The 57,671-nt window shown below is 43.6% G+C and carries 58 protein-coding genes (1 of these 58 running past the window's edge); 55 read left to right on the top strand and 3 right to left on the bottom strand.

Annotated features, from left to right (window positions below):
• The 42 genes from D6856_RS13545 to D6856_RS13340 form a co-directional block, all read left to right on the top strand.
• Positions 1-1,098 carry the 3' portion of a cell wall hydrolase gene (locus D6856_RS13545; RefSeq protein ID WP_120687341.1) on the top strand. It extends 21 nt beyond the left edge of the window, so the window shows 1,098 of its 1,119 coding nt (coding positions 22-1,119); its start codon lies beyond the left edge, outside the window; its stop codon occupies positions 1,096-1,098.
• Between the two features lie 114 nt (positions 1,099-1,212).
• Complete coding sequence (gene argF / locus D6856_RS13540) at positions 1,213-2,202, top strand: ornithine carbamoyltransferase (protein WP_120687340.1); 990 nt, start codon at positions 1,213-1,215, stop codon at positions 2,200-2,202.
• Positions 2,203-2,207: 5 nt separating this feature from the next.
• On the top strand, positions 2,208-3,026 hold the full coding sequence (locus D6856_RS13535; RefSeq protein ID WP_120687339.1) for a biotin--[acetyl-CoA-carboxylase] ligase: 819 nt from the start codon (positions 2,208-2,210) through the stop codon (positions 3,024-3,026).
• A gap of 55 nt (positions 3,027-3,081) precedes the next feature.
• On the top strand, positions 3,082-3,900 hold the full coding sequence (locus D6856_RS13530; RefSeq protein ID WP_092247995.1) for a type III pantothenate kinase: 819 nt from the start codon (positions 3,082-3,084) through the stop codon (positions 3,898-3,900).
• Entirely contained in the window at positions 3,897-4,391 is a 495-nt protein-coding gene (locus D6856_RS13525) for a DUF6145 family protein (RefSeq protein WP_242948155.1), read from the top strand. The genes D6856_RS13530 and D6856_RS13525 overlap by 4 nt, the downstream gene beginning before the upstream one ends.
• A gap of 46 nt (positions 4,392-4,437) precedes the next feature.
• Complete coding sequence (gene dusB / locus D6856_RS13520) at positions 4,438-5,418, top strand: tRNA dihydrouridine synthase DusB (protein WP_120687338.1); 981 nt, start codon at positions 4,438-4,440, stop codon at positions 5,416-5,418.
• A gap of 164 nt (positions 5,419-5,582) precedes the next feature.
• Positions 5,583-6,068, top strand: coding sequence for a transcription elongation factor GreA (greA, locus tag D6856_RS13515; protein ID WP_120658010.1), 486 nt, complete (start codon positions 5,583-5,585; stop codon positions 6,066-6,068).
• 72 nt (positions 6,069-6,140) lie between these two features.
• Positions 6,141-7,706, top strand: coding sequence for a lysine--tRNA ligase (gene lysS / locus D6856_RS13510; RefSeq protein WP_120687337.1), 1,566 nt, complete (start codon positions 6,141-6,143; stop codon positions 7,704-7,706).
• A 580-nt stretch (positions 7,707-8,286) separates the two neighbouring features.
• Positions 8,287-9,099, top strand: a complete 813-nt coding sequence (locus D6856_RS13505) for a hypothetical protein (RefSeq protein ID WP_120687336.1) — start codon at positions 8,287-8,289, stop codon at positions 9,097-9,099.
• Between the two features lie 149 nt (positions 9,100-9,248).
• Positions 9,249-10,232: a helix-turn-helix domain-containing protein gene (locus D6856_RS13500; protein ID WP_120687335.1), complete on the top strand. Its 984-nt coding sequence runs from the start codon at positions 9,249-9,251 to the stop codon at positions 10,230-10,232.
• Between the two features lie 225 nt (positions 10,233-10,457).
• Complete coding sequence (locus D6856_RS13495; RefSeq protein WP_120687334.1) at positions 10,458-11,582, top strand: helix-turn-helix domain-containing protein; 1,125 nt, start codon at positions 10,458-10,460, stop codon at positions 11,580-11,582.
• 13 nt (positions 11,583-11,595) lie between these two features.
• Complete coding sequence (locus D6856_RS13490; RefSeq protein ID WP_120687333.1) at positions 11,596-12,066, top strand: GNAT family N-acetyltransferase; 471 nt, start codon at positions 11,596-11,598, stop codon at positions 12,064-12,066.
• Between the two features lie 79 nt (positions 12,067-12,145).
• Positions 12,146-12,850 carry a Pr6Pr family membrane protein gene (locus tag D6856_RS13485; RefSeq protein ID WP_199704166.1) on the top strand — a complete coding sequence of 235 codons (705 nt, stop codon included), beginning with the start codon at positions 12,146-12,148 and terminating at the stop codon, positions 12,848-12,850.
• Positions 12,851-13,017: 167 nt separating this feature from the next.
• The gene (locus D6856_RS13480) at positions 13,018-13,848 is read left to right on the top strand and encodes a class I SAM-dependent methyltransferase (protein WP_120687332.1); all 831 of its coding nucleotides are present in this window, start codon (positions 13,018-13,020) and stop codon (positions 13,846-13,848) included.
• A gap of 14 nt (positions 13,849-13,862) precedes the next feature.
• Positions 13,863-14,114: a heavy-metal-associated domain-containing protein gene (locus D6856_RS13475; RefSeq protein ID WP_120687331.1), complete on the top strand. Its 252-nt coding sequence runs from the start codon at positions 13,863-13,865 to the stop codon at positions 14,112-14,114.
• Between the two features lie 27 nt (positions 14,115-14,141).
• A complete protein-coding gene (locus D6856_RS13470) occupies positions 14,142-14,768 on the top strand; it encodes an N-acetyltransferase (protein ID WP_120687330.1) in 627 nt (208 codons plus the stop codon).
• Between the two features lie 86 nt (positions 14,769-14,854).
• A complete protein-coding gene (locus tag D6856_RS13465; protein WP_158588956.1) occupies positions 14,855-15,616 on the top strand; it encodes a zinc ribbon domain-containing protein in 762 nt (253 codons plus the stop codon).
• Positions 15,617-15,632: 16 nt separating this feature from the next.
• Positions 15,633-16,427: a zinc ribbon domain-containing protein gene (locus D6856_RS13460; protein WP_120687328.1), complete on the top strand. Its 795-nt coding sequence runs from the start codon at positions 15,633-15,635 to the stop codon at positions 16,425-16,427.
• Positions 16,420-16,839 carry a hypothetical protein gene (locus D6856_RS13455; protein WP_120687327.1) on the top strand — a complete coding sequence of 140 codons (420 nt, stop codon included), beginning with the start codon at positions 16,420-16,422 and terminating at the stop codon, positions 16,837-16,839. The genes D6856_RS13460 and D6856_RS13455 overlap by 8 nt, the downstream gene beginning before the upstream one ends.
• Positions 16,840-16,866: 27 nt before the next feature.
• Entirely contained in the window at positions 16,867-17,703 is an 837-nt protein-coding gene (locus tag D6856_RS13450) for a hypothetical protein (RefSeq protein ID WP_120687326.1), read from the top strand.
• Positions 17,700-18,155 carry a hypothetical protein gene (locus tag D6856_RS13445; protein WP_120687325.1) on the top strand — a complete coding sequence of 152 codons (456 nt, stop codon included), beginning with the start codon at positions 17,700-17,702 and terminating at the stop codon, positions 18,153-18,155. Before D6856_RS13450 ends, D6856_RS13445 begins: the two co-directional genes overlap by 4 nt.
• 27 nt (positions 18,156-18,182) lie before the next feature.
• Positions 18,183-18,536 carry an arsenate reductase family protein gene (locus D6856_RS13440; RefSeq protein WP_120687324.1) on the top strand — a complete coding sequence of 118 codons (354 nt, stop codon included), beginning with the start codon at positions 18,183-18,185 and terminating at the stop codon, positions 18,534-18,536.
• A 22-nt stretch (positions 18,537-18,558) separates the two neighbouring features.
• Positions 18,559-19,227: a nitroreductase family protein gene (locus D6856_RS13435; protein ID WP_158588955.1), complete on the top strand. Its 669-nt coding sequence runs from the start codon at positions 18,559-18,561 to the stop codon at positions 19,225-19,227.
• Positions 19,228-19,386: 159 nt separating this feature from the next.
• Positions 19,387-19,701 carry a metal-sensing transcriptional repressor gene (locus tag D6856_RS13430; RefSeq protein ID WP_199704175.1) on the top strand — a complete coding sequence of 105 codons (315 nt, stop codon included), beginning with the start codon at positions 19,387-19,389 and terminating at the stop codon, positions 19,699-19,701.
• A 61-nt stretch (positions 19,702-19,762) separates the two neighbouring features.
• Positions 19,763-22,276: a heavy metal translocating P-type ATPase gene (locus D6856_RS13425; RefSeq protein WP_120687321.1), complete on the top strand. Its 2,514-nt coding sequence runs from the start codon at positions 19,763-19,765 to the stop codon at positions 22,274-22,276.
• Between the two features lie 150 nt (positions 22,277-22,426).
• Positions 22,427-23,725 (top strand): ABC transporter substrate-binding protein, encoded by a 1,299-nt coding sequence (locus D6856_RS13420; protein ID WP_120687320.1) that lies wholly within the window; start codon positions 22,427-22,429, stop codon positions 23,723-23,725.
• 8 nt (positions 23,726-23,733) lie between these two features.
• Positions 23,734-24,609 carry a carbohydrate ABC transporter permease gene (locus D6856_RS13415; protein ID WP_120658045.1) on the top strand — a complete coding sequence of 292 codons (876 nt, stop codon included), beginning with the start codon at positions 23,734-23,736 and terminating at the stop codon, positions 24,607-24,609.
• Positions 24,610-24,611: 2 nt separating this feature from the next.
• Positions 24,612-25,439: a carbohydrate ABC transporter permease gene (locus tag D6856_RS13410; RefSeq protein WP_243108340.1), complete on the top strand. Its 828-nt coding sequence runs from the start codon at positions 24,612-24,614 to the stop codon at positions 25,437-25,439.
• A 2-nt stretch (positions 25,440-25,441) separates the two neighbouring features.
• Positions 25,442-27,169, top strand: coding sequence for a sensor histidine kinase (locus tag D6856_RS13405; RefSeq protein WP_120687319.1), 1,728 nt, complete (start codon positions 25,442-25,444; stop codon positions 27,167-27,169).
• Positions 27,170-27,186: 17 nt separating this feature from the next.
• On the top strand, positions 27,187-27,924 hold the full coding sequence (locus tag D6856_RS13400) for a response regulator transcription factor (protein WP_243114094.1): 738 nt from the start codon (positions 27,187-27,189) through the stop codon (positions 27,922-27,924).
• A 98-nt stretch (positions 27,925-28,022) separates the two neighbouring features.
• Complete coding sequence (locus D6856_RS13395; protein ID WP_120687318.1) at positions 28,023-28,949, top strand: DUF2156 domain-containing protein; 927 nt, start codon at positions 28,023-28,025, stop codon at positions 28,947-28,949.
• Positions 28,946-29,608: a GNAT family N-acetyltransferase gene (locus D6856_RS13390; RefSeq protein WP_120687317.1), complete on the top strand. Its 663-nt coding sequence runs from the start codon at positions 28,946-28,948 to the stop codon at positions 29,606-29,608. The genes D6856_RS13395 and D6856_RS13390 overlap by 4 nt, the downstream gene beginning before the upstream one ends.
• 114 nt (positions 29,609-29,722) lie before the next feature.
• Complete coding sequence (locus D6856_RS13385; RefSeq protein WP_120687316.1) at positions 29,723-30,925, top strand: endo-1,4-beta-xylanase; 1,203 nt, start codon at positions 29,723-29,725, stop codon at positions 30,923-30,925.
• A complete protein-coding gene (locus D6856_RS13380) occupies positions 30,922-32,319 on the top strand; it encodes an MATE family efflux transporter (protein ID WP_120687315.1) in 1,398 nt (465 codons plus the stop codon). The genes D6856_RS13385 and D6856_RS13380 overlap by 4 nt, the downstream gene beginning before the upstream one ends.
• A gap of 131 nt (positions 32,320-32,450) precedes the next feature.
• Entirely contained in the window at positions 32,451-33,854 is a 1,404-nt protein-coding gene (locus D6856_RS13375; protein WP_120687314.1) for a hemoblobin-interacting domain-containing protein, read from the top strand.
• 39 nt (positions 33,855-33,893) lie between these two features.
• Positions 33,894-35,012, top strand: coding sequence for an FMN-binding protein (locus D6856_RS13370; protein ID WP_120687313.1), 1,119 nt, complete (start codon positions 33,894-33,896; stop codon positions 35,010-35,012).
• Between the two features lie 99 nt (positions 35,013-35,111).
• Positions 35,112-36,059 carry an L-lactate dehydrogenase gene (locus tag D6856_RS13365; RefSeq protein ID WP_120687312.1) on the top strand — a complete coding sequence of 316 codons (948 nt, stop codon included), beginning with the start codon at positions 35,112-35,114 and terminating at the stop codon, positions 36,057-36,059.
• Between the two features lie 135 nt (positions 36,060-36,194).
• Positions 36,195-37,496, top strand: a complete 1,302-nt coding sequence (gene eno, locus D6856_RS13360; protein WP_120658055.1) for a phosphopyruvate hydratase — start codon at positions 36,195-36,197, stop codon at positions 37,494-37,496.
• 120 nt (positions 37,497-37,616) lie between these two features.
• Positions 37,617-38,192 carry an MptD family putative ECF transporter S component gene (locus D6856_RS13355; protein WP_120687311.1) on the top strand — a complete coding sequence of 192 codons (576 nt, stop codon included), beginning with the start codon at positions 37,617-37,619 and terminating at the stop codon, positions 38,190-38,192.
• 11 nt (positions 38,193-38,203) lie between these two features.
• Positions 38,204-38,917, top strand: a complete 714-nt coding sequence (locus D6856_RS13350) for an energy-coupling factor transporter transmembrane component T (RefSeq protein ID WP_120687310.1) — start codon at positions 38,204-38,206, stop codon at positions 38,915-38,917.
• Positions 38,918-38,935: 18 nt separating this feature from the next.
• A complete protein-coding gene (locus D6856_RS13345; protein WP_120687309.1) occupies positions 38,936-42,190 on the top strand; it encodes an energy-coupling factor transporter ATPase in 3,255 nt (1,084 codons plus the stop codon).
• A complete protein-coding gene (locus tag D6856_RS13340) occupies positions 42,187-43,842 on the top strand; it encodes an ABC transporter ATP-binding protein (protein ID WP_120687308.1) in 1,656 nt (551 codons plus the stop codon). Before D6856_RS13345 ends, D6856_RS13340 begins: the two co-directional genes overlap by 4 nt.
• A gap of 191 nt (positions 43,843-44,033) precedes the next feature.
• Here D6856_RS13340 and D6856_RS13335 read toward each other — a convergent pair whose 3' ends face one another.
• Positions 44,034-44,465, bottom strand: a complete 432-nt coding sequence (locus D6856_RS13335; RefSeq protein ID WP_092248084.1) for a flavodoxin — start codon at positions 44,463-44,465, stop codon at positions 44,034-44,036.
• A 220-nt stretch (positions 44,466-44,685) separates the two neighbouring features.
• On the opposite strand from D6856_RS13335, the gene D6856_RS13330 reads away from it, so the two are divergent.
• The 7 genes from D6856_RS13330 (at position 44,686) to D6856_RS13300 (ending at position 49,779) form a co-directional block, all read left to right on the top strand.
• The gene (locus tag D6856_RS13330; RefSeq protein WP_158588952.1) at positions 44,686-45,237 is read left to right on the top strand and encodes a DUF3793 family protein; all 552 of its coding nucleotides are present in this window, start codon (positions 44,686-44,688) and stop codon (positions 45,235-45,237) included.
• Positions 45,238-45,247: 10 nt separating this feature from the next.
• Positions 45,248-45,481, top strand: a complete 234-nt coding sequence (locus tag D6856_RS13325; protein ID WP_092248090.1) for a Fur family transcriptional regulator — start codon at positions 45,248-45,250, stop codon at positions 45,479-45,481.
• Between the two features lie 38 nt (positions 45,482-45,519).
• Positions 45,520-46,197 carry an energy-coupling factor transporter transmembrane component T gene (locus tag D6856_RS13320; protein ID WP_120687306.1) on the top strand — a complete coding sequence of 226 codons (678 nt, stop codon included), beginning with the start codon at positions 45,520-45,522 and terminating at the stop codon, positions 46,195-46,197.
• Positions 46,182-47,615: an ABC transporter ATP-binding protein gene (locus D6856_RS13315; RefSeq protein WP_120687305.1), complete on the top strand. Its 1,434-nt coding sequence runs from the start codon at positions 46,182-46,184 to the stop codon at positions 47,613-47,615. Before D6856_RS13320 ends, D6856_RS13315 begins: the two co-directional genes overlap by 16 nt.
• Complete coding sequence (locus D6856_RS13310) at positions 47,612-48,211, top strand: MptD family putative ECF transporter S component (protein ID WP_120687304.1); 600 nt, start codon at positions 47,612-47,614, stop codon at positions 48,209-48,211. The genes D6856_RS13315 and D6856_RS13310 overlap by 4 nt, the downstream gene beginning before the upstream one ends.
• A 109-nt stretch (positions 48,212-48,320) precedes the next feature.
• Entirely contained in the window at positions 48,321-49,088 is a 768-nt protein-coding gene (locus D6856_RS13305) for a ZIP family metal transporter (protein ID WP_120658060.1), read from the top strand.
• 10 nt (positions 49,089-49,098) lie between these two features.
• Positions 49,099-49,779, top strand: a complete 681-nt coding sequence (locus D6856_RS13300; protein WP_158588951.1) for a CatA-like O-acetyltransferase — start codon at positions 49,099-49,101, stop codon at positions 49,777-49,779.
• Here the strand turns inward: D6856_RS13300 and D6856_RS13295 are convergent.
• Entirely contained in the window at positions 49,769-51,814 is a 2,046-nt protein-coding gene (locus tag D6856_RS13295; protein WP_120687302.1) for a methyl-accepting chemotaxis protein, read from the bottom strand. The genes D6856_RS13300 and D6856_RS13295 overlap by 11 nt on opposite strands.
• A 454-nt stretch (positions 51,815-52,268) precedes the next feature.
• On the opposite strand from D6856_RS13295, the gene D6856_RS13290 reads away from it, so the two are divergent.
• The 5 genes from D6856_RS13290 (at position 52,269) to D6856_RS13270 (ending at position 55,258) form a co-directional block, all read left to right on the top strand.
• The gene (locus D6856_RS13290; RefSeq protein WP_120687301.1) at positions 52,269-53,036 is read left to right on the top strand and encodes a nucleoside phosphorylase; all 768 of its coding nucleotides are present in this window, start codon (positions 52,269-52,271) and stop codon (positions 53,034-53,036) included.
• A 37-nt stretch (positions 53,037-53,073) separates the two neighbouring features.
• Positions 53,074-53,415, top strand: coding sequence for an arsenate reductase family protein (locus tag D6856_RS13285; protein ID WP_120687300.1), 342 nt, complete (start codon positions 53,074-53,076; stop codon positions 53,413-53,415).
• A gap of 24 nt (positions 53,416-53,439) precedes the next feature.
• A complete protein-coding gene (locus D6856_RS13280) occupies positions 53,440-53,892 on the top strand; it encodes a PaaI family thioesterase (protein ID WP_120658074.1) in 453 nt (150 codons plus the stop codon).
• A gap of 78 nt (positions 53,893-53,970) precedes the next feature.
• Positions 53,971-54,414 (top strand): GNAT family N-acetyltransferase, encoded by a 444-nt coding sequence (locus tag D6856_RS13275; RefSeq protein ID WP_120687299.1) that lies wholly within the window; start codon positions 53,971-53,973, stop codon positions 54,412-54,414.
• Between the two features lie 115 nt (positions 54,415-54,529).
• Positions 54,530-55,258, top strand: coding sequence for a MerR family transcriptional regulator (locus D6856_RS13270; protein WP_120687298.1), 729 nt, complete (start codon positions 54,530-54,532; stop codon positions 55,256-55,258).
• 109 nt (positions 55,259-55,367) lie between these two features.
• Here D6856_RS13270 and D6856_RS13265 read toward each other — a convergent pair whose 3' ends face one another.
• The gene (locus D6856_RS13265) at positions 55,368-57,128 is read right to left on the bottom strand and encodes a hypothetical protein (RefSeq protein ID WP_120687297.1); all 1,761 of its coding nucleotides are present in this window, start codon (positions 57,126-57,128) and stop codon (positions 55,368-55,370) included.
• A gap of 152 nt (positions 57,129-57,280) precedes the next feature.
• Here D6856_RS13265 and D6856_RS13260 point away from each other — a divergent pair, with 152 nt between their 5' ends.
• Positions 57,281-57,589: a hypothetical protein gene (locus tag D6856_RS13260; RefSeq protein ID WP_120687296.1), complete on the top strand. Its 309-nt coding sequence runs from the start codon at positions 57,281-57,283 to the stop codon at positions 57,587-57,589.
• Positions 57,590-57,671: the final 82 nt, after the last annotated feature.

Below are 57,671 nucleotides of genomic sequence, written 5' to 3'. Positions count from 1 at the left end.
TCCCTAGCGATAGTGAGACTTGCTACTATTTGCTCTCTAGTCCTATTTCTTTTCTTTTCCCGGGGGATAATTGCAGACGCAGCGAAAGCAGGAGTACCGTATTCGGATGTTTCGGCAGGAATATCCAATATCGTTAGTCCCGTTACGCCACTTGGGATAGATAAGAATGCAACAGAGACTAAAGTATGTAGTAACTCGGAGAAGTCATCTTCTTCCGCAAGTAGTGCATCATCATCTGACAGTAATGAACACAGTCTTGTTATGGCTAACGTAAGCAAAGTAATGAACATAAGAGAAACTCCCGACGAAGAAAGCAGTAAAGTCGGAGTCCTTTATAAGGACTGTGGAGGAAAGCTCTTGGAGAGAAAGGACGGCTGGTCCAAGATTAAGTCCGGAGACCTCATAGGTTGGGCCAAGGATGAGTATCTTCTTTTTGATGATGAAGCTCAGGCACTTGCACAGGACGTAGGAAAGCAGATCGTCACCAGTCAGAGCAGTGCTCTTAATGTCAGAGCGGAAGCATCGGATGATGCTGAAGTATTAGGAGTTCTCGGAGAAAAGACCTTTGTCGATATGATAGAGGATCTCGGGAACGGATGGATCAGCGTTGATTACAACGATGAGACAGGTTATGTTTTGGCAGATTGTGTAACCACAGATTTTAAGATCGACCATGGTGAAACAATGGCAGCCATCAAGCAAAGAGAGCTTGAGAAGAAGAAAGCCAAGCTTACCGAAAACCGTGGCGCGGTTGCCGCAGATGCGGATGAGCTCAAGCTTCTCGCAGCACTCATTCAGTGTGAGGCGGGTAATCAGCCTTACGAAGGAAGAGTTGCAGTCGGAGCTGTTGTTATGAACAGAGTTAAGAGCGGAGCATATCCCAACACCATTCAAGGTGTTATCTATGCATCGGGACAGTTTACACCGGCACTTAACGGAACGGTTGACAGAGTATATACAGCCGGAAATATTTACGACACCAACTACCAGGCTGCACAGGCAGCGCTCAATGGAGAGACCACCGTCGGAGGAGCACTTCACTTTAGAAGGAACAACGGCAGAGAAGGTCAGGTAATCGGAGCACACGTATTCTGGTAATTTTACAAGGGATTGCAGAGATGCAGTCCCTTTTACAATTTGCCCGTGTTTACAATTGGCGTTTGCCGTGTGATAATAATGGGTAATTATTAGACGAAAGCAGAGGAGCACATTATGAACTTAAAGGGACGCGATTTTTTAAAACTTCTTGATTACACACCCGAAGAGATCACATATCTTTTGGATGTTGCCGTAGATCTCAAGGAAAAAAAGAGAAACGGCATTCTTCACGACGAGCTTAAGGGCAAGAACGTAGCACTTATTTTTGAGAAGACAAGTACGCGTACCAGATGTGCTTTTGAAGTAGCCGCCAAAGACCTTGGTATGGGATCAACTTTCCTTAATCCCACAGACTCACAGATTGGTAAAAAAGAGAGTATCGCCGATACAGTAAGAGTTCTTTCAAGGTTCTACGACGGAATAGAATACAGAGGTTTCGAGCAGGATATTGTTGAGACAATGGCTAAGTACAGCAGCGTGCCGGTATGGAACGGACTTACCAACGAGTTCCATCCCACACAGATGCTCGCAGACCTTCTTACTATCAGAGAGCATTTCGGACGTATCAAGGGAATCAATTTCGTATACATGGGCGATGCAAGATACAACATGGGTAATTCCTACATCGTTACAGCTGCCAAGATGGGCATGAACATTACGATAGTTACTAACAAGAAATATTTCCCCGAGCAGGGACTTATTGATACATGTAACGAGATCGCTAAGCAGACAGGCGCTACACTTAAGTTTACCGAGGATGTCATGGAAGGAACCAAGGGCGCAGACGTTATCGCAACCGATATCTGGGTATCCATGGGCGAGCCCGAGGAAGTTTGGGAGGAGAGAATCAAAGATCTTTCTCCTTATCAGGTAAATATGGATGTCATGAACAATGCCGGCGAAGGCGCCGTATTCATGCACTGCCTGCCTTCATTCCACGATCTCAACACAACCATCGGAAAAGAGATCAAAGAGAAATTCGGTCTTGATGAGATGGAAGTTACAAATGAAGTATTTGAGTCAGAAAGATCTATCGTTTTTGACGAAGCAGAGAACCGTATGCATACGATCAAGGCAGTAATGTACGCAACACTCAAAGGATAATTTTTATGCTAAGTGCAGAGAACATAAAAGGGCAGCTACACACGAGGTGGGCTGCCTGTAACCTTGTTTATAAGGAAGAAACAGGCTCGACCAACGATGACGCTGCGCTCCTTGCAAAAGAGGGTGCGCCGCACGGAACACTTGTCATAGTCGACAGACAGAGCGCCGGAAGGGGCACCAGAGGAAGAGTCTGGGAGACCCAGGAAGGAAGCAACGTTGCGATGAGCCTCATAGTAAGACCCGATGCAACTCCCGATAAGCTTTCGATGATGACGCTTATCATGGGACTTTCCGTTGCGCAGGGAATCGAGGATGTTATCCTGGATAATGAAGACATACTTGATTTTCCCCAGATCAAATGGCCCAATGACGTTATTATAGCGGGCAAAAAAATCTGTGGCATCCTTACAGAGCTTCACATGAATAATGACAACACTGTCAGCGACGTTGTCATTGGAGTCGGTATCAACGTTAATATGACTGTTTTTCCCGATGATATAAAAGGCATCGCGGGATCGATCTATTCACAGACAGGCTACAAGGTTGACAGAAGCGCGGTCGTGGCTGCGGTCATGAAACGCTTTGAAGGAAATTTCGATACATACATGAAGAGCTTTGATCTTTCTCTTTTAAAAGATGAATATGAAGAGAGGCTCATCAACAAAGATAAAACGGTAAAAATACTTGATCCTGCGGGAGAGTACGAAGCCACAGCCAAGGGCATTACAATTGGCGGAGCGCTTATAATAGAAAAAGAGGACGGAAGCATTTCCGAGATAAATGCCGGCGAAGTGTCTGTGCGAGGCATTTATGGATATGTTTGATCTAAGAAGGGGGTTCGGACTTCGATTTTTCTTTTGACAATAACGGAGGGAAGTTATGATTCTTGTTATCGATGTAGGTAATACGAATATCACATTTGGAGTTTATTCAAAGGATAAGCTCGTAGGCTCATTTAGAATGACGACACAGATGTCACGTACTTCGGATGAGTTCGGGATCATGCTGTTGCAGCTTCTTGCAAGCAACGGTATTGTAAAAGAAAAGATAGACGGCGTCATGATCGCAAGCGTTGTTCCCAAGATCATGCATGCGCTCATCAATGCGATCACAAAATATATCGGCAAGAAACCTTATATCGTAGGCCCCGGAATCAAGACGGGACTTAAGATCGTGACCGACAATCCAAGAGAGATAGGACCCGACCTTATCGTTGGCGCGGTTGCTGCGTATGAGCTTTACGGCGGACCGATCCTTGTAATAGATTTTGGTACGGCGACAACCTACGTTGCGGTTAATGAAAAAGGCGAATTCTTTACGGGAGTTGTTGCTCCCGGAATCGGAATCTCAGCAAAGGCACTCTGGGAAGACACAGCGAAGCTCCCCGAAGTTGAGATCGTTAAGCCCAAGAGCATCCTTGCAAAAGAGACAATCTCAAGTATGCAGGCGGGACTTGTGTACGGGCAGATCGGTCAGACCAAGTACATCATCAACGAGATGAAAAGAGAGTCAGGACTTACAAATATGAAAGTCGTTGCGACGGGAGGCCTCGGAAGACTTATATCGGCAGAGACCGAGGAGATCGACATCTACGATCCGAACCTTATCCTTGAGGGATTAAATATCCTTTATGCCAAGAACAGTAAGAACAAACCCCAGTTAAAAGAAGATGAAAACGGAGAGTTTGACGTAAAATGAGAGCAGATAAATTCGAAGAAGAATACAATAAAGAATTCGGTGAAGGCGGCAAGAATTTTGACGCCGAGTTCTCCGAAGGAAAAGAAGATCTTAAGATAGACGAGATGCAAAAGACCAACAAGGGTCGTACTTTCGAGAATGTTGCTAATGGAAGAGTGGTACTTTGCGGAGCTAACGCTTACGAGCAGAAGTACTATTTTAACCCCATATTCAAGCAGATTCCCGAGAGTATAAAGAAAGAGCTCAATATTATCAGTGTTCTTTTTACTCAGGAAGCTGGCGGAATCTTTACGATCGTGTTTGAAGAGGACGGAAATATAAGCATTGAGACCGACGCGGATGAAGAGGATATCACATACGATGAGATCACGGCCGGACTTCTTGTCGGAGAAGTAAGAAGAAAGAGACAGGATCTTTTCGAGGCGCTCGGCCTTTATTACAGGATATATGTGCGCGGAGAGAATCCTGCGGACATTCTTGAGGAAGAGTAAAAAACGCAGAGGCATGCGCAAATTTTTTTGAAAGAGAATCAGACATATGGCAGGCTACGGAAAGTTACAGATAGGAAACGTAACCCTTGAAAATAACATAATACTGGGACCCATGGCAGGTGTATCAGACCTGCCGTTTCGTTTGCTTTGCCGTGAAATGGGAGCGGGCCTCGTGTGCATGGAGATGGTGAGCGCCAAAGCCATTATCTACAAGAACAGAAACACGGGCATGCTCATGGAGATCCATGAGGATGAACATCCCGTATCGCTCCAGCTCTTTGGCTCGGAACCTGCTATCATGCAGGAAGCCGTGGAGATGATAAAGGACAGACCCTATGACATACTTGATGTAAACATGGGCTGCCCTGTTCCGAAGGTTGTAAGTAACGGCGAGGGCTCGGCCCTTATGAAAAAGCCTGAGCTCATCCAAGAGATCGTGGCAGCACTTGTCAAAGTTTCCGACAGACCTGTCACTGTTAAGATAAGAAAAGGCTTTAACGATGCGAGTATCAATGCGGTAGAATGTGCACTTGCGGCTGCCGAAGGCGGAGCCGCTGCGATAGCCGTCCACGGAAGAACCAGAGAGCAGTACTATTCAGGAGAAGCTGACTGGGAGATTATTTCCAAGGTAAAAGAGGCTGTGAATGTCCCTGTTATCGGAAACGGAGATGTAAGAACGCCTCAGGATGCACAGCGCATGTTTGATGAGACGGGATGCGACGGCGTAATGGTAGCAAGAGCCGCTCAGGGCAATCCTTTTATCTTCAGGGAATTCAAAAGCTTTTTTGAAACCGGAGAAATCTGCGAAAAGCCAAGCATGCAGGAAATCTATGAAACGGTCATAAGGCATGCGGATCTGCAGCTTAAGTACAAGGGCGAGTACATCGGAATAAGAGAAATGCGTAAGCACGTATCTTGGTATACGTACGGAATGCCGGGAAGCGCCAAGTTTAGGAATGAGATAAACCAGATGACGGATATGGACTCGCTTAAGAGAGCTTGTGCCGCAGTTATGTTGGGACAGTAAGGGATTCGTCGGACGTTTTGGACGGGAAAATGCAAATCATTGACACATAAAATAATAGACTGTATAATATCCAAGTTAAAAAGAAGTTTTTATTATTTTAAATACATTCAAATAAATGCTCCGCGAAGGAAGCTTATAAAAATTTGAAGGGGTAGGAATTCGACATGGAAGAGAAGAAGAATATTTTAACTTACGAAGGACTCAAGAAATACGAGGACGAGCTTCATGAGCTCAAGGTAGTCAAGCGTAAGGAAGTTGCAGAGAAGATTAAAGAGGCAAGAGAGCAGGGCGACCTTTCAGAGAACGCCGAGTACGATGCAGCCAAGGATGAGCAGAGAGACATCGAGGCTAGAATCGAAGCTCTTGAGAAAATCCTTAAGAACGCAGAAGTTGTTGTAGAAGAGGACGTTGACCTCAACAAGATCAGCATCGGATGCAAGGTTAAGATTCGCGACCTTGAGTTCAACGAGGACCTTGAATATAAGATTGTAGGCTCATCTGAGGCGAACAGCCTTAAGGGCAAGATTTCCAACGAGTCACCTGTCGGCAAGGCTCTTCTTGGTGCCAAGAAGGGACAGACTGTATCTGTAGAGACACAGGCCGGTGTGCTTAAGTACAAGGTACTCGGAATCGAGAGATCTGAGAACTAATAATGAATTTCGGAGCCGGCGATCAGTTTTATCGCTGGCTCTTTATATTTTACATAATACGGAGGAAAAAAAGTGGCAGAGAACAATCAGCAGAATAACCAGAACACACAAGAAGACGTTGGACGTCTTCGTCAGGTCAGAAGAGATAAGCTTGCCGAGCTTCAGGCGCAGGGAAGAGATCCCTTCCAGATCGTTAAATACGACCAGACACATCATACACAGCAGATCAGAGACAACTTCGAGGCACTCGAGTTTGTTGCACCCGTTGACGAAGAGGGTAAGTCTATTACAGTAGCTCTTTCAGACATCCCTTCAGAGAAGGTTGTAAGCCTTGCGGGCCGTATGATGAGTAAGCGTGTTATGGGTAAGGCTTCTTTTGCCAACCTTCAGGATAGAGACGGACGCATGCAGCTCTATGTTTCAAGAAACGACCTTGGTGATGAAGCTTACGCTGATTTCAAGAAGATGGATATCGGTGATATCATCGGAGTTAAGGGCTTTGCTTTCAGAACCAAGACAGGTGAGATATCTGTTCACGTTAAAGAGCTGGTTCTTTTATCCAAGTCACTTATGCCCCTTCCTGAGAAATTCCACGGACTTACAGATACAGAGATCCGTTACAGACAAAGATACGTTGACCTTGTTATGAACGAAGAGGTCAAGGAGACATTCAAGAAGAGATCCGCTATCCTTCGCGAGATCCGTAACTTCCTTGCAGACAGAGACTTCATGGAAGTTGAGACTCCCATGCTCGTTGAGAATGCGGGCGGCGCTGCTGCAAGACCTTTCCTTACACATTACAACGCACTTGATGAGGAGAGAAAGCTTCGTATCTCTCTTGAGCTCTATCTTAAGAGACTTATTGTAGGCGGAATGGAGAGAGTCTTCGAGATCGGCCGTGTATTTAGAAACGAGGGTGCAGATACAAGACACAATCCTGAGTTTACACTTATGGAGCTCTACCAGGCTTATACAGATTACGAGGGAATGATGGAGCTTACAGAGTCCATGTTTCGTTATCTTGCCGAGAAGGTTTGCGGCACAACGCAGATTCCTTACGGAGACAATATCATCGACCTTGGCAAGCCTTTCGAGCGTCTTACAATGAACGACGCTATAAAGAAGTATGCCGGTGTTGATTTCGATGCGGTTAAGACAGACGAAGAGGCCAAGGCTATTGCTAAGGAGCGCGGCGTCGAGTTTGAAGACCGCCACAAGAAGGGCGATATCATCAATCTCTTCTTCGAGGAGTTCTGCGAGAAGAACCTGATCCAGCCTACATTCATCATGGATCATCCTCTTGCGATCTCACCTCTTACCAAGAAGAAACCCACAGATCCCGAGAAGGTTGAACGTTTCGAGCTCTTCATTAACACATGGGAGATGTGTAACGCATATTCAGAGCTTAACGATCCTATCGACCAGCGCGAGCGTTTCGCCGCTCAGGACGCCAACGCGGCAGCAGGCGACGAAGAAGCCGAGCACACCGACGAGGACTTCCTCAACGCTCTTGAGATCGGTATGCCACCTACAGGCGGTATCGGCTACGGTATCGACCGTCTTTGCATGCTCCTTACCAACAGCGCAGGAATCAGAGATGTATTGCTGTTCCCGACTTTGAAGTCACTGGATAAGTAATGGCAAAGGCTGCACGGCGCAGGTTTGCGCCGGTTAGAATCAACTCTTTATAACAAGTCTAAGTATCGTCGCATGGGCGCTTGTAAACAAGCGCCTTGCGGCGACTTTCTATGAAAATCTTTTTTCAATTTCAAAATCTGACAAGATTTCTATTTTGATATTCCATTATTTAATTTGAACTGCTATTTTTGGGGTGTTTTAGATTGGGAAGCTCGTTTTCGGGTGCTTTTTTGGAACTTTTTACGGATAAGATATTGAAAAACCGGATTCTTATCCGTGCTTTTAGGGCTTTTTCAATGTCTTTTGACATGAAAACAAGAGAAAAGTACGGATAAAAAATGATATTTGGGTGACTTTATCCGTTCTTGGAGCGAATATTTGATTAAAAAGCAGAAAATGGTACGGATAATAAGATAGAAAAACCCAATCTTATCCGTACCGTGGCGAAAACAGCAAGAATTATAGCAAGAATAACGACAAGCAGAACAGCAATAAGAACATCAAGCAGAACAGCAAGAATAACTACAATAAAAATCAAAATAAGAAATCACAAGGAAAATCATGAGAAGGAGTACAGCCAATGCTGAACACTGACAGAATTATAAAAGAACTGTACGCAAGAAAGCTTGAGCTTAGTCAAGCGATAGCGCGGGCGCGGAAAGATTTAAGGAATTCCCGGGAAGGGAAGCTCCGCATTTCTCATAGTAAAGGTTCGGCACAGTACTATTTGATAGCCGACAATGGTGATACCCGTGGCAAGTACATAAAAAAGGAGAACATTAAGTTTGTCAAGGAGCTGGCGCAGAAGGATTATTCAGAGAAGCTGATTATTAGGGCGGAAGCTGAATTGTCGCTCTTGGACAGTGTGATCGGTAAGCTTAAAGCATGTGATGCCACGCCGGAATCATTCTATTCTGAACTGCATATTGATCGAAAGAGCCTGATCTCGCCAATTCTTTTGGATGATGAAGAATTTGAGCAAAGATGGGAAACAGCAGAATACAGAACCAATCAGTTCAAAGAGGAAGAGAAAATATACCCAACGAAGAAAGGTGAAATGGTCAGGTCCAAATCAGAAGTAATGCTGGCTGATATGTACTACGAATTTGGAGTCCCCTACAGGTACGAGAGCGAGTTGGTACTTAAGAATGGTAAAAGAGTGTATCCTGATTTTACACTTCTTGATAAGAGCACAAGGCAGCTTGTATACCATGAGCACCTTGGACTTTTAGATGACGATAGGTATAGACTGCACAATCTTCAAAAGCTGGAAGAGTACCGGAAAAATGGGATATATTTTGGAAAAAATCTGCTTATAACATACGAAGCAGATGGATGTCCGCTAAATATGAAAGATATAAGAAAATGCACAAAGGAAATCTTCAAATGCTGATGAATATTGCAAACGCAGTATTTATGCGGGGTACCATTATGGAACCCCGCTTTTTCATGCATTTTTCTTGTAAAAAGAAGAATGTTGCGAGATACTGAATTCAACATCTGCAGGTGTGAAAAATTAATTTGAAAAGGACGGTTTATTATATGGTCGGATTTGGAGAGCAACTCAGAAGCGCAAGGGAATCAAACGGATTGACGCAGAAAGCACTGGCTGAGCAATTATATGTTACAAGGCAGACGGTATCCCGCTGGGAGTGCAGTGAGCGTTATCCCGACATTATTACATTAAAGAAAATATCCGAGATTTTGAGTGTTAGCCTTGACGACCTTTTATCCGGAAAGGAGATGACTAACGTGGTTGAAAAAAATCCTGTGGTGGAGAATAAGACAATTAATACTATTACAAGTGTATTGTATGCGCTTATAGCGATGTCTGTTTTTATGAAAATAGCTTTAGATATGGGCTTACTGTATATTCATGCTAATGAGAGGTTTGGAGGTTATTTTCCGCTTAGTGTTGAATTGGAGAGAATAATACTTTTGATTATTTTTTCTTACGGTATATATAGTGCTGTAAAAGATACATTGACGCCAAAGAGAATAGGAATAATTTTGCTTATTTATTTTGGGGCACATTTATTACTGGATGGCGGGATCAGGCTTTATAGTAGAATTCCGAATTATAGTCAGATGCTCAAACATGCAATGGATCCCGGCGGAGAAAAGTATGGTGTTGTTTCAAATAATCCCGGATCGTATTATATAATGATAATCAGAAGTGTATTTAAAATTGTGTGGACGACTATCATACCTTGTGCTTTGGGGGCAATAGCATCATTAGGCTTCTTTATACGCGATGGGAAGCGTAAGTTGTGGGTGAATATGCTAACGATTGCTTCGGGGCTGATAATACTTGATACTGTGCTCAGTTTTATTAAATACTTTAGGATGGAGAAATTTTATATTATAAATAATTCTATAGCTACTTATGATCATGCTATTGTTAATACAAACGTTTTTGTAGCTGACTTTTTACTTGGAATTGCATTATCTGTACTGATCATTTACCAGACATATACCTTGTACAGAAAGAGAAGAACGGCGTTGGACCTGGTAAATGAACCGTAGGGACTGGGGTAGAGACCAATTTATTCAAAGACTCTGCAAAGAAGCAGGGTCTTTTTTATTTTCAGCAACTTGTGGCTTTTTCTTTTTGCTATGGATATAATGGTTTTAGTTCATTAGACACACCGTGTCCGGTACGAAAAAACGGCATTCCTCGCTTTGTGTCGTGGTATTGTTCGGACTGATTTTTTAAACTTCAATTATCCAAGGAAAGGAGGAGAAAGATCATTGGACCAGAAAAAAGCAGGCAGATTTTTAAAAGAATTAAGACATGAAAAGCAAATGACACAAGAACAGCTTGCGCAGGTTTTTAATGTAAGCTCCAGATCCGTATCACGTTGGGAAACCGGAACCAATCTACCGGATATTTCTTTGCTGGTTGAGATTGCGGATTTGTATGATGTGGATGTCAGAGAAATAATTGAAGGAGAAAGAAAAAGCGAGATGATGGATAAAGAAGTAAGAGATGTCGCCACTAAGATGGCTGACTATGCTAATGAGGAAAAAGGCAGTCTTTTAAGGAAGATGCAGATAATTAGTTTCGTCGGTGTGTTGGTTTTACTGGTAGCTATTTTTCTGCAGACATTTCATAAAAGCTTGGACGAGATAAATAAAGGTATCTTGTTTGTTTCGTTTATAGCGCTTGTGATCATGGCGGTTTTAACGCTCTATGTGACAGGTCTTTTGGAAAAGATCACGAAGAATAAACGACTCGTTAAATGGATAAAGTTCGTTACAATAGTCGGAGTGATCGCAGCTTTTTGGCGAACGATCGTAATGACATTTATTGTGGGGATTCTTTTGTTGATGGTATCAAGCGCGAAGGTGGAAGTATATGATGACGTGTCTGCCTACAACGATTATATGAACTTTTCCAACGGAGCCTATGAAAAAGGCGTTGATACTCAGTGGACGAAGTGGGGCATGGACGAGACCATTTGGCCAAAAGAAATATCTAAGGAAATGAACGTTACAGACTTTAAGATGGTCTATTACAACCCGTGGGATGCGCAGTATTTGGGTTATATGGTCGTGGAATATTCCGAGGATGCTTATGCTGAAGAAGTAAAGCGGTTAAAAGAGTATGAATCTACGGAATATATCGGATACTATTGCGTAGAAGAAGAAAAAACATATGAGCTTCTTGCGGTAAACGCCGATCCATATCAGGGATTTATTTATGCTCTGACAGACGGAAAAGGCAAAATAATCTATGGTGAGCAGATATTCTGTAACTATTTCATGGACCTTGAATATGAGAAGTACATTCCAAAAGAGTATTTGCTCGATGGCTTTAATGCGACACAGGAATCGGAGTATTACCGGGAAAAACGTAAAGCGTTGGAAGGATGAATTTGGAAAAAGTATGAGTATAACTTACAAAAGACTTTCGGAAAAAGAACTGAGCACCATTATAAAAATGAGGATCGATCAGCTTACGGAGGAATACACGTCAGAGGGTAGGACTGTGCCAAAGGATGTGGACCTTGAAGCATCGCTGATGGATTTTTATAAAAGAAATATAGCAGCGGGTACTTATGTTTCTTGGCTAGCGCTTGACGGCGACAAGATAGTGGGAACAAGCGGAATGTCTTTTGCGGAAAAACCACCATACTTTACCTGCCCTTCGGGAAAGCTTGGGATCTTATCAAGTATGTATACCGATCCCGAATACAGAAGAATGGGAATAGCCACGCAGTTGCTTGACAGAGTGGTTAAGGAAGCCAAGGACTATGGCTGTGGAACCATCTATATCACTGCTTCGGACATGGGCGTTAAGCTCTACGAAGCGTACGGATTTAAGCACAACGGGAATTTTATGCAGTACAATTTTTGATGATTTGCCGAAATTTCATAGATGATATAAAATAATATAATTGGTGGGGAAAAGAGAAAAAGGAAAGAGGTAACTAAATATGAGTAAAATTTCTAAGAGCAGAGATGCGCAGATCGTATTTCAGTCTTTTTACTGCGCGCTTGCGGTGATTGCATGTGTGGGGAGCGTTGGTTTTTTTAACATGCAATTTGAAGGGGACTTCTATATCTTCTTCACCAACATCAGTAACTATCTATGTGCTGGCATTATGCTTGCCGAGCTTATTCAGACCCTAAGGAAAAAAGGCGATGGATATGTGACACTTAAGCCGGGACTTCGCGTGATAAGTATGCTTGGAATCATACTGACATTTTTGGTTTTCAACATCTTGCTGGCCGGCGACGCGGGAAGAGATCCTGCGCTTAATTATAAAGTTGAATGTATTCTGTGCCATGTCGTTTTGCCTATCATGTATACAGCTGATTGGGTATTGTTCTATGAGCATGGAACAATGAACTGGAAAATGCCGCTTCTGTCATCGCTGTTCCCGCTTACATATGTGGGATATGTATTCGCACATGCGGCACTGAGAAACTTTGACAGCAGCATAATGAATCACACAGGAACTAATCCGCTCATCTATCCGTATTTTTTCCTTAATCCGGAGAGAGTCGGGATACAGGGTGTGATCACTTGGGTTCTTGTACTGCTGGTATTTTTCATTGTATTGGGATTTATCTTTATGCTGATAGATCATGTGCTTGGAAGAAAAAAGCAAGCTGTGGTGCTGAAGCAAGCTTGCTAAATTAAATGAGAGAACAAATGATAAAACGGGCGGAACGCTGAAAAGGCGCTCCGCCCGCTTTTTTTTATCCAAGGAAAATATCGAATGAATAAAAGTTAGCGCATGCTAACTTTTTGTAGTATTATAGAATCACGTTTTTATAAAAAATTTGAGAGGGTTTATATTCCATGTACAAAATCGAGAAGAACACTGTTCAAGAAACACTGATAATACCTTTGATCGGAAGAAAAGTGTGCTCCGAACATTTCCCTGAGCTATTTAAAGATTCCGAGGCTGAGCGCATATGCTCAATGATCGATTATGATTTTGAAGAAAAGTGCAAGAAGATGGAGACCAAGACAGGTCTTCACGGAGCGCTTGAAGTTGCGCAGAGACAATATGGCCTCGCGTGGGAGGTAAAAGATTATTTGAAAAAACATCCGAAAGCAGCGGTAGTCAATCTCGGATGTGGCCTTGACGATACCTTCCGAAGATGTGATAACGGAACCTGCAAAGGCTACAACATCGACATGCCGGATGTGATAGAGATAAGAAATGAACTTCTGCCGCCTGCCGAAAGAGAGCAGAATATGGTTGCGGACCTCAATGACGAAGCATGGATGGATAAGATAGATGCTTCGGACGGTGCGATATTTTTTGCAGCGGGAGTTTTTTACTATTTTAAAAATGAAGCCATAAAGACGCTACTTTGTAAGATGGCGAAGAAATTCCCGGGAGGCGTAGTCGTTTTTGACAGCTGTAATAGGCGAGGCGTTCGAATGATGTCTAAGACCTGGCTTGAGGAAGCAGACATGGGAGAAGTAAATGTTTATTTCTCTGTGGAAGATAAATCCGAGATCGAAGCATGGAGCGACGATTTCGAATCCGTGACCGCGCGAAGCTATATGAGAGGCTATCGAGATATTTTCAGAGATATGAATCTGCTTCATAAATTTCTTATCATGTTCTGCGACATCGCGGTAAAGATGAAGATCATGAGAGTAGAGTTTAAGAAGTAATACAAGGAGTTCACATGGTAAAAACAGTATTAAAAATCGAAGGCATGATGTGCGGCATGTGCGAAGCACATATAAATGAAGTTATAAGGAAAAACGTACCCGGTGTGCAAAAGGTAAAGAGCTCTCACACTAAGGGTGAAAGCATGCTTGTTACAACAGAAGAACCCAATATCGAGGTTATCACACAGGCCATAGCAGGTACGGGATACAAGGTGCTCTCTTCAAAATCCGAGCCTTATGTAAAGAAATTTTTCGGACTATTTTGATACTAAATAACAAGGACGGGTGGAAAAATGATAAAAGTGACGGAATTGTCAGAGGCGGAACTGCGCGCCATTTCGATGGAAATCACAGACTCTTTTTACGATTATAAATATAACGAAGACGATAACGGATTCAAGAAATTTTTTTCAAGCAGAGAGGACATGTTTATCTACATGAGCGGAATCATAAAAGCTGCTTATAAATGCGGGCTTTTGTATACCACTTCCGAAAAAAGAGAAGGCTTCCTTGCTCTTACCGGAGAAGGCGTCGGATCGGTCAGCTTTGTCGAAGGAATGAAAATGATCTTTGCGGAGAAAAGAGCTCTTGGCGGATTTAAGAAAATGAAGGAGTTCGTCAAAGCCTGTTTTTCCAACGGACATTCCATTGAGACAAGAATAAAAAAGGAAAAAAGAAAATATATTAAAGTCGAAGTTCTTGTAGTCAGAAAAGAATATCAAAAGCAAGGTTTCATGAAAAAGATGCTTGAGGAGACATACGAGCTTGGCGATAAACTGGGAGTTCCCGTAATTCTTGATACCGACGATAAAGACAAGAGCGACAGATATGTACATCTTGGCATGAAACTCGACAGAGTAAGAAACTGCGGGGAGAAATTCCATATATACGATCTGATCAGAGAACCCATTTTGAGATGACTTCGGTCATCTCTTTTTATATGCAACAAAAAGGGTTTGTTTATTGTATTATTTATAGAGATGTATCACGAAACGGAGGGAAAAAGTTGGTAATTTGTCCTAACTGCGGCGCAGAGATAGAAAAAGACAGCACGCGCTGCCCATACTGCGGCTATATCAATATAGAAGGTGCTGAGAAAAAGCACCTGGCAGATATAAAAAAGATAAAAGACAAAATAGCGAAAAAGAAGGAAGAACCGGATAAGGCGCTTGCAAAAGGCTTTTTTAGAGGAATAGGAGTCATAATAATAACGGTAAGCATACTGGTTTTGCTTGCAGTGGCGTTTTTTTTGCAACTCAGGAGGGCATTGAGTGACGCTCCCAAGGAATTTCTTTCTCCTTCCGAACAGGCGGAAGCTTCGGCTTATAAAGAAATTGTCGGTGAACAGCTAGAGCAGGCGTATGAGCAAAAAGACATAGAAAGAATGGCGCAGATATTTGACAAGGCATATTCAGAGGACAGAGTAAATATCTGGGGTATCCCACACTACGAAACTGCTCGTGCATCAAGTTATTATATAAAGATCAAGAAGATCGAGGCTGACCTGGATAAAGGAAAGATTGAGAAAAAAGAGGCTGAGGAGATAACATACTACTGCTTCTGTTTATACTACGAATCATATGGTGATGACGGGGCCGAGATATTTGATCCTATTAGAGAAGATGAGATCATCCCGATCATAACTGACAGACTGGGATACACTATTGAAGATATGGAGAAATTCAGGGACAAGGTTATGGATCCTCCGTATGTTGATAGGATAAAGGTCCAAAGATGTACAAAGAAGCATTATAAAAACTATAAGTGATGAAGGACATGGAAAAATGAAGTGTAAGTATTGTGGAAGTAATTTGGGAATTGAAGATGCAGTATGCCCTTATTGCGGTAAAGAAAATGAACAGGCTGCAGGGTATCAGACGGAGAAAAAAGAATATAGTGATGAATATGAAGCGGTAAAAAAAGACGTCAAAGAAAAATCCAAACTCGCCGGTCGAATAGGAAGATTGATAGTTATTTCGGTTATGCTCGTTATCATTTTTTTAATGTCTATCTTCATCATTTCCAATTCTGATGTAGAGAGACGCATAAAAAGAGAAGAGTTTGAAATCTCAAGGGAGGTCGCTAAGAACAGAAGTGAAATAACAGCCACGCTGAAAAATATGGAAAAAAACAGAGAATATCTGGCAATGGATAATTATCAATTAAATTACAGTTTAAGAGCAAATAGTGATTTCGATGATTATTCAAGAGTATTTACAGCGGTTATAAACTACGGGGTAATTCATGATGATATTTTGAGTATTATAGACGGATATGATTACTATGGGGAGAGGACCAATAAAGACTGGTGCTATGATGCAGCAATTTATATCAGTGATTGGAACAAATATGTAGGAGGAGCATTCTGGGGGGATTCGGAGGATTCTCCGATGCATTCGGGAGAGCATGGAGAATTCCTACTTAATATCAAGAAAGAAACGCAGGATATGGTTCAGGTGTATTTTAAACTGACAGATGAAGAAGCATCATCTATGTGGGAAATGAGTGAGGAGGAACTTGGCGAGCTTTTGTATAGCAAGTGCAAGGACATTTATCCGGAGGAGAGTTCAGATGAGTAAAGAAAAGAAGAAAATAGATCCTGTAAATATAGTACTGGATATTGTTATAGTCATATTGATATTTGTAACGATCCGCGCCGGCCAAGAAGTAATGTTTTACAAAACCTTAGATGATGAGAGCGGTTTTACAGCCGATGCAGAGTTTATGTCATTTAGACTATCTGAAGGAGATTATGCAAGCCTAATACAGGACAAGTACATGAACGAATTTAATGGAAAAACAGAAGCTGTAGAGTATCATGCACTTGCGGATTATGTGGAAGCTTTGTATCTGTATAAGGTATATGACGTCAAGGGATACGTTAAAAAGGCAGAAAAGCAAAAGACAATAATGAATGAATCACGTCAAAAGATGGGTGATCTTACTGTATTTGCAGATAAAATGGACAAGAAATTTGAAGTCTTTGAATAAAAAACAGATAACTTTTCGGGAGGAGCAATGAATTCAAGAAACATAACAGATGTCGATGAGACAACGCGCATTAAATATTTCATCATGGGAGCGTTATTGGTAATACCGGTTATCATGATTACATTTTTTGTGCCAAGCAGTTATTTTGGCGGATTTATGGCGAATGTGATCCTAATATATTTGGCGTGGTATTTTTACTTTTTGCTTCTGACTTTCAAGAGTTCGGAAAAAAGAAAGCTATTCGAGAAAATTGCAGCAATAGTACTGATAGTACATCTTGTGATAACATTTGTATACGTATATGTGACCGGGAGGCCGTACGGAGAATCGGATGATCCGAGAAATGTCTTATATGTTTTGGCATCAGCATTACCGGTTTCATTAATAATCTTTGACCGGTCAAAAAAGCAGATTTTTAGTTATATATCTGTTGTATTAACTTATTTGTTGGAGATTCCGATTTATCTTTTTTCGCTATGGAGATTCAGTAATTTCAACATCTTAAAGCATTTGGGGCTAAAAGATATCATGTTTGGATTTGCGATCAGACTAGATTCAATCATCATCGGAGTTTTGCTGATAATAGTATTAAACATGATCAATAAAGGGAAACAGGTAAAGACAATCTTCTTTTTCGCACCGTTTATTATCAGTTACTTGTGGGGCTTTGTATTTGATACTATAAAATATGGATTGCCGATTTTGACGGAAGGAACCGGAAGGGAAGGCTTTATAAGATGCGTCGAATCATGCGTTATGAATGTCGGCTTTTGTAAGTTTACATTCGCAATAGCCATGATATGCATTTATAATAGAATGAAGATGAGAGAAGAAAATGCTGAGAAGGTGAGTGAAAGCTTATGAGCAAAAAGACGGTAAACATTTTAATCAAACTTGCGATCATTATTCAGGCGATCGCGGTTGCATTAGGAATAATCGTGACTGCATTTCAAAAAATATTGATTCCGGCGTTGTATCAAACAGCTATAGACAATGTATTTATATTATCTCCGGAGCTGATTTTTATGGGATTACTTACGGGTATATATGCCCTGTTTTTTGTGATTTATAATAAAAACACTGAAGGAAAGGTATCGGTCCTGGTACTGATCATAGTTGCAGCATTATTTCTTATGATGCGCGGCATTGTTATTACATTAGGACAATTATTTTACATTAATTATGGGATGATAGCAGTGTCAATGTATGCTGCATTGACAAATATTATTAGATTGGTTTTTTCGGTACTCGGAGTACCCGCCGCGATTTTGTTTTTTATATCAGCAGGATCATACTTGACTGATAGAAATAGATAGAAATTCAAAATCCTAGGAGGACACACAATGATAAAAGTATATTGCTATTCAAAATGTTCCACCTGCAAAAAAGCCTTGAAATGGCTTGATGACAATGGCGTTAAATACGAAAACATCGACATAAAAGAGAACCATCCGGACAAAAAGACGCTGAAAGACCTTAACGCAAAGAGCGGCCTTCCGCTTAAGAAGTTCTTCAACACAAGCGGAATGCTCTACAGAGAAATGGAACTATCCAAGAAGCTCCCAAACATTAGCGACGACGAGATGCTTGATATCCTTGCATCAGACGGAATGCTCGTTAAGAGACCCTTGCTCATAAAAGACAAAACCGTGCTCGCAGGCTTCAAGGAAGATGAGTGGAAAAAAGCAGTGTTGTAATAATGCGCTGAAAGGAGAAGCTATGAACGATATAGAAGCAATCCTTGCAAGACATTCAGTCAGAAATTATTTGGAAAAAAGAATCGAACCCGAAAAGGTTAGACTGTTAAACGAAAAAGTTGATGAGCTCAACAAGGAAGGAAATCTTCATCTGCAGTTCATCGAAGATGCGGGAGATGCGTACAATAGACTCCTCAACAAGGCCATGGGACTGGCTTCCGCACCGAGCGTTATAGCCTGTGTCGGAAAAGATGAAAAAGACTTAGAGCAAAGAGTCGGATATTACGGCGAGAAGCTCGTTCTTTTTGCGCAGACCCTGGGACTTAACACCTGCTGGGCAGGAACCTTCAACCGCAAGAAGATTGCAGCTGAGGTTTTGGACGGCGAGCGACTTATCATTTCGATTGCCATCGGATACGGCAAGAACCAAGGCAATCCTCATAAGTCAAAAGACATTTCGCAGTTATGCGAAGCGCCCGGCAGCAGACCTGAGTGGTTCGATAAAGGAATGGAAATGGCTCTTTTGGCGCCCACTGCGATCAATCAGCAGAGATTCCTGATCAAACTAAAAGACGACGAAACGATAGAATTCGTCGACAAAGGCGGCCCCTTCAGCCAAGTGGATCTAGGAATTGTAAGACGCCACTTTGAAATCGGGGCGGGGAAAACACAGCCGGCTGCAAAAAAATAAATTTTACAAAATCTAATTGACAAATACCCTATGGGGGTATATATTAATCTCAAAAGATTGGTATACCCCTCTAGGGTATTTTTATATCATAAAGGATGTACTGTTCGGTAGGAGGAAGAGATGGCAAGGAAGAAGGAAAATGCTCAAGATATGCATGATATGGAAGAGATGAACGGCAGCTGCCCGCACTGCTCAGGTAAGCATAAAGACAGAGAAGATAAAGAGAAAAAAGATCTCATAAACAGGCTTAAACGTATCGAAGGGCAGGTTCGAGGCGTAGAAGGAATGCTTGAGAACGATGCATATTGCACGGATATTCTGGTGCAGGTGTCGGCGATAACATCCGCGCTTAACAGCTTTAACAAGGTGCTTCTTGCCAATCACATGAAGTCCTGCGTTGCGGATAACATCCGAAATGGTAACGACGAGATCATAGATGAGCTTGTTGTTACATTGCAGAAACTTATGAAGTAAGCACTTTTCATTTTGTGCAGGGATATGAGCAAAAACCACACAAGAAATGAAGGTAAAAGATATGGAACAATACAACGTAACAGGTATGAGCTGTGCTGCATGCCAGGCCAGAGTTGAAAAGGCGGTAAGCGCGATCGATGGTGTCGAAAGCTGCGCGGTAAGCCTTCTCACAAACTCGATGGGCGTTGAGGGCAGTGCATCCAGCGAAGAAATAATAAAAGCGGTTGAGGCCGCGGGATACGGGGCAAGTCTTAAATCGTCGGCGTCTAAGGCAGCAGGAACTAATGCTTCGGATGCAAGCGAGGATTCTCTAAAAGATACAGAGACTCCCAAGTTAAAAAAGAGGTTGATCGCTTCGATAGTTCTTTTGATCCCACTTATGTACGTGTCGATGGGACATATGCTATGGAACTGGCCGCTACCCGGATTCCTTGACGGAAACCATGTTGCGATGGGCTTGTACGAGCTTTTGATAGCTGGCCTTATCATGGTCATAAATCAGAAATTCTTTATAAGCGGTTTCAAAGGGCTTCTCCACAGGTCGCCCAACATGGACACGCTCGTTGCGCTCGGAGCCACAGCTTCTTTTGCGTACAGCGTATATGCGCTTTTTGCGATGACAGGCGCCGTGCTCACAAGCGACACCGACAAGATCATGTACTTCATGGATCAGTTCTACTTTGAATCCGCGGCGACAATACTTACACTTATCACAGTAGGAAAAACGCTTGAAGCCAAGTCCAAAGGCAAGACCACCGACGCGCTAAGGTCACTTATGAAGATAGCGCCCAAGACAGCCGTTCTTCTAAAAGACGGCGTGGAAAAAGAGGTTCCGATTGAGGAAGTTTCAGTCGGAGATAGATTCGTTGTAAGACCCGGCGACAGTATACCCGTGGACGGTATCGTAACAGAAGGCGAGAGCGCCGTGAACGAATCCGCACTTACGGGTGAGAGCATTCCCGTGGAAAAACAAGTCGGAGACAAGGTTTCCGCCGCAACGATAAACACCTCGGGATACATGGTCTGCGAAGCAACAAGAGTCGGAGAAGACACAACGCTTGCGGGAATCATCCGCATGGTGAGCGACGCGGCAGCGACCAAGGCACCGATCGCGAAGATCGCCGACAGAGTATCCGGCGTTTTTGTCCCTGTTGTAATCGCCATCGCACTTATCACATTCATCGTCTGGCTCCTTGTCGGACAGACCTTCGGCTATGCCATCGCTAGAGCAGTATCGGTGCTTGTTATAAGTTGCCCTTGTGCACTTGGGCTTGCAACTCCCGTTGCGATCATGGTCGGAAACGGCGTCGGAGCAAGAAGCGGAATATTGTACAAGACAGCAGCTTCGCAGGAGCTTGTCGGAAAGACACAGATCGTTGCGCTTGATAAGACAGGAACGATAACAACAGGGATCATGCAGGTTACAGACATTATCCCGATGAAAGGATCAGATAAAGAGGAACTTCTTAAGATTGCTTATTCACTTGAAGCTAAGAGTGAACATCCTATCTCGAAGGCGATCGCGACAAGCGCCGAGGAACAGGGGATCAAGCTTGAAGAGACAAAAGAGTTTGAGGCTTTGTCCGGAAACGGTTTAAGAGCTAAACTTGGTGACAGCGTGGTTGCAGGCGGAAATGCTAAGTTTATAGAGACGATCGCAGGTGACGCCGTCGCTTCACATAAAAGTACAATGGATGAGCTTGCTAAGCAGGGCAAGACGCCGGTTCTTTTTACCGTGAATAATGAACTTATCGGCATTATAGCCGTTGCGGATACGATAAAAGAGGATTCGGCAGAGGCAATCTCTCAGCTTAAGGAAATGGGAATCCACGTCGTGATGCTAACGGGCGATAATAAGATCACTGCGAAGGCGATCGCGGATCAGGCAGGTGTTGACGAAGTTGTCGCAGAAGTTTTGCCTGACGGAAAAGAGTCTGTGGTAAAAGAGCTTATGACTCAGGGCAAGATTGCCATGGTCGGAGACGGGATCAATGATGCGCCTGCACTTACTCGCGCGGACATAGGAATCGCGATAGGAGCAGGAACAGATATTGCTATAGATGCAGCGGATGTCGTTCTTATGAAGGGAAGCCTTCTTGATGTTGCGGCAGCTATAAGGGTCTCAAGAGCGACTCTTAAGAACATAAAAGAGAATTTATTCTGGGCATTCTTTTACAACGTTATCGGAATCCCACTCGCGGCAGGCTGCTATGTAGCTGCATTCGGCTGGACACTCAACCCGATGTTCGGCGCCGCAGCAATGGGACTTTCAAGCTTCTGTGTAGTATCCAATGCGCTTAGACTTAACCTTCTTAAGGTATATAAAAACACTGACAACACTAATGTAATAATAGAAAAGGAGAATAAACAAATGAATATCACAGTTAACGGAATGATGTGCGCACACTGCGAGGCACACGTAAAAAAGGCACTTGAGGCGATCGATGGGATCACAACAGCTACAGCTTCTCACGAGAAGAACCTTGTAACTATTGAAACAACCAAGGACATTGACGAAGCACTCATCAAAGCAGCTGTTGAAGAAGCAGGCTACGAGTACGGCGGAAAAGCCTGAGCCGGATGCACTTTGGGGAAGGGTTAATGGTCCATTTTAAAATCAGGTAAAAAAAGTTATATTTTAGGTAAAAAAAATACGTATTAAACGATTTGCTTTAGATGCAAAGTATAAGTGTAATGAATAACCTTATTTGTAAAGGAGGACGGTATGAAAAAGAGATTGGCGGCGATATTGATCGCTACATTTACACTGTGCAGCATCTTAAGCGGATGTGGAAAAACTACCGATTCATCAGCTCCTACAGGTGCCGATGATAGTGCGAAAGCCGGTGGTGCACAAACTTTAAAGATATGGTCTATTGCAACGGAGGGAGATTCGTCTCATCATGCTTATGAGGCAGCTATCGCTGATTATATGAGTGCACATCCCGATGTGACTGTTGAGATGGAAACCTTCGAAAACGAGTCTTATAAAACCAAGATCAAAACCGTTGCCGCTTCGGATGAATTACCCGATATTTACTTTACTTGGGGCGGCGGATTTTCACAGCCTTTTGTTGAGGCAGGCAAGGCTTTGAATCTGGATTCTTATTACACTGATTATCAGGATGAATTACCACAGGGAACTATGTCATATGCTACCTACGACGGATCTGTATATGGCGTTCCCTACGTGGTTTCTATTTCAGGAATTTTCTATAACAAAAAAATGTTTGAACAATATGGTCTTAGCGAGCCCAAAACCTGGGACGATCTGATGAACGTTACCAAAACTTTCTTGGATAACGGAATCACACCTTTTGGTGTAAGCATTAAGGAAGCATGGGTTATGGCAATGTTTAACGATGCACTTACTCTTAAGTGTGTAGGACCTGAGAAGCTTGATAAGGCATTTACAGGAAGCGGAACAGGATACGAAGATGCAGGATTTACGGATGCAGCTGAGAAGCTCAGCGAGCTCTTTAAGATGGGAGCATTTGATAAAAATGCGGCTGCACTTTCAAATGACGAAGCTGTTTCGGAATTTTTGGCAGGAACAGTTCCTATGTATGTGACAGGAGCATGGCTTGATGGTTCGATCCAATCCGGAGCAGAGAATCCCGATGACTTCTCATTCATGCCTTTCCCAGCATGTAGCGATCAGGCTGTTCTTGAGGACTCAATGGGCGGAGCTCAGGATATGTTGATGGTAAATCCCAAAACAAAGGATGCCGATCTTGCTGCAAACGCTGCTTTTGAGATAGCTAAGAGCCTGTCCAAGTACGGATATCAGGATGGTGCCGGTCTGGCAGCTTGGAAAGTTGATTATGAAGTGGAAGGACAGAGCCCTATTTCCGAGCGCATGGCAGAGTGCGTAAACGAGGCAAACTCACTGACAGTTTGGTCCGGAACACTCATGAGCGCAGAGGATTATACAGATTATCAGTCTGCTCTTCAGGAGTTCTTTGTTGGCAACATAGATTCAAAGACATTTGTTGAAACAATGAATAAGATGTTGACAGAGTAGGTGTTAACATGGATAAAGTCAGACACAACAAGGGGGCAGCAATTATATTGCTGCTCCCTGCAATAATATTATTTGTATCCATTATCATCATACCTATTATATGTTCCGGGTATTACAGTCTTACGGAATGGGACGGAATAAGGGATAAAGTATTTATCGGTTTTTCCAACTACCGTGAATTGTTCGAGGGAGAAGTTTTACGCGGTTCTATTAAAAACATGCTTCTACTGGCTCTGTGCGCTGTAGGTATCCAGCTTCCTCTCGCTCTTGTTTTTGCGATCCTGATATCAGGAGGAATAAAGGGCGAAAAGATGTATATGACGGTATTCTTTATTCCTGTTATGCTTTCGACAGTTGTGATCGGTCAGCTTTGGCTCAAGATATATAACCCGTCTCACGGGTTGTTAAATGGGATCTTAAGCATGATAGGTCTTGAGAATTATGCGGATTCTTGGCTTGGCAATCAGGGAAAAGTACTGGCGGCAGTCTTTGTCCCGATGATATGGCAATATGTCGGATACCATATGCTATTAATGTATGCAGGTATCAAATCCATCAACTCAGAGATAATAGAAGCTGCCAAAATAGATGGAGCGAACGGATTTCAGATTGCATGTCGCATAACAATACCAATGCTCATGCCGGTGCTTGAAGTATGTACTATCTTTGCGGTTACCGGTGCATTTAAGTCCTTCGATCTTATCTACATTCTTACGGGAGGCGGCCCTGCGCATGCTTCGGAAGTTCCGAGTACATTGATGTTTACTGAGATCTTTCAAAAGAACCATTATGGTGTCGGTAGCGCGATAGCTATTTTTATAATACTGATATGCTTCACTTCTGCCATCATTATCAAACGTATTTTTAAACGTTGGGAGGTGTGACAGTGAAGGAAAAGATAGCAAAAAAGATTAAGCACATTATCCTTATCATATGGTTGGTATTGTGTATATTTCCGCTATATTGGTTGTTGGCATTTTCGCTAAAAAACAACAATGAGATTTTTAATGGAAATCCTCTGGCACTTCCTAAGGTATGGCAGTTTGAAAATTATAAGAGCGCTATGTCGGTAGGAAACGTGCTCGTATATTTTAGAAACAGCATTTTTGTAACGGCACTTACGATAGTGATCGTGATAATCACTTCGGTTATGGCTTCCTATGCGCTCAGCAGACTTATATTTGTCGGAAGAAAGATGTTAAATATACTGTTTGTACTGGGACTTACGATCCCGATACATGCTGCGCTGTTGCCTGTTTTTTTGATACTGCAGAAAATAGGATTTCTTAACTCATATGCATCGCTTATAATCCCTTATTCTGCCTTTGCTTTATCTATGGCAATACTTATATGCAACAGTTTTATGGCGGGTATCCCTTACGAACTGGAGGACGCTGCCTGCATTGACGGATGCGGAACCTTGGGGATCTTCTTTAGGGTAATTGTTCCGCTGATGAGACCTGCACTTTCTACCATAGCTATTTTTACATTTCTTCAGGCGTGGAATGAATTGATGTTTGCAACTGTATTTATAAGCGATTCTCAGCATAGAACACTCACAGTTGGTATCCAAACACTTGCAGGCACTTATTCGACCAATTGGGGGCCAATAGGTGCAGCCCTTGCAATTGCAACATTCCCGACAATTGTAGTATATTTATTCATGAGTAACAAAGTTCAGCAAAGCCTCATTGCAGGAGCTGTGAAGGGGTGATTATGTTCAAAAATTTAAAGCATAGAATACTCTTTAAAGGTAATTTAAAAAAGCACATGCGCATAATGCTTGCGCTTATGCTTACGGGTTACCTCGGGGTATCTATGCTTTTCTTTTGCATTGTTCTTCAGCACAGGCTTATCCCGTATTACAGAAGCGTCAACGAGGATGCACTCGAGACCGCAAAGATAAGCTGTGAGAAGGTCTTTGAAAATCTAAGTTCCCTAAGTAAGATAATAATGTTTTCGGATGAGATAACGGCATACCTTACGGATAATAATTCATCGCATTACGCGCATACCAAGGAAGCCATAAGATATATGTATCTGTGCACCAATTACTATGACAAGATCGATTCGGTCTACGTGTTTAAAACAAACGGTGAATACGTAAATATCAATACATCATTCGGGCATGTGAGCGTTGACAGAGATAAGGTAAAAAACACTGATTGGATAAAAGATATTACGTCACTGGGCGGAGGATATCGCGTGCTTACAGACAAAAACGGATTATTTATCCGAAAAGACCGCGAATTCTTTACTTTTATCCGTGCCATCAATGATCTTGAAACATTGCGGCCAATAGGAGTGATAGCGATTAATTGTCCGCTCAGTCTTTTGGAAAGTGCTGTCGGAGACAGTGAGGATCTGGCACTGTTTGACAGTAACGGAAATGTTTTCTTCGGAGAAGAATTCAGTAAGCAGTTTATAGGTGAGCATCTGAGTGAGCTTGTTGAGGGGAATGATGACGGGAACGTTCATGCTCTTGATAAATATTCTATAGCAACGGCAAGCATTGCCAATTCCGATCTGTTTCTCATAAAGAAAATGGCAATATCCGTTGTGTCGCAGATGCAGAGGGAAATAATATGGCTACTTGTTATCCTGCTCATCCTGGCGGTGGTATTTATGTATGCTATGAATATGTATATGAGGATCATAGTGATAAGGCCGCTTGAGAAGCTTTCCGAGACAATGGATAAGGTAAAAGACGGATACATGCATCGGGCAGGACTTACAACTCAGGTCGATGAGATCAATATTTTAAAAGACAGCTATAACAACATGATCATAAAGATCAATGATCTTATCCTTGAACTGGTTGAGCAGGAGAAGGTTCTTGCACAGAGCAGATTGGATGTTCTGGTAGAGCAGATAAATCCGCATTTCCTTTATAACACGCTGGAAACCTTGGGCTATATGTCATTGGAAAGTGACAGGAAAGAAGTATATGAAGCGATAGTTAGTCTCGGAGATTTTTACAGGATATTCTTAAACAGCGGCGAAGAAATGACTACGGTAGAGCTTGAACTGGAAATGATACAGAACTATTTGAAGCTTCAGAAACTGCGTTATGATGACTTGTTTGAAGACTACTATGATATAAATCCCAGAGTCCTGAATATTCATATACCTAAGCTGATACTGCAGCCGCTTGTCGAAAATTCTTTATATCATGGGCTTCGCAAAAAGGATGAAAAAGGAGTTATCAGGATAACTGCGGATTTTGAAGATAATAATCTTGCACTTACCATTTATGATTCCGGAATCGGAATGACGGAAGAAGAGATAGAAAAGGTGATACACACAGACACCGGTGGCTTTGGCTTGTATAAGACCCTTCAAAGATTGAGTTACCTGTACAAGAGCGAAAACCTTTACAGGATCGAGTCAGTTAAAGGAGAGTTCTTTAAGATAACCTTACTTCTTCCGTATGATAAATGTTGATACATGAGGGAATCGTCATGCATAGAATAATGATAGTCGATGATGAAAAGGCCATAAGAAATCTGATAAAAAAACTTATTAAGTGGGATGAGCTTGATGCGGAATTTGTAGGTGAAGCAAAGAGCGGTATAGAAGCAATACAATTGCTCGACGATCTGATGCCGGACATAATCCTTGTCGACATCAGAATGCCCTTTATGGATGGACTTACCTTCATCAAGTACCTTCGAGAGATCTATGAAAATATAAGCGTTATCGTTATTTCCGCGTATTCTGATTTTGAGTATGCGAGACAGTGTATTGAGCTTGGCGTTGAGCATTATCTTTTAAAACCGATATCAGAAAATAAGCTGAATGAGACGGTCGCAGATTCGATAAACAGAGGAAGAAAAAGAATCAATGAAAGTAAGGAGTCTTCGCCTTCCGAATACAACATCAACCGCTACGTGGCCTATATGAAAAAGAACTATGCCAATCCTGAGCTTAGCATGTCATATGCCGCAAAGCACTTTGGGTTCAGCAGTGGATATTTCAGTAGAAAGTTTAAAGAAGTCACAGGAGAGACCTTTGTCGATAGCCTGACCTCGTATCGAATGGAAAGAGCAATGGAGATGGCTCTTAAAGGAGAACTTATGTACATGGCTGCCGAGGCGGTTGGAATTCCCGATGTAAGTTATTTCGGGAAATGCTTCAAAAGGCACACCGGCATGTCATATACCGAATATGCCAAGGATGGTCCCAAAGGACGGGGGTAATGGTTCATATTTTTTTAATTTGACAAAAGATGAAATGCGGACTAAATTGATTGTGTACAATCTAATATAATATTCATTCGTTAGTTTGGAGTCTAATTATGGATAAAAAACTTGCATTTCATAAACCGAATTTTGAAGAAGCTGCGGAGCTTTCCAAGATATATGCGCTAAGAGACAATAAGACCTGCGACAGCACTGTGCTTGATACGTATATCTGGAAAGGTCTGTATAATACGGAAGTTTATTATGAGGAGGGCGCTGCGCTCATTCTTATGAAGGATGAGAAGGGCTATTTTGCGGCGATGCCCTACTGCAGCGAAGAGGATCTTCCAAAGTATTTCGAGCTTTTAAGGCAATATTTCCACGAGGAATTAAAGAGTCCACTTAGGATCGACCTTGCGGATGAGGATGCGCTGAAAGCTTTGGGATTGTTTGGGAACCCCGAATATATCATTGAGGAAGAGACCGACCTTAAGGACTATCTCTACGATGCCGAGGAGCTAAGGAACCTTGCGGGAAAGAAGTTCCAGAAAAAGAGAAATCTCGTAAATAAATTCATGAAAGAATACGAGGGCAGATGGGAATACAAGACCATGTGCTGCGTCGATGAGTATTTCCTTGAAGAGTTCATGAAAAAATGGGTCGATAACAGAGTCGCAGAAGGTGCGGATAGCGAAGATATGCTTTTCGTGGAAAAAGACGGTATCATAGATATCCTTAGAAACTGCGATAAAGTTACGTTCAGAGTAGGCGGTATCTTCATAGACGAGATGCTTGAAGCATTTTCCATCGGCTCATATAACAGCAGGGAAAAAATGGCGGTTATCAGCGTGGAGAAAGGCAATTCCGCCATTCCCGGAATTTACCAGGTCATCAATCAGCAATTTCTTATAAATTCCTTTGAAGACGCAGAGCTTGTAAACAGAGAAGACGACATGGGACTTGAGGGTCTAAGGCAGGCCAAGGAGAGCTACAACCCGATCGGATACGCCAGAAAATACAGGGTTTGTGAGAAGAGCATATGATAAAAGAGTATTCGCAAAAGGATATTTTGGAAAAAGAGAATACGAGAGCGCTCTACGAAGAGTCTTTTGACGATCCGAAGGAGTTTGTCGATTACTACTATGAAGACAAATGCAGTGACAACAGGATGATCGTGAGCGAGGAAAACGGTGAAGTTATTTCGATGCTTCACCTTAATCCGTATACGGTGAATCTGTGCGGGACTACCGTTCAAAGCTATTATGTTGTTGCCGTCGCGACTAAGGAGAACAGACGTCACGAAGGGCAGATGTCGAGAGTTTTTGAAAAGACCTTTGAAATCCTGAAAAAAGAGCATATTCCTTTTATATATCTTTTGCCCGTGGACGAAGCAATTTATTCCCCTCTGGGCTTTGAGAAGGTATGCGATTTTTCTTTGGATAGGATCTCCTACTACGGGGAGATCAGGAAAAACTACGATATTTACTGCGAAAGAGACGACGATTATATCCGCAGGATGAACAAGGAAGAGGAACTCCGCAAGCTGGATAAGGGCGAAGTCCTTCCGGAAAGCCCTGTGATGATGGCGAAGATAACTGATCTTGAAGCTTTCAGCGCCGTTGTGGGAAAAGAGCTTTCTAGTGAGCAGGAAGCGCTGGCATGGCTTAAGGAAAAGAGAATTTATCTCTGCGAAGAAGTTTGAAACCGATAACAAAAAATGACAACTGAAAAATCGAAATATAAGAGGCTGCGGTTTCCATGTACTACTATCATTACTCTTAGATAGGTTACACCAACATAATGAGAGGTGGGTATTATGGAAATAGCACACAGAAAAGTCAACAAGCGGATACGCTTCACAGATGCGCAGGGCAATCCGCTTTCTAACAAGAGCATTGGCATAAAGCAGACCAATCACAAGTTTTTGTTTGGCTGCGGAGCCTTTGATTTTATTCCCTACGTACTCAAGGAAGAAGATGAATACAAGCAGATAACGGACAGCTGGCTGGAGATATTTAACTACGGCACGCTGCCTTTTTACTGGGGACAATATGAGACTGAGGAAGGCAAGCCCAATAAGGACGCGCTTATGAAGGCGGCCAAGTATCTTCAGAGCAAGGGCGCCAAGGTCAAAGGGCATCCGCTTTGCTGGCACACAGCCTGCGCGGATTGGCTCATGAAATACGACAACAAGACGATCATGCAGAAGCAGCTTGAGAGAATAGACAGAGAAGTTGTAGGCTTCAAGGGCGTTATCGACATGTGGGATGTTATCAACGAAGTCGTGATAATGCCGATTTTCGATAAGTACGACAACGCGATCACGAGGATCTGCAAGGAAAAAGGCAGAGTCGGCCTGATAAAAGAGGTTTTTAAAAGAGCTCATGCCGACAATCCCGATGCAGTTCTTTTGCTCAATGATTTCAATACTTCAACAAGCTACGAGATACTTATCGACGGCTGCCTCAACGCCGGAGTTCCGATAAGCGCCATCGGAATCCAGTCCCATCAGCATCAGGGATACTGGGGAAAAGAGAAATTGGAGGAGGTTCTTGAGAGATACTCCCATTTCGGACTTCCGATCCATTTTACGGAGAACACTCTGATCTCGGGCGATATCATGCCGGCGCACATAGTCGATCTCAACGACTGGCAGGTTGACGAGTGGCCTTCGACTCCCGAGGGAGAAGAAAGACAGGCAAAAGAAATAGAGGAGATGTATAGAATTCTCTTTTCACATCCTCTTGTTGAAGCCGTGACCACATGGGATTACAGAGACGGCGCATGGCTCAAGGCTCCGAGCGGATATATCAGACTAGATAATTCCAAGAAGCCTTCATTTGAGATGCTCAAAAAGCTTGTAAAAGAAGAATGGTGGACGGACGAGACAGTCACAACCGATGAAAACGGTTATGCTATCGTGAATGCATTTAAGGGTGACTACAAGATCGGCTGCGACGGCGTCGAAGTTGAAAAACAGTTCGTTGACGACAATGAAGAGGTAGTAACTTTAAAATGAGTAATAAAACGCATAAATCCGCAGTGATCAACATGACCGAGGGGAATCCGGTCGCGCTTATAATACAGTTTTCCATTCCAATGCTCATCGGTAATTTATTCCAGCAGCTTTACAATCTGGTGGATGCGATCATCGTAGGCCAATTTGTCGGCGCGAAAGCGCTTGGTGCGGTTGGTGCGACAGGCTCCGTGACCTTTCTTTTCTTTGCGCTCTGCAACGGAATCGGAAACGGCGGAGGCATCATCACTTCGCAGTTTTTCGGAAAAGGCGATGACGATGAGGTAAAAAGCTGCATCTCGAATACCGGATACATCATGATGGTATTCCCGACGATCGTAGGCATTATCGCATTTCTTTTGTCCGGAAAAATACTAAGACTTCTTGAGACACCGGCGGATATCATGGCGGATTCCGCGGCGTACCTTAAGATCATGTGCCTCGGTCTTGTTTTTGTATCGCTTTATAACTACGCATCATCCATGCTGCGTGCGCTCGGAGACTCCAAGACTCCGCTTTATTTCCTTATCTTTTCCTGCATACTAAATGCATCAATGGACGTGCTGCTTGTGTGCGGCTTCCATATGGGCGTTGTCGGCGCAGGCGTAGCGACAGTGGTAGCGCAGTTTGCTTCCGGAATAGGCTGCCTTATATATGCAATAAAAAGGAATGAATATTTCCATCTTGAGGGAAAAGATCTTGTGTATAGATCTCACATTGTTATTAAAGTATTAAAACTCGGAATCCCGCTTTCACTGCAGTTCTCAATGATCGCGATCTCTTGCATGGCGCTTCAGAGAGTGGTTAATTCCTTCGGACCTGTTGCCGTAGCGGCATTTACAGCAACCAGCAGAATAGAGCAGATAATTCACCTTCCTTATCAGACATTAAGCGCGGCACTTGCTACTTTTACAGGCCAGAACTACGGCGCGCGTAAGTACGATCGAATCACGGTCGGATTTAAGAAGTGCGTAATGATGATGGCAATCTTTTCCATTGCAATGCTGCCTGTAATGCAGCTGTTCGGAAAATATATAACAAGAATTTTTGTCGCAGATTCAGCCGTTATAAATATGGGCGCAAGAGCGCTGCAGATAACCAGTATCTTTTATATCATGCTCGGAACGATCTACATTGTAAGAGGCGTGCTTAATGGCCTGGGAGATTCTGTATTTGCGCTGATAAACGGAATCGTCGAAGTTATCGGAAGATTCATTGTACCCATACCCCTTACGGGAATCGCTGCGATCGGTGTCTGGGGCATCTGGTGGTCCGTCGGAATCGTGTGGTCCATGGCGGGCATCTCCGCTTGGATGCGGTACTTACAGTACAAAAAGAAAGTGATCCCCGAAGGCGGAGTTGCGGATCCAATCGGAACCGCGCAAATGAAAGCCTGAGTACAAGTGACATAAAATAAATTGCAAGAAATGCTCAGTTTTGCAGAGCATTTTTTGCTGTTCCGAAAAAATTATGATAGACTACTCTAAAATGTAGTTAGCAATAGCTAACAAAAGAGAGGAGTCTATTTATGAAAAGCAAAGTTATATCAGTAACATGCGCTGCCATTATGGCATTTACACTTATAGGATGCGGAAACCAAACTGAGAGCAATTCTGCAGCCAATAATGCAACAGAGACAGGCGCTGCGGCAACCGAAGAAACACAAGCCGCAGAAGCCACAACCGAAGAGGTAAAGGTCGAAGGAACTTTCGTTAAGATGAACATTCCTTACGGTGACTTTTTTGCAGCCGAGTTTGAAGGCGGAGACGGAGTTGACGCCGTTTCAAGCGCGACGATGAACAAAGCCGCAAACGTGAAGCTCACAGGTGGTACATATCACCTTGAAGACAACAGCAAGATCCTTGGTGTCAGCTTCCCGGTTCTTATCCCCGAAGGAGTTACGCTTGATGAAAGTCTCAAAGTAGCCGATGAAGCAGATCTATATGCTGCTGCAGATTATTCTTATGCCGAGCTTTCCGAAACTCCCGCAAACTACAAGGAAGTTTCTGTAGATGATTCAGGGAAATATTCATTTGGAAAGACACAGGGCGATGCCGAAGATTTCGATTCAAAAGAGGCAAGCATAAATACGGCAACATTCTGGGGCGATTATGAGATCGACCTTGATGAATCTCTTGCCGAGAAGACCGTATTCGCAGCAAGCATTCACACGACTGACGGAAAGACATATGCAATGCGTTCTCTTGAAAACGTATGGAGAGGTTTTGAGATCGCTTTTGCGACAACAGATAAGTACGAAGAGCCTCACGGCAACACCGTTGTATACGAGCCTTACGCAGATCTTCCCGGAAAGACGGTCGATGAGATCATTCTCTACACAACAGAAGGTGTGAAAAAGACAAGCGTAAATCTCTATCTTCCTTTGAAATTCGATAATGAGATCAAGGTAGCCGATGCAACCGTAAAGAGCGGCAAAACAGCTGTTTCGCTCATCGGTTTCCCTGAGGATTACGAGCTTGAATATGCGGTTGAGGGTGACAGCAAGGACATCGTCTGCGATGGAAAAGAGATCACATGGAAAGATGCACTTGCAGGAAAATACACACTCACAGTAAGCGATAAATCAGGAGTTTATGCTCCGTACACAGCAGATTTCGTCCTTTCTACAGATAAGGCGGTTGCCGATGCGTCAGACGACGGAGTTAAAAAAGCCGGTGACGCAACGGATGAAGAGTTTGTGGCATACCTTAAAAACATTGAGAAGTACGAAGTTAACGGAGAAGAAGTTTCCGGCGCAGGTCATCACGGAGCCAAGATCATCAAAGAAGACGGAACCGTTGATAAGACTCTTTCAAAAGTTTTTGATAAAGAAGGAAACTTCAAGGTTGTTGTAAAATCAGCCGGATATCCCGATGTAAAGCTTGATGTGGAGATCACTGAGGTTGCTCCCGCAGAAGAAGAGCACAAATAATCAGATTCATATTAAGATCAAGAAAGGAACAATATTGCCATGGTAATTTTCATATCTTTATTAACGGCTGTATTGTTTGTCCTTTTATTTGAAAAACCGCTTAAAAATAATCCCATACCGTTTTATGTGATCTCGGCGATCCTATCCCTTGCGACAATAATCACCCAGGCGCAGGGGATAGCTCCCGGCGGTTTTGTGGGCGCATGCATATTTCCTATGTTCAGTAAAGCGGGGCTTGGAACATCCTTTTTTGTTTTGGTGATGTACGCATCAACATTCAAGAACGGTTCCGAGCCGATTAAGCTTTTAATGCCCCTAAGAGGACAACTGTCAATAATAGCTTCAATCCTGACTTTGGGACATGTCTTTTCAATCTCGGGAATTTTTTCTCCGGAAAAGACACTGCTATACATCTTGTCAGTCATAATGTTTATCATCATGATCCCGCTTTTCGTTACATCTTTTATTATGATCAGAAAAAAGATGAATCCCAAGGCGTGGAAAAACTTGCAGCGCTTTGCGTATATCTTTTACGTATTCATCTACTGCCACATCTTGCTCCTGTATACAAGAGGCGCGCTCAGAGGCGATGCAAGATCAACACTTAATATCTTCGTGTACTCGATCATATTCCTGTGGTACTTTATCTGCAGACCAATGAAGGCATTCAGCACAAAGCACAAAGATTTTGATCTCGACAGATGCAGATACATCTCGCTCATCGCGGTTGTTTTCATTTCGCTTGGAATCTACGGAGGACTCAAAAGCACCGCGGCTAACGCTTCAAACTTGGCAAAGAATGTGATCGTTGAAAGCGCCGATGAACCTGCGCAAGGCGAAGGTTCCGAAACTTCTGCGGATGAGGATGGGGCAAAAGAGATTTCTCAGGCCGTGACCGATGGAGTATACAGCGCCACATGCTTTGGATACGCCGGCGACATAACCGTCGAGATAAAAGTTGAGAATGGAGAAGTTGTTGATATCACGCTTCCAAGCTATGAAGATGAGGATGATTACAAGCACTTTTCCGAAGACGTGATAGAGAAGCTAAAGCAAGAACCTTTGGGGGATGTAGACACCGTTAGCGGAGCGACTTTTTCTACGCAGGCGGTTATAGATGCGTATAACGAAGCACTTAAGCAAGCAGGAATTAAGTGAGGTATAATTGATATAGGTTTCATAATTCAAAATACGAAAATGACGTAAGTCATGGAGCATCTCGTATATCATATAGGTTTCTAAATAAGGAGGCACATCATGGCAGCTTTAAAAGAAAGAAAAGTAGCGGTAGTAGGTTGTGGATTTGTCGGATCGGCATCAGCATTTGCACTTATGGAAAGCGGCTTGTTTTCTGAAATGGTGCTGATTGATGTGAATAAAGAAAAAGCGGAGGGCGAGGCACTTGATATAAGTCACGGCCTTCCTTTTGCAAAGCCCATGCAGATATATGCTGGTGATTATAAAGATGTCGCCGATGCGGCAGTTATTGTCGTGACTGCGGGCGCAGGTCAGAAGCCGGGCGAGACAAGACTTGATCTTGTAAAAAAGAATATCGGAATTTTCAAATCCATCATTCCCGAAATAGCAAAATATAACACGGAAGGAATCCTTCTTATTGTCGCCAATCCTGTAGACATACTTACATATGCTGCGGCGAAACTCAGCGGATTCCCCGAAAACAGAGTATTCGGTTCAGGTACAGTTCTTGACACCGCGAGACTTAAATATCTTCTCGGACAGCACCTTAGCATCGACAGCAGATCCGTTCATGCCTGCATCATAGGCGAGCACGGAGACAGCGAGATCGCGGCGTGGAGCAGTGCCAACGTATCCGGAATCCCGCTCAATGATTTCTGCGAGATGAGAGGACATTTCGAGCATGAGAAATCAATGAAAGAGATTGCTGAAAACGTCAAGAACAGCGCGTACAAGATTATCGAGAAAAAGGGTGCGACCTATTACGGAATAGCTATGAGCGTAAGGCGTATCTGCGAAGCGATAATAAGAGATGAGAAATCTATACTTCCCGTATCAAGTATTCAGCACGGCGAGTTCGGAATAGAAGACATTGCACTCAGCATGCCCGCGATCGTAGGAAGAAGCGGCGTTGAGGGTGCGGTTCCAATCAGACTGAGCGACGAGGAAAATAAAGCGCTTAAGGCGTCAGCGGATACGCTTAAGGAAGTTCTGAAAGAAGCGTTTTAATCTTTTTGAGAATCTTTTTCATTAAGACACAAAGTGAAGCCTGATTCGTTGACATGAAAAAACGGCTATAATAGAATGATTTAGTTAGCGGAAGCTAACAATTGGCGTTTTTTAGATTGAAAGGAGTAAGCAAATATGGGAAAGCTTGCAATTGAAAAAGTAATAGGAAGAGAAATCCTTGATTCAAGAGGAAATCCTACCGTTGAGGCGGAAGTTATTCTTGCTGACGGAACAGTAGCAACAGGAACAGCTCCCAGCGGAGCATCAACAGGTGAGTTCGAGGCACTTGAGCTTAGAGACGGCGACAAGTCACGCTACCTTGGAAAGGGCGTTACAAAGGCCGTAGACAATATCAACAACGTAATAAACGATGTTATCAAAGGTATCGATGCATCTGATACATATGCAGTAGACGCAGCCATGATCAAGGCTGACGGAACAAAAGATAAGTCTAAGCTCGGCGCAAATGCAATCCTTGCGGTTTCAATTGCAACTGCAAGAGCAGCAGCTAAGTCACTTGGAATCCCGCTTTACAGATTCCTTGGCGGCGTATCCGGAAACAGACTTCCCGTTCCTATGATGAATATTCTCAACGGCGGAGCACACGCTGACAGCGCCGTTGATACACAGGAATTCATGATTATGCCCGTCGGAGCACCTTCATTCAAAGAGGCACTTCGTTGGTGCGCTGAGGTCTTCCACAACCTCAAGAAACTCATCAAAGACATGGGCGACGTAACAGCAGTTGGTGACGAGGGTGGTTTTGCTCCCAACCAGCTTAAGAGCGACGAGGATGCAATCGAGAAGATCCTTGAGGCTATCAAGGCAGCAGGCTTTGAGCCCGGAAAAGATTTCATGATCGCTATGGACGCTGCTTCATCAGAGTGGAAGAGCGAAAAAGGAAAAGGCTTCTACAAGCAGCCCAAGTCAGGAAAAGAGTTCACATCAGATGAGCTTATCGCTCACTGGGAGAGCCTCGTAGATAAGTATCCCATCATCTCTATCGAAGACGGACTTGATGAGGAAGACTGGGAAGGCTGGCAGAAGATGACAGCTAAGATCGGTCACAAGGTTCAGCTTGTAGGTGACGATCTTTTCGTTACAAATACAGAGCGTCTTAGCAAGGGTATTTCTCTCGGAGCAGGTAACTCAATCCTTATCAAGCTCAACCAGATCGGTTCCGTATCAGAGACTCTTGAGGCAATCAAGATGGCTCACAACGCAGGTTACACAGCAATTTCTTCACATCGTTCAGGTGAGACTGCAGATACAACAATTGCAGACCTTGCCGTAGCGCTTAACACATGTCAGATCAAGACAGGTGCACCCAGCCGTTCAGAGCGTGTTGCCAAGTACAACCAGCTCCTTAGAATCGAAGAGCAGCTCGGCGCAAGCGCTGTATATCCTCAGATGGATGCATTCCATGTGAAGAAGTAATTTAACCGGGAAGAGGTTCGGGTTAATAATATAAAAGATATCAAAAAGATCTCATGGTGGCAGATGATTCTTGCTGCCATGAGATTATTTATGTAAAAAGTTTTTTTAAGGAGAAAAGGTATGAAATTAAGAACTAAAGATATGATCTATGCAGGTGCTTTTGCGGCACTTTATGTTGTTGCGGTTTTGATAATAATGATGCTTGTCGGAACAATTCCGATCATCTACATCGCGTGTCCTTTAATACTCGGTATTTTCTGCGGAACCATTTATCTTTTGAGCGTTCTTAAAGTAAGAAAATTCGGAGCGGCACTTTTGATGGCAGTACTTTTTGCTTGCATTGCAACAGGCTTTGACCCTATCGCATTTTCAGTTTGTATTGTAAGCGCGCTGATCGCTGAGCTGTGCATGGCTCTCGGAAAATACAGTTCTAAGAAAATGTATGTGCTCTCATATGTCTTTTTTAATTTTATAACAGCGTCTAACTTCTTCAGAATTCTCATTGCAAAAGACGCATATATAGCAGGTGTTCGCGCAATGGTCGGAGATGACTTTGCGGACGGAATGAGTAAGCTCGTAACACCTTGGTGGGCTTGGATCATGATCATCGGATTTGCGGTTGTCGGAGGAATCCTCGGCGGACTTCTCGGATCAAAAATTGTAAAAAAACATTTTGAAAGAGCAGGAATTGTCTAAGAGGATTACTTATGTTTGCCGGAAACAATAATTCAATAATAAAAGCAGATCCCAGAACAAAACTTTTGATTCTTATTATTTCAATGATCATACCGCTTAAGTGCGTGACGGTCTTTCCGTCGCTCGTTTTTGCGGCGCTTCTTTGCGTGATGTTGTTTTTGGAAGGTGAAAAATATTTATCCGTAATATGCTTTTGCGTATCAATGATAATAATGTGTCTGTACGCGGGCGCGGCAAAAGGCGGTTTTGGTTCGACGCTTAATATGATCTGCATGTCCGTCATGGTACTTATCAGATTCTTTTGCCCGATCACAATGGCACTTTTGCTGTTCACAAAGACGACCGACATGTCGCATCTTATTGCTTCTTTTCAAAAGATGCATCTGCCGATGGTCTTCGTTATTCCTTTCGTGGTCCTGATCAGATTTATCCCGACCATATTTGATGAGTGGGATGGGATCAAAAAAGCCATGCTCTTTAGAGGAATAGAATTTAAGCTAAAAAGCTTTCTTACAAAGCCTGCACAGATAATTGAGTACACCATGGTTCCGCTTCTTTTTTGTTCGGTTGAACTTATGGATGAGCTCGCATCGTCGGCTATGGCGCGAGGACTCGACAGTAACAGAAAAAGAAGCTCATATGTCGAAGCAAGGCTTAGAAATACAGACTATGCGATAATCCTGATATTTGCAGGCTTCTTGGCATATATGTTTTTTATATACTAGCATGAGCAAGAGGTAAAAATGATTAAGATAGAAGACGTTTCATTTAGATACGCCGGCGAAAATAAAGGCGGAAATGGAATCAAAAATATAAATCTCACAATTAAAAAAGGTGAATTCGTAGTTCTTTGCGGCAAGAGCGGATGCGGTAAAACAACACTTACAAGAGTGATAAACGGACTGATACCGCACTTCTATGAGGGCGAGATGGAGGGCTGCGCATATATCGACGGTGCCAATGTCACCGAGCAGCCTCTTTCCGATATCTCTACGCTTGTCGGATCTGTTTTTCAAAATCCGAAGAGCCAGTTCTTTCATGTGGATACAACGGGAGAGCTCTTGTTTGGATGTGAGAATCACAATATGTCAAAAGAGCTGATGGAGGAGCGACTTAATGAGACTGCGGATGTTCTTAAGATAAGACCGCTTCTTAACAGAAATATCTTTGAACTGTCGGGAGGAGAAAAACAGCAGATAGCCTGCGGATCCATATACGCTTCGGACCCCGAGATATTTGTTATGGATGAACCCACATCAAACCTCGACAGAAAAGCGATCAACAGACTTCATCAGATACTTGCAAGACTGAAAGATGAAGGAAAGACAATTGTGGTTTCCGAACATCGTTTGTATTTCTTAATGGATCTTGCGGACAGATTCATCTATATAAACGAGGGAAAAGTAGAAGGTGAATTCACGGCGGATGAATTTAAAAAGCTGCCAAACGAAACGCTTTCCGAAATGGGACTTAGAACAACCGATCTTTCCGGCGTGGCGGGAAAACCCTTGGAGGTTAAGGCTTCAAAGCCTGTGATAACGATAAGCGATCTGTCATGTCAGAGAGATAATTCCAATATCCTCGATGTGGATGATCTTAAGCTTCCTTCGAAAAGTGTCGTGGCTTTCATAGGAGACAACGGAACGGGAAAAAGCACATTGGCTGAGGCTCTCTGCGGAGTTCTCGGCTCGATGGGAACCGTGAGTATAGACGGAAAAGTTCTGGATGACAAGCAAAGAGCAAAGACCTGCTTCATGGTCATGCAGGATGTAAACAGACAGCTCTTTTGCAAATCGGTTATGGAAGAACTTAAGCTCAACAGTGATGTCAGTTACGAGCGCGCGCTTTCCGTTCTTAAAAGACTGGGAATAGACGCACTTAAGGACAGGCATCCTTCTTCTCTTTCCGGAGGACAAAAGCAAAGAGTTGCCATAGCATCCGCGCTTTGTTCCGGCAAGAAGATCATTTTTTATGATGAACCGACAAGCGGTCTTGACTACGAAGGAATGGAGAATTTCTCAAAGCTCGTAAGAGATACGGAGTCCGATGTTGAAGCATCAATAATCATTACTCACGATCTTGAGCTTATATTAAATTGCTGCACTCATGTGGTTCACATGGAGCAGGGAAGACTCGTTTCGGTTTATCCTTTGGACGAAGCAGGTATAAATAAAGTCAGATACTATTTCACGACCGAGAGCGAAGAGGCTCATACAAGCAAAAGAGAATCCGGCTCCGCGATTAGCAGGATCATAAACAGAATGGGCGCATACAAAAAACATTTCTATGCTGCCATAATCTGCATGATACTTGGTGTTGCGGCGGGCATAGTTCCTTATGCAATGCTTTATAAAATAACAGACAGATTTCTTTCAAAAGATATTTTTACTTTTAAGGACGTATTCATTCCTTTGATCGTTATCTTTTTGGGAAATGTTTTAAATATGCTTCTTTATACCAAGGGACTTTCACTGTCTCATATAGCGGCATTTAACACGCTTAAGGCGATAAGGATAAAGCTAAAGAATAAGCTAAACAAGCAGTCCATCGGAACAATAAGACAGATAGGAACAGGCGCTCTTAAAAAAGTATTTACCGATGATATCGAAGAAATAGAAGTAATACTTGCGCATGCGATCCCTGAAGGAATTTCCAATCTTTTGGTGTCGCTCGGAATTATTATTTTTATGTTCAGAATAAATTTCCAGCTTGCGCTTGTGGCATTTATCGTAGTGCCGCTGGGACTTCTTTGCATGAAGCGAATGTATGACGACGGTGTTGAGAGAATGGGTGGTTATTTTGCTGCCGCAAAAAGAATGAATAATTCCATTGTCGAATACATAAACGGAATGGAAGTCATCAAGGTATTTAATTACCAGAGTGAGTCTTACAAGAGCTATGAAGCAAGTGTACTTAATTATCGAAACTTAAGTCTTACCTGGTACAAGGTATGCTGGCCCTGGATAGCGCTCTACATGAGCCTTCTTCCCAATATGCTTTTGTTCGCACTTCCCGCGGGAACGTTCATGGTAATGTCAGGCGGCGCGACACTTAATGATTTTATTCTTATCATTTGTCTGTCGCTTGCGATAGGACCTAATCTTTTAAGAGCTCTTTCTTTTGCATCTTATGTGACTCAGATCAATTACAAGATCCAAGCTCTGGAAAGGGTTCTGGACAGAACGGAATTGCGCGAAGGAAATGAGAGCTTTTCGGGAGATGAAAAGCTTGATATTGAACTTAAGAATGTTCATTTTTCATACAAAGACAACGAGGTTCTTAAGGATATAAGTTTTGTTGCAAATGCGGGAGAAATGACTGCGGTTGTCGGAGAGTCCGGAAGTGGAAAGTCGACCATAGCAAAGCTCCTTGCACATCAGTACGATACCGACGGCGGAAGCATAACCTTCGGCGGGAAAAAGATTACCGATCTAAGCTTATCGGAACTGAATTCCAAGATCTCGTTCGTATCGCAGGATGTATTTCTTTTTAACAGAAGTATTATGGAAAACATAAGGATCGGAAATCCCGACGCTACGGATGAGATGGTCTTTGAAGCAGCGAAAAAAGCGGCGTGTGATGAGTTCATAAAAAAGCTTCCCGAAGGATATCGTTCCAAGGCGGGTGATGCCGGAAAGAGATTATCGGGCGGTGAGAGGCAGAGAATAGCGCTCGCCAGAGCAATCCTTAAAGATGCTCCCATCGTAATCCTGGACGAAGCAACATCATCCGTTGATATCGAAAACGAGGACAAGATCAACAAGGCGATAGATGAGATTATAAAAGGAAAAACAGTCATCGTCATCGCGCATAAATTAAGTGCGATGAGAAATGTCGATAAATTCGTGCTCATCAGAAACGGAAAGGTTGTAGGCGAGGGTGATAAATCCGAGATCATGAAGAACGAGTACTTCAAACAGCTCTACAAGCTTTCCAAAGACGCGGAAGATTGGATGGTCAATAACTCCGGAGATATTAAGGAGGAAAAAGCAATATGATAAAGCAGATAAGAAGGATCATAAAACTTGCGGGAAAGTATAAGACAAGGATAAGGCTTGCATATCTTTTTTCCTTACTTCGTGCGTTATGTTCATACGGCCCATACACACTTGCCGTATACATCATCAAGCTTTTGTATGAAAACAAGATGACCATGGAAAAACTCGGAACGATGATCGCGATCATTGCTGCGATGTTTGTCGGGCAGGTGCTCTTTTCGTATATGTCGGACAGACTCCAGTCTACGGCCGGATATCTGCTCTTTTCCGACCTTAGGATAAAACTTGGAGAAAAACTCAGGCACATGCCGATGGGATTTTTTACCGACGGAAATATCGGAAAGATCAGCACCGTGCTTGCGGTGGACATGGGATTTATCGAGACGAATTGCATGAACACGATATCCTCTTTTGTAGGTGATATCTGCTCGGAAATCTTGATCATATCGTTTATGACATTTCTTCATCCTTTGCTCGGAGCGCTTACTCTTTTTATGAGCCTTGTGATCGTGCTCATAGGAAATATTTCCATGAGGCATGAGCAGGCGGAAGCGGACGGAAAACAGGCGCTTAACGAGGAGCTTTCAAGCCACGTTCTTGAATACATAGAAGGAATGGGCGTTATAAAGTCCTACAACATGGTCGATAGCGAGTCGACCGATATCGAGAATGCATTTGAAAAGATGAAGGATGAATGCATTGCATTTGAAAAAAAGGTAACTCCGAGCCTTAGGATCATGGAGTTTGCAAACGCTGTCGGAATCCTTTTGCTCATTTCTTTGTGCATAAGACTGTTTAGTGTCGGCGAGATAGAAAGATTCAGAGCACTTGCCGTATGCATTTTTTCTTTCGGCGTTTTCAGACCGATCAAGGAAGTATATCTTCAGGTCACGAGGTTTGCCGTTATGAACAGCAGCCTTAATCGCATGGAAGAAATATTCGACCTTGATGTTTTGGATGAAAAAGACATTGCGACAATCCCTGAGAGAGCTCCTGTCGGGGTTCCGGAGATTGAATTTAAAGATGTTTCTTTTGCCTATGAAAAAGAGAGCGTGCTGAAAAACGTATCCTTCAAGGTTGAAAAGAATACAATGGCTGCGCTTGTCGGTCCTTCGGGCGGCGGAAAGAGTACCGTCGCGAGTCTCCTTACAAGATTTTGGGATGTAAACAGCGGAAAAGTTATGATACGAGGCGTTGATATAAAAGACGTGCCGATGGAGAACCTTATGGACAACATAAGCGTGGTGTTCCAGAAGGTGTATCTTTTCAAGGATTCTATCTATAACAATATAAGAATGGGAAGACCGGATGCTACACGCGAGGAGATCCTTGAGTGTGCAAGGAAAGCAAGGTGCATGGATTTCATAGATAAGCTTCCGTACGGGATCGATACGGTCATCGGCGAAGGAGGAGCATCGCTTTCCGGAGGCGAGGCGCAGAGAATTTCAATTGCGAGATGTATCTTAAAGGATTCGCCAATTGTAATCTTGGATGAGGCAACAGCCAGCGTTGATGCTGATAACGAAGCGTATATTCAGGAGGCAATCGATGAGCTGTGCAGCGGAAAGACGCTTCTTGTCATTGCGCATAGGCTGAACACGATAGAAAACGCCGACGTAGTGTACAAGGTGGAGAACAAAACGGTGGCATGAAGAGACGAAAACGGACCGCAAAACACGTATCCTTGGTTCACCGCCTCCACACCCACGCAAAAACACCGCCACTTGGGAAGAGTGGCGGCGTTTTTTGAATGTATTATTTCCGAATACGGAGGAAGTTGTAGTGTATGTCGTGTTAATATGTGGGCGTCATTAATAAATCCAGGCACCCGTGTTAAGTTACTTTATGCCTGTGCGAGCTGTCTTCCGAGATCTTCACACTTAGATATTCCGTCTTCGTCGGGAGCGCTGTTTACGATAAGGCCCTCACCGCCGATTATTGTAGCGCCTGCAGCTGTAAGTCTGTCCTGCCAATCGCGCATCCACTGACCGTCGCCCCAGCCGTATGAACCAAAGAGAGCGATCTTCTTGCCGCTTGCGAAACCTTCGTACTCAGCCATGAAAGGCTCAACTGTTCCTTCCTCAAGAACTTCAGCGCCCATAGCGGGGCATCCGAATGCGATAACAGACTCCTTTGCTGCGTCTGCTACGCTGATAGCGTCAAATGTAAGAACCTCAGCCTCACCGCCTGCAGCATTGATTCCGTTTGCTACAGCATCAGCCATTGCCTGAGTATTTCCGCTTCCTGTCCAAAAGATTACTTTTACTTTACTCATCTTATTATGTCCTTTCTTAGAAATTAAGTAAAAAATAGAGGTTATCCCCTTGAAAAATAAGTTAGCAAATGCTAACATAATAATCAATACAGATAGCTGATAATTATTATCATAAAAGATTATCAGAGTGATCATGGCCCGATGTAAAGCGGGTTATATTTTTGGATGCCGGTTAGCGTATGCTAACGCTGCCGCATTCATTAAAACGGGAGGAATTGCAGTGGGAGACCAAGTGCTTATAAAGTTATGCTCTCCGACTTTGGCAGGAATCAAGACAGGCAATCTTTTTACTGTTGATTGTGACGACATAGAATTATTCAATCATGAAGTCAGAGGATTTAATATTAGGCTCGCAGACAAGGGCCTTCGCATGATCCCGATCAAGTACTGGAACGGACATGTACTTATATATCTTTACAGACCATCTTTTTTAAAAAGAGATTTTTCCGACAAAGAGGTCTGCAAAGTCCTGAAAGAAAAAGGATATTCATATAACAATTCGGATCTTTGCGTGGCGGAGCTTTCCAAGCATCTTAGGAAAGATTCGAAATTCCCTCATGAGATAGGTCTTTTCCTTGGATATCCCGTAAAAGACGTTGTGGGATTCATGAACGATTCCAGAAAAGGCGTGCAGTACACAGGCTTTTGGAAGGTCTACGCTGATAAGGATTCGGCGCTTGCAACGTTTGACAGGTACAAAAGGGTAACGGAGATTTACAGCATGGCACACGAAAACGGCGCTTCATTGGAGCAACTTACTGTTGCGGGTTGAAAGGGGACATATGAGTAAAAAGCAGATAATTGGCGTTCTGAGAGAACGAGGATTCAGAGTTACCAAACAAAGAGAGATTATGGCAGATGTAATTGCGGAAAATGACGGAGCATCCTGCAAGGACATATGCTGCATCGTTAAGTCCAAAGACAGATCGATCGGAACGGCTACGGTCTATCGCATGATCAAGACTTTGGAGGATCTGGGGATCATCGAAAGGATCGATATGATCAAGCTGCACTGAGCAGCGGTATTCATTTAGAGTGAGGAAGTTATGAAAAAATGAAAGCAATAAATATTAATCCCATTGTTCTTATATTAGTCAATATCATCGCACCGACCATGTATATGTTTATCAGCGGAAGATACCTTCAATTGTTTTTGCTGATATTTGCATCCGTACTTATGGTCATGATGGGAAGATATAAGAGATTATTAGGATTTTGGCTTGTATACGCCCTTATGATGGGGACCTATACACTGACCATGCATATGGGCGACTTTCAATACATCGGATTATTTATCATAGTGGTCGTTCAGTGCATTCCGTGTATCGCACTTGCATCAATCCTGGTGAGCAAATACAATTCCGCGCAGCTTCTTTCTGCGCTTGAGACCATGCATGTTCCAAGAGTTCTGGTGGTGGCGGTGACTATTACCATCAAGTATATTCCCACATTTAAAAGAGAATTCTCATACATCACGGAATCGATGAGACTTAGAGGAATCGGATTTACCTGGAAAAAACCTGTTAAAAGCTTCCAGTATTTTATCGTTCCGCAACTCTTTAGATGCGCAGCATTGGCGGAAGAAGTAACGGCCGCGGGTCTTGTAAAAGGAATAGATGCGCCTTTGAGAAGATCGTCTTACTTTGAAGAAAAATTCACCTTTGCGGATGCGACGGTTCTTGTTGTATTTGTTGTGGGACTTGTCGGAGGCTTTGTATGGAAACAAATGTAAAAAAAGAAAATGTGATAAAAGCTGATAATTTATGCTTTAGCTACGAGGAATCAAGCGAAGGCATAAGCGATGTTAATTTTGAGATAGACGAAGGAGAGATAGTTCTTTTAACCGGAAACAGCGGAAGCGGAAAATCAACGCTTCTTAAGTGCCTAAACGGCCTTATTCCGGCGGTTACCGAAGGCGAGCTGAAAGGTCTTTTGTCAATTGAAGGAGAGAAGTATTCGGATCTTAAGATGTATCGCCTCAACCAGATGATAGGTTCGGTATTCCAGAATCCGCGCTCTCAGTTTTTTACCGATAACACGACGGCCGAGCTTGTTTTCCCGATGGAGAACTACGGCTTTACCAAAGAGGAAATGCAGGAGAGACTTGAGAGTCTGAAAAAGACATTCGGGCTCGATGAGTTAATGGACAGAAATATCTTTTCTCTTTCAAGCGGAGAGCGTCAGCTCATTGCGCTGGCATCCGCGGTCACGATGAAGCAAAAGGTTCTTTTGTTTGATGAACCGAGTGCGAACCTTGATTACGGCAACGCCATGAAGCTCGGACGCATATTAAAAAGACTTCGCGATAAAGGCTATACGATAATTGTCGCCGATCACAGATTCTACTATCTGGGCGGAATGATCGACAAAGTTCTTTTCATGGACGAAGGAAAGCTACATCTTTGCAACAGCGAAGATGAATTCAAAAACGGCGATTACAACACTCGCAGCTTTGATCTTTTCTCTATTGATATTCCTTTTAGAGAAAAAGAAAATGCGGGGGAAGTGGTCGCAAGTCTCGAAAACGTGAAGTACAAAGATATTTTGAATGACGTCAATCTTAAGCTCAATAAGGGCGAGATAACCGTTATTGTCGGAGACAACGGCGCGGGAAAGACCACTATTGCAAAGGCGCTCTGCGGAAGCATCAAACCCGACAGCGGAAAAGTCGACACGAAGGGGCTTCCTTTTTTTATCATGCAGGATCCCGATTATCAGCTGTTTGGAACGTCTGTAAAAAACGAGCTTGAGCTTGTTAAAAATGATTCCGCGGCGATAGATCATTGTCTTGAGTATCTTGGTTTATCCAAGTATAAGTACAAGCATCCGTTTGACTTAAGCGGCGGACAGAAGCAGAGACTTCAGATTGGAATGGCGATGCTCTGCGACAGAGACCTGATCATCTTTGATGAGCCTACGAGCGGACTTGATGTTTACTCGATGCTAAATGTCTCAAAGGAGATAAACAGGCTGCGTGACAAAGCGGGGGTTCTTGTGATATCGCACGACTACGAATTCATCAGGCATATAGCGAACAGGATTGTATATCTCAAGGACGGAGTGATTGAAAAAGATTTTATTTTGGATGAGCACGGCTTATCTGATTTAAATAACATTTTTAAAGAAATGCAGGAGGATAAAAACGTATGAAAATGTTGAAAATTAAGGATGTGGTAATGGTGGCGCTTTTGACGGCGATCTACTTTGTTGCCTACATGGTGGGAAGCAGCGTGAGCATGGTCTTCGGACCTTTCGGTCATGCTATCAGTCCCGGATTATGCGGGTTCTTTACGGGGGTTGTTTTTTATTTTATCAGTCGTAAGATCGGTAAATTTTTCCAGTATACTCTTATGCAGGCAATCGTAATGATTCTCTTTAGCATTATGGGCGCAGGCTATATTCCTTGGATCATCACTTCAATAATTGGTGCGCTTATAGCTGACTGGATCGCTTCAAGAGAAAGCAAACCGGCCGTTTGGAAGGTTGCAATTGCATCCGGAATCTTCCATATCGGACAGGCTTTGGGAGCAATCATTCCTTCAATCTTCTTTATGGAGAGCTACAAGGCTGATTGGATCGCAAGAGGTCAGACACCCGAGCGTATGGACGAGATGATCGCTGCAACAACGGGAGTGATGGGAATCTTAGCAACAATTCTCGTATTTGCTCTTTCTTTTGCAGGAATCTATTTGGGACACCTTATTCTCAGAAAGCACTTTGAGAAGAAGGAAGCTCAGGCAGCGTGATAGGCACGGAACGGTCCCACTTGATGGGAGTTAACGGTCCATTTTAGATATGATAAAATATGGTGGGAGGCGAAAGCTTTCCACCATTTTTTTGTGAGGTGAAAAATATATGTGGCAGATTATTTTGATTCCTTTTTTGGGAACTGCGCTCGGAGCGGCGACGGTATTTCTTTTTAAAAAAGCTATCGGGGAAAAGATGCAGCGAGCACTTACGGGATTTGCATCGGGGGTGATGGTTGCGGCTTCTTTTTTCAGCCTTATTCTTCCTGCGCTCGATCAGACTGCGGACATGGGAAGGCTTGGTTTCATACCGGTCTGTATAGGCTTTGGCGTGGGCATGCTGTTTCTTTTGGTGCTTGATATAGTTATTCCGCATATGCATCTGGATAAATTGGAGGAAGGCCCAAAGAGCGGACTTAAGAGAACAACCAAGCTCGTGCTTGCCGTTACACTTCATAATATTCCCGAAGGAATGGCGGTTGGTATTGTATGCGCCGGATGGATGAGCGGAAATAGCGCGATAACTTTTACAGGGGCGCTGGCGCTTGCACTCGGTATAGCCATCCAGAACTTTCCTGAGGGAGCGATTGTATCAATGCCGCTTTTGGGAGAGGGAGTTCCGAAGGGAAGAACCTTTTTGTACGGCGTACTTTCCGGAATTGTTGAACCGATCGGAGCGCTTCTTATCATCGCAGCTTCGTCATTACTTATCCCGACGATGCCGTATCTTTTGAGCTTTGCGGCAGGCGCGATGATCTATGTCGTAGTCGAGGAGCTTATTCCCGAGATGTCGGAAGGCGAACACTCCAACATCGGAACGGTGTGTTTTGCGATAGGATTTATAGTGATGATGGCGCTCGATGTTGGACTTGGATAAAGGAGATATTATGAATTACAAGACTATTGATATGACAAAATATGCAAGAAAAGAGCATTTTGACCACTTTAGGAGCATGGTCTATCCGTTCGTTACAATGACGGTGCAGGTAGATATATCCGATTGGATCGTAAGACTTAAAAAGGCTAAGTATCCTCTTTTTCTTTGCTTTCAATATGCGGTAAGCAGGGCTGCCAATGCAGTTCCTGAGTTTCGCCAGAGAATAAAGGGCGACGGCATAATCGAATATGATTATTGCAACCCGTCATATACGGTTGCGCTTCCCGATGAAACCTACAGGTATTGTCTTGTTAATACGGATCAGCCGCTTGAGGATTATCTTGCGGAAGCCAAGGTTAAACAGGAAAAAGCTCTTAGCGACGAGCATCTTGAAGAAGAGGGCGAGTCTGAGAGTCATCTTTATACTTCAGTTGTTCCGTGGCAGGATTTCACAGGCGGAACCATGCCTTATCCCAGCTCTGATTTCTCGGTTCCCAACGTTGTCTGGGGCAAATATAAATCCGAGAAGTATCTTGCGATGGAAGGCGGCAACATTGTAGAAAAAACAAAGACAACGATCCCTGTCGTTGTCTTTGTAAACCATGCCCTTATAGACGGGCTTCATATATCCAAGTTCTATTCCAATCTTGATGAGGAACTGGCTAAGATGCAGTTCCCTGTTATGATTTAAAGAATTTCATTTCTTCATTGAGCTGTATAGCGATATCTTTCAGGCCGTCGGCTGAGGTTGCAAGAGTTGTGACCGTAGCCGAGAGCTCCTGCATGGAAGCGCCGGTTTCTTCCGAAGAAGCGGCATTTTCTTCGGATATCGCCGAAAGAGCGCTCATTGTATCAACAACGGCATTCTTGGATGTGGCGCATGTGTCAGCGCCCTCTGATATAAGCTGAACACCGCCTACGGTGCTTCCTATATCATCAAGCATTCCGTTTACGGCTTCGAGAGTCTCGCCGATAGCTATCTGCTGCTCATTATTGCCGTTTTTAACGTCTTCGGCTGCTGCAACAGCGGCTTTACTCTGTTCGAGAAGCGTACTCATCTCTTTCATGATATCATCAGCCATAGCCTTGGAATCGTCGGCAAGTTTACCAATCTCTTCAGCAACAACCGCAAATCCTTTTCCTGCTTCACCGGCTCTCGCTGCCTCGATGGAAGCGTTAAGAGAAAGGAGGTTGGTCTGAGTTGCAATGGAAGTGATTCCTTCAACTTTTTCACTGATATTGTCAACAGCTTCCTGAGTAGCCTGAATTGTATTGGCAATGTCGTCGATCTTGGCAGTCATCTCAACGGAAGAATCTTTGAGGAGTGTAAGCGATTTACTTGAAACCTCAGAAGCTTCTTTCATCTTGCCGGCAAGTCCCGACAGATCGTCCGTAGATGTCTGAACGTTTCCGACAGCGTCGCCGATCTTACTTACGTTTTCTGTTGCGCTCTGGATCTCGTCAGCCTGCTGTGTGGCACCGGATGCGATCTCCTGAACTGCGTTCGATACGTCTTCCGCGGTCTGTGCGATCTGGTTGGCCATATCGGAAAGCTCATCGGATGACTTTCCTACGCCGATAGCGGATTCTTTTATATGGCTTACAATATCACTCAGAGTTCCTATAACAGAATTGGTCGCCTTGGAAATGGCACCGAATTCGTCTTTTCTTTTATCAAATTTATCAACCTTAACAAATCTTCCGTCGGCAAGTGCGCCGAGGGATTCGTTTACGGCTGCGATGGGCTCTGTAAAGCTCTTAGCTATGAAGAATGAGATCACTACAGCGATGGCAAGCAGGATGAGTCCAAGAATAACAACAGTGAGTGCGGAACGTGTTGCCGAAGACATGATCTCGTAATTGGTTTCGGAAACAGCTACAACGAAGCCTGTAACAGGCTCTTTTACCCATGCCGTGTAGGTGAGCTTTCCGTCTATCATGCTCTCGAACATGCCGTTCATAGCGGTCGAAGTCATGTATTCTTCTTCAGAGTGAACGATAGGCTCATCCTCGGGAGTAATCTCGAACTGAGAGTGAGCTGCGACTGTACCTGCTTTGTCGGTGATGTATCCGTTTTTAACGTTATCTGCAAGGAAGCCGTGAAGGACGCTAAGGTCAAAGCTTCGCTGCAAGGTTCCGATCATCTCGCCGTTTGAGGAGTCGAAGACGGGAACGATGATAATGGCGATTCTGTTTCCCGCAGCTTTACTTATAACGATCTCGGAAACCGCAACGCTCTTGGTTGCCCAGCATTCCTGGAAATAAGCTCTGTCCGAGATATTTGTCGAATCCTTGCGGTCGGTTCTTATAAGCTGATCGCCGCTGGGGATCGAAAGAATCGCATTCTTGTTTCCGTCATTGATGTTGGAATTGATCTCATCCATCTGACGAAGGATAATCTCCCTCTTTTCCTCGGCACCTTCCTGATCCCATGTCTTAACATAGTCGATCGTGCTCTGCGCCGACGCGCACGTCTGGAGCGCAACGAGGTTCTGATGTATGAGTGTTTCAAATTTACTTTCAACAAGTTTGGAATCTGAATTGAGAAGATCCAAAGCATCTGTCTTTGCTTTGCCTGTCGCGGTCTTATAGCTTACAAGCACCGCAAGTGCAAGAGGAACGATAACTACAATGAGCATTATCGCTACAAGTCTGGTCTTTATGCTGTCTTTAAAACTAATATCACTGCGCTTTTTTTGCTTACCAACATTAGATTTCGCCGCCATAAACACCTCCGTGAAGAACTGGATAGAAAAATGGACTGAATTGCTTTTATGAAATTGGAAGAACTGTTATCGTGTCTCTTTTTCTCGGGAAAAAGAGCTTGCCCCTGCGAGAGGGCTCATATTAAATTTTACACCGAAAGCAAACTAAATAGCGTGTGTTTATGAACTTTTAATCAATATTTAATAGGAAATATATGAGCGGGGGAGGCGGGCGAACACGCGGATTGAGATTGTGTGGATTTATGCGTGTAGGGGAATCCGGCGGCGTGCACGCGAATCGATGTCGAGCGTTCATTTGCGTGCCGGACGATTCGGAAGCGTACACGCAAAATGGCCCAGAAGCCGCCACCGCGTGTCCAACGCATCGGAAAACGGTGTAAATCAGCCACATTGCCCTTTGCGCCTGCAGGGGAAGAGGTTATAATAGAACAAACGCTTAAGGAGAGCCTACAGCATGATCATAAAAAATGAGATACCGATACTTGAATATGACGACCACTCCAAGGAAGTGATCACACCAAATCACGGAAGCGAAGAACTGAAGCTTCCGGAGAAGTGTCTTTTTGCGTTCCTCGGAGAGGTGGTTGATAAATACGCCAAGGAGCATGGTGCGGAGATCGCTGAAGAATACATCACGGTTTCGCACAACGTGAATGTTTATATTTTGCATGAAAAAGGTGAGGACATATGCCTGGTTCAGCCGACGATAGGCGCGCCGGCGGCGACTTCGCTGCTTGATTTTCTGGTGACGTGTGGATGCAAGAAAGTGATAGCAGTCGGCTCGTGCGGAGTGCTTGCGGACATTCCCGAGAACGCTTTTCTCGTTCCGACAAAAGCGCTAAGAGCAGAAGGCACGTCTTATCAGTACTTGCCGGCTTCAAGGTACATCGAGCTCGATGAAGAGCCGGTGGCCGTGATCGAGAACTGCTTCAAAGAACACAAGCTTCCTTTCGTGACATGCACGACTTGGACAACCGATGGATTTTTCAGAGAGACAAAAGATATGGTGAAATACCGTTTGGAAGAAGGCTGCTCCGTGGTTGAGATGGAGTGCTCAGCACTCGCTGCCTGCTGCAGGAAAAGAGGCGCCAAGTTCGGACAATTTCTTTTTACCGCGGATTCACTTGCGAATGTGCATGAGTACGACTCCAGAGATTTCGGATTCGATTCGCATGAGAAAGCTCTTTTACTGGGGCTGGACGTTCTAAGAAGTTACAAGTAATCGCGACTACAGAATAATAAGAATTGAGGAAAAGAGTATGAACATACAAATATTCGGAACGAAAAAATGCAACGACACCAAGAAAGCCGAGCGATTCTTTAAGGAGCGCGGCATCAAATTTCAATTTATAGACATGAAAGAAAAAGGAATGAGCAAGGGTGAACTCACTTCAGTCGCAAGTGCAAACGGTGGCATCATGAATATGATAAATCCCGACGCAAAAGACAAAGATACCGTCGCGCTCATGCAGTATATTGCCGACGAGGACAAGCTTGAGAAGCTCCTTGAAAATCAGCAGATAATCAAGACACCCGTTGTCCGTAACGGCAAGCAGGCGACACTCGGCTATCAGCCCGATGTTTGGAAGAAGTGGGAGTAAAAATAGTAACTAAGGAGAACCGCAATGCGACCGACACGAACGGAAAAAGAAAATGCGATGAGGGAGAAGATAATCCCTGAATTATACGCTAATGAATACAACAAATTTATAGGCTTTGAGGTGCTGGAGCTCAGCGCGACGTACAGCAAGGCGAGGATCAAGGCTGACACGAGGCTTCACAACACGTACGGAAGTATCCACGGCGGAGCGCTGCTGTCATTTGTTGATGCGATGGCGGGTGCGACCGGAAGTATGAGCGGATACTATGTAACGACGGTTTCCGCGAACCTGAATTTCTTGCTCCCCGCGGTAAACACGGAGTACATTTACTGCGAGTGCATGAAACTCAAGACAGGTAAGCACATCCTGGTATTTGATATAAGAGTTACCGACGATAACGGAAATCTCCTGGACAGCGGAGAGTTCTCGTTCTTTGCGAGCAAAGTTCCGGTGCTGGGAGATAATCTGAAATTCTAGGTGGCGAGCGAAGCTGCCTAAAGCGCGTCGGGGCGTGATAGCCGCGCGACCGGTATACAACACGAGGACACACATACCATGGAAATGATCATCAAGCATTTTTCCGAGCTCACCACCACCGAGCTCTACGAGATATTAAAAACCAGATTCGAGATCTTCGTAACCGAGCAGGAGTGCCTGTATCAAGATCTTGACGATAAAGATCAAGACGCAATCCATGTCTTTTGCCTGAATGAAAAAGGACGTGTGGCAGGGTGCCTCAGAGTCTTTTGGAATGACGAGGCAGCAGGCGTAGCGCAGATCGGAAGAGTGGCGACGCTTGAGCACGGCAAGGGAATCGGAGGAGAGATCCTGCATGCAGGTGTGGAAGTTGCAAGAGACAGGCTCGATGCGAAAAAGATAACTCTTCATGCGCAGGAGTACGCCATCGGCTACTACGCAAAAGAGGGCTTCGAAGTCGTGTCCGACATCTTCATGGAAGACGGAATCCCGCACGTGACGATGGAACTTGAATTTACATGACGATAAATCCGCCCATATCGGCAAAATAAAAAATTCCGATATGGGTAAAATTTTTGCTTGACTACGACGTAACGTAATAGTTTACGCTTTAATTACACGTGAAGGAGGTACGGCGATGAAAACAGTAAATGAGGTGAGTAAACTGGCGGGTGTGAGTATACGCACACTGCAGTATTACGACAAGATCGGGCTTCTTAGGCCAACAGAGTATACGGAAGCCGGCTACAGGCTGTATGACGATACGGCGCTGGAGAGATTGCACCAGATCTTGCTGTTTCGTGAGCTGGAATTTCCGCTAAAAGATATAAAGGAAATAGTAAGCAGATCTGATTTTGACAAGAAAAAGGCACTGGATCAGCAGATTAAGCTCTTGGAACTTAAGAAAGAGCACATCGATAATCTGCTCAACATGTGCCGCGACCTAAAAAAGAGAGGAGTGAAGAAATTGAGTTTTACAGCATTTGATTCGAGCAAGATCGAAGAATATTCAAGAATGGCGAAAGAGCAGTGGGGCAAGACTCCCGCATATAAAGAGTTTGAGGAAAAGAGCAAGAATCGCACCAAGGAAGATGAGAAAAACCTCATGGGCGAGCTGATGAAGATCTTTGAGGAGTTCGGTTCCATCAAGGAAAAAGAGCCTTCGTCAAAAGAAGCGCAGGCTTTGGCCAAGAAGCTACAGGACTTCATCACTGAGAACATGTACACTTGCACAAAAGAGATCCTGTCCGGCCTTGGCAAGTGGTACGTATCAGGCGGCGAAGTAACCGACAACATCGAGAATGCAGGCGGCGCCGGAACCGCAGAGTTTGCTTCCAAAGCAATACAGATATACTGCGGCAACTAAATGAGAATAGCCCTACGGCAACTTTGGTAAAAGAAAAACCGGGAGAGGATAGCAAATGCTATCCCTCCCGATTTTCAGTCTAAGCGTTAATTTATCAGTTATTCCCGGTTTATTTTCCCAGCTGAGCCATGATCGTATCATAATCTTTGTCTCCGGCGATATCTTCAAACTTTAAGGAATCGTCTTTGGCGATTGCCTTTTTGATCTCAGCTTCGGACATGTTTGCGTCAATCTCACTGTGGTACTCGGTTTTGGTTTCATAATCGTCTGATGAAGCAAGCTCTTCTTCCGAAGGTACGCCGTTACCGTCGATATCATTAAAGTTATAGTCCAGTGTCCAATAGTCTGTGGCAAGTTTGCCGTCATCGTGTATGGACATGTAGGTGTTGTAATAGAGCGCGCCGGCGTAATCGGCGTTCCCGTTATAGATAACATTGCCCTTTTTTGCATAGAGGTAACCGGCATTGCCCATCGCACCGTAGCCCCACTGATTCATGAGACAAGAGGTGTGACCGTCCTTGAAGGTATAAAGAGAAACCCAGTAACCGGGGAGGCCGACAACCAACTCGGGAATATCATCACCGTCAACATATATAAGGTCAAAAGCTACACGTGAAAGGTCAAAAGATGGATTATCGTAAGCACATTTGTATATCTTTGCAACCTGAGCGTAGGCTTCCTTGTAGCTTTCGTATTTATCGTTCTTGTCATTATTAAGAAGTGCCTTCTTTGCTCCGCTGATAGTCAGATCTCCGCCCATTTCTTTGATCTCTCTTTCTCCGAAATCGGCAAAATAAGTAAAGGCTTCGTCTTCATCCGGTGTGGCAAGCTCTATGAAGAGTCTTTTACCATGATCAGAGTCTCCGATAATTGCTATGTCATTATTTCCGTCTGCATCAATATCAAAGAAACCGACAGCATCTATGGTTTTTGTTTTAACTACACTGTTGTTTTCGGCTGTAAAAATCGGTACAAATCTGCTGATATACTTTCCGTCTTTTACCATGACCATTTCTGCCTGTTCCTTGTCCTCGTAATAGGTTACAAAGTGAACGGGAGAATCATATTGCGGAAGCTCCACATCAAAGGTCTGCTCCGGAACACAGTAATCGTCCCACTGAATCTCGTTGGACTCAAAGACAAGGTCATCGCCCGATTTGGTGAATTTCACAATTCTGTCGGCGTCGCTTCCGTAATATGAAGTGGTTTCAATATTCACACTTTTTTCCTGACTTACCTTAAGACGAAGAGTGTACTTATCACCGGCTTTTTCACCCGATATGCACTCATAACCGTTATGGCGAACATCGCTGTCCCAAATTGCTCTGTAAAAAGAGTCGTTCTTTTCGATATACTCCCAATCGATATCATCATTACCCGGCATCAGATCCTTGCCGGTATGCCTTTTGATAAAATCTGCAAGATCTGATTTCTTTATAACACGGAGCTTCTCGTATTCAGTGAGCGAACTGCGATCAGTGGCCTTCAAATAGTCATTTATTTCTTCTTCGCTGCAATCCTCGGAACTTATTCCGGCACCGAGTTTAATAACCTTCTCCCAATCTATCTCTTCGGGAGAATTAAAACCATCTTCCAAGAAGGCGTTATATTCACTTGTGTTAAAAAGATCCGTGAATTTGGAAAGCTCATCGTCTGAAAGCGCTTCACCGGGCTCGCTGCTTTCGGCCTCTTTTTTGTCCGAGTCGCCATCGGAAGCCTCGCCCTGCGCGTTTTCTTTTGTCTGAGCATCACTGCTATCGTTATTTGATTCAATATTAGAATTGGAACTGCTGTCGGATAACTCAACCGAACTACAGCCTGACATAATAAGCGTTGCCGCTATAATTGGTAAAAGAAATTTTGTTTTCATAATAGCCCCTCCTGTAAGCGTTAACAACATAATAACATATAAGAGTGAAAATTCAATGGAAAATATGCGGTTTTAGATTGAAACACATTCGGAGAAATGTTAAAATTATTACTACATTGTTACATGCACACAAAAGGAAAGAGTAGAGAAAAATGTCAGAGAACGAATTACATATCGATACCTTCAGATACACAGGGATCGTTAATGAGATAAAGAATACTGCGGCTTCCTGCAATTTATCGGCAAAGCCGCTTGAAAGCGTAAAAGCTTGGAATAACACGGACGTCGGCAAGAAGATGAAGCCAATACTTGAGAGTGTTTATGCGACCGAAGAGCTTTACAAGAAGCAGACTACGGAAGCACTCCTGGCGGCGCTTTTTGAGCTAAGGGACAGTATATTGGCGACAGATAAGGCAGTAGCCGACAGTGTAAAAGTTGATAATGAAAAAAATGGGGAATAAAAAAAGAGCAGTATAGGAGAGATGGAGCGAGAGATACATGAGCTCGAGGAAAAGATAGAGAAATACAATGATATCATCAAGA

It is taken from the genome of Butyrivibrio sp. XB500-5 (genome assembly GCF_003625505.1).
Lineage (GTDB): Bacteria > Bacillota > Clostridia > Lachnospirales > Lachnospiraceae > Butyrivibrio.
This window is presented reverse-complemented; position numbering and strand designations above follow the sequence as displayed.

Excerpts from the sequence above, each read along its gene's own strand:
- D6856_RS13405 (WP_120687319.1), top strand. The coding sequence starts at position 25,442 with ATGTTCAAAAATTTAAAGCATAGAATACTCTTTAAAGGTAATTTAAAA.
- D6856_RS13455 (WP_120687327.1), top strand. The coding sequence starts at position 16,420 with ATGAGTAAAGAAAAGAAGAAAATAGATCCTGTAAATATAGTACTGGAT.
- D6856_RS13505 (WP_120687336.1), top strand. The coding sequence starts at position 8,287 with ATGCTGAACACTGACAGAATTATAAAAGAACTGTACGCAAGAAAGCTT.
- D6856_RS13275 (WP_120687299.1), top strand. The coding sequence starts at position 53,971 with ATGGAAATGATCATCAAGCATTTTTCCGAGCTCACCACCACCGAGCTC.
- D6856_RS13350 (WP_120687310.1), top strand. The coding sequence starts at position 38,204 with ATGTTTGCCGGAAACAATAATTCAATAATAAAAGCAGATCCCAGAACA.
- D6856_RS13485 (WP_199704166.1), top strand. The coding sequence starts at position 12,146 with ATGAGTAAAATTTCTAAGAGCAGAGATGCGCAGATCGTATTTCAGTCT.
- D6856_RS13265 (WP_120687297.1), bottom strand. The coding sequence starts at position 57,128 with ATGAAAACAAAATTTCTTTTACCAATTATAGCGGCAACGCTTATTATG.
- D6856_RS13280 (WP_120658074.1), top strand. The coding sequence starts at position 53,440 with ATGCGACCGACACGAACGGAAAAAGAAAATGCGATGAGGGAGAAGATA.
- D6856_RS13415 (WP_120658045.1), top strand. The coding sequence starts at position 23,734 with ATGGATAAAGTCAGACACAACAAGGGGGCAGCAATTATATTGCTGCTC.
- D6856_RS13370 (WP_120687313.1), top strand. The coding sequence starts at position 33,894 with ATGGTAATTTTCATATCTTTATTAACGGCTGTATTGTTTGTCCTTTTA.
- argF (WP_120687340.1), top strand. The coding sequence starts at position 1,213 with ATGAACTTAAAGGGACGCGATTTTTTAAAACTTCTTGATTACACACCC.
- D6856_RS13270 (WP_120687298.1), top strand. The coding sequence starts at position 54,530 with ATGAAAACAGTAAATGAGGTGAGTAAACTGGCGGGTGTGAGTATACGC.
- D6856_RS13425 (WP_120687321.1), top strand. The coding sequence starts at position 19,763 with ATGGAACAATACAACGTAACAGGTATGAGCTGTGCTGCATGCCAGGCC.
- D6856_RS13400 (WP_243114094.1), top strand. The coding sequence starts at position 27,187 with ATGCATAGAATAATGATAGTCGATGATGAAAAGGCCATAAGAAATCTG.
- D6856_RS13480 (WP_120687332.1), top strand. The coding sequence starts at position 13,018 with ATGTACAAAATCGAGAAGAACACTGTTCAAGAAACACTGATAATACCT.
- dusB (WP_120687338.1), top strand. The coding sequence starts at position 4,438 with ATGGCAGGCTACGGAAAGTTACAGATAGGAAACGTAACCCTTGAAAAT.
- D6856_RS13490 (WP_120687333.1), top strand. The coding sequence starts at position 11,596 with ATGAGTATAACTTACAAAAGACTTTCGGAAAAAGAACTGAGCACCATT.
- D6856_RS13340 (WP_120687308.1), top strand. The coding sequence starts at position 42,187 with ATGATAAAGCAGATAAGAAGGATCATAAAACTTGCGGGAAAGTATAAG.
- D6856_RS13535 (WP_120687339.1), top strand. The coding sequence starts at position 2,208 with ATGCTAAGTGCAGAGAACATAAAAGGGCAGCTACACACGAGGTGGGCT.
- D6856_RS13435 (WP_158588955.1), top strand. The coding sequence starts at position 18,559 with ATGAACGATATAGAAGCAATCCTTGCAAGACATTCAGTCAGAAATTAT.
- greA (WP_120658010.1), top strand. The coding sequence starts at position 5,583 with ATGGAAGAGAAGAAGAATATTTTAACTTACGAAGGACTCAAGAAATAC.
- D6856_RS13390 (WP_120687317.1), top strand. The coding sequence starts at position 28,946 with ATGATAAAAGAGTATTCGCAAAAGGATATTTTGGAAAAAGAGAATACG.
- D6856_RS13355 (WP_120687311.1), top strand. The coding sequence starts at position 37,617 with ATGAAATTAAGAACTAAAGATATGATCTATGCAGGTGCTTTTGCGGCA.
- D6856_RS13380 (WP_120687315.1), top strand. The coding sequence starts at position 30,922 with ATGAGTAATAAAACGCATAAATCCGCAGTGATCAACATGACCGAGGGG.
- D6856_RS13500 (WP_120687335.1), top strand. The coding sequence starts at position 9,249 with ATGGTCGGATTTGGAGAGCAACTCAGAAGCGCAAGGGAATCAAACGGA.
- D6856_RS13365 (WP_120687312.1), top strand. The coding sequence starts at position 35,112 with ATGGCAGCTTTAAAAGAAAGAAAAGTAGCGGTAGTAGGTTGTGGATTT.
- D6856_RS13285 (WP_120687300.1), top strand. The coding sequence starts at position 53,074 with ATGAACATACAAATATTCGGAACGAAAAAATGCAACGACACCAAGAAA.
- D6856_RS13310 (WP_120687304.1), top strand. The coding sequence starts at position 47,612 with ATGAAAATGTTGAAAATTAAGGATGTGGTAATGGTGGCGCTTTTGACG.
- D6856_RS13440 (WP_120687324.1), top strand. The coding sequence starts at position 18,183 with ATGATAAAAGTATATTGCTATTCAAAATGTTCCACCTGCAAAAAAGCC.
- D6856_RS13375 (WP_120687314.1), top strand. The coding sequence starts at position 32,451 with ATGAAAAGCAAAGTTATATCAGTAACATGCGCTGCCATTATGGCATTT.
- D6856_RS13325 (WP_092248090.1), top strand. The coding sequence starts at position 45,248 with ATGAGTAAAAAGCAGATAATTGGCGTTCTGAGAGAACGAGGATTCAGA.
- D6856_RS13470 (WP_120687330.1), top strand. The coding sequence starts at position 14,142 with ATGATAAAAGTGACGGAATTGTCAGAGGCGGAACTGCGCGCCATTTCG.
- D6856_RS13395 (WP_120687318.1), top strand. The coding sequence starts at position 28,023 with ATGGATAAAAAACTTGCATTTCATAAACCGAATTTTGAAGAAGCTGCG.
- D6856_RS13315 (WP_120687305.1), top strand. The coding sequence starts at position 46,182 with ATGGAAACAAATGTAAAAAAAGAAAATGTGATAAAAGCTGATAATTTA.
- D6856_RS13295 (WP_120687302.1), bottom strand. The coding sequence starts at position 51,814 with ATGGCGGCGAAATCTAATGTTGGTAAGCAAAAAAAGCGCAGTGATATT.
- D6856_RS13320 (WP_120687306.1), top strand. The coding sequence starts at position 45,520 with ATGAAAGCAATAAATATTAATCCCATTGTTCTTATATTAGTCAATATC.
- D6856_RS13290 (WP_120687301.1), top strand. The coding sequence starts at position 52,269 with ATGATCATAAAAAATGAGATACCGATACTTGAATATGACGACCACTCC.
- D6856_RS13530 (WP_092247995.1), top strand. The coding sequence starts at position 3,082 with ATGATTCTTGTTATCGATGTAGGTAATACGAATATCACATTTGGAGTT.
- D6856_RS13420 (WP_120687320.1), top strand. The coding sequence starts at position 22,427 with ATGAAAAAGAGATTGGCGGCGATATTGATCGCTACATTTACACTGTGC.
- D6856_RS13385 (WP_120687316.1), top strand. The coding sequence starts at position 29,723 with ATGGAAATAGCACACAGAAAAGTCAACAAGCGGATACGCTTCACAGAT.
- D6856_RS13445 (WP_120687325.1), top strand. The coding sequence starts at position 17,700 with ATGAGCAAAAAGACGGTAAACATTTTAATCAAACTTGCGATCATTATT.
- D6856_RS13475 (WP_120687331.1), top strand. The coding sequence starts at position 13,863 with ATGGTAAAAACAGTATTAAAAATCGAAGGCATGATGTGCGGCATGTGC.
- D6856_RS13345 (WP_120687309.1), top strand. The coding sequence starts at position 38,936 with ATGATTAAGATAGAAGACGTTTCATTTAGATACGCCGGCGAAAATAAA.
- D6856_RS13460 (WP_120687328.1), top strand. The coding sequence starts at position 15,633 with ATGAAGTGTAAGTATTGTGGAAGTAATTTGGGAATTGAAGATGCAGTA.
- D6856_RS13430 (WP_199704175.1), top strand. The coding sequence starts at position 19,387 with ATGGAAGAGATGAACGGCAGCTGCCCGCACTGCTCAGGTAAGCATAAA.
- D6856_RS13305 (WP_120658060.1), top strand. The coding sequence starts at position 48,321 with ATGTGGCAGATTATTTTGATTCCTTTTTTGGGAACTGCGCTCGGAGCG.
- D6856_RS13300 (WP_158588951.1), top strand. The coding sequence starts at position 49,099 with ATGAATTACAAGACTATTGATATGACAAAATATGCAAGAAAAGAGCAT.
- D6856_RS13525 (WP_242948155.1), top strand. The coding sequence starts at position 3,897 with ATGAGAGCAGATAAATTCGAAGAAGAATACAATAAAGAATTCGGTGAA.
- eno (WP_120658055.1), top strand. The coding sequence starts at position 36,195 with ATGGGAAAGCTTGCAATTGAAAAAGTAATAGGAAGAGAAATCCTTGAT.
- D6856_RS13335 (WP_092248084.1), bottom strand. The coding sequence starts at position 44,465 with ATGAGTAAAGTAAAAGTAATCTTTTGGACAGGAAGCGGAAATACTCAG.
- D6856_RS13450 (WP_120687326.1), top strand. The coding sequence starts at position 16,867 with ATGAATTCAAGAAACATAACAGATGTCGATGAGACAACGCGCATTAAA.
- D6856_RS13260 (WP_120687296.1), top strand. The coding sequence starts at position 57,281 with ATGTCAGAGAACGAATTACATATCGATACCTTCAGATACACAGGGATC.